Annotated in this window: 51 protein-coding genes and 5 pseudogenes (1 of these 56 running past the window's edge); 29 read left to right on the forward strand and 27 right to left on the reverse strand. The window is 71.4% G+C overall.

Features of this window, described 5'->3' with window-relative positions:
- Positions 1 to 144: 144 nt before the first annotated feature.
- The 3 genes from HTZ77_RS30355 (at position 145) to HTZ77_RS30365 (ending at position 3,394) form a co-directional block, all read left to right on the forward strand.
- The gene (locus HTZ77_RS30355) at positions 145 to 1,458 is read left to right on the forward strand and encodes an ABC transporter substrate-binding protein (protein ID WP_205303928.1); all 1,314 of its coding nucleotides are present in this window, start codon (positions 145 to 147) and stop codon (positions 1,456 to 1,458) included.
- Positions 1,459 to 1,553: 95 nt separating this feature from the next.
- Positions 1,554 to 2,510 carry a carbohydrate ABC transporter permease gene (locus HTZ77_RS30360; RefSeq protein WP_175593138.1) on the forward strand — a complete coding sequence of 319 codons (957 nt, stop codon included), beginning with the start codon at positions 1,554 to 1,556 and terminating at the stop codon, positions 2,508 to 2,510.
- Complete coding sequence (locus HTZ77_RS30365) at positions 2,507 to 3,394, forward strand: carbohydrate ABC transporter permease (RefSeq protein ID WP_175593139.1); 888 nt, start codon at positions 2,507 to 2,509, stop codon at positions 3,392 to 3,394. Before HTZ77_RS30360 ends, HTZ77_RS30365 begins: the two co-directional genes overlap by 4 nt.
- Here HTZ77_RS30365 and HTZ77_RS30370 read toward each other — a convergent pair.
- On the reverse strand, positions 3,387 to 4,427 hold the full coding sequence (locus HTZ77_RS30370) for an enolase C-terminal domain-like protein (RefSeq protein WP_175593140.1): 1,041 nt from the start codon (positions 4,425 to 4,427) through the stop codon (positions 3,387 to 3,389). The two genes, HTZ77_RS30365 and HTZ77_RS30370, sit on opposite strands and share 8 nt — an antisense overlap.
- Before the next feature lie 36 nt (positions 4,428 to 4,463).
- Complete coding sequence (locus HTZ77_RS30375) at positions 4,464 to 5,240, reverse strand: FadR/GntR family transcriptional regulator (protein ID WP_175593141.1); 777 nt, start codon at positions 5,238 to 5,240, stop codon at positions 4,464 to 4,466.
- Between the two features lie 331 nt (positions 5,241 to 5,571).
- On the opposite strand from HTZ77_RS30375, the gene HTZ77_RS30380 reads away from it, so the two are divergent.
- Genes HTZ77_RS30380 through HTZ77_RS30395 form a run of 4 tightly spaced genes read left to right on the forward strand, consistent with a single transcriptional unit; the run spans position 5,572 to position 9,889 of the window.
- Complete coding sequence (locus HTZ77_RS30380) at positions 5,572 to 6,867, forward strand: ABC transporter substrate-binding protein (protein WP_205303930.1); 1,296 nt, start codon at positions 5,572 to 5,574, stop codon at positions 6,865 to 6,867.
- Positions 6,867 to 7,826, forward strand: coding sequence for a carbohydrate ABC transporter permease (locus HTZ77_RS30385; protein WP_175593142.1), 960 nt, complete (start codon positions 6,867 to 6,869; stop codon positions 7,824 to 7,826). The genes HTZ77_RS30380 and HTZ77_RS30385 overlap by 1 nt, the downstream gene beginning before the upstream one ends.
- The gene (locus tag HTZ77_RS30390; protein WP_235995412.1) at positions 7,819 to 8,670 is read left to right on the forward strand and encodes a carbohydrate ABC transporter permease; all 852 of its coding nucleotides are present in this window, start codon (positions 7,819 to 7,821) and stop codon (positions 8,668 to 8,670) included. The genes HTZ77_RS30385 and HTZ77_RS30390 overlap by 8 nt, the downstream gene beginning before the upstream one ends.
- 22 nt (positions 8,671 to 8,692) lie before the next feature.
- Complete coding sequence (locus HTZ77_RS30395; protein ID WP_175593143.1) at positions 8,693 to 9,889, forward strand: Gfo/Idh/MocA family protein; 1,197 nt, start codon at positions 8,693 to 8,695, stop codon at positions 9,887 to 9,889.
- Here HTZ77_RS30395 and HTZ77_RS30400 read toward each other — a convergent pair.
- Positions 9,841 to 10,581, reverse strand: coding sequence for a CBS domain-containing protein (locus tag HTZ77_RS30400; RefSeq protein ID WP_175593144.1), 741 nt, complete (start codon positions 10,579 to 10,581; stop codon positions 9,841 to 9,843). The genes HTZ77_RS30395 and HTZ77_RS30400 overlap by 49 nt on opposite strands.
- Positions 10,582 to 10,812: 231 nt before the next feature.
- On the opposite strand from HTZ77_RS30400, the gene HTZ77_RS30405 reads away from it, so the two are divergent.
- On the forward strand, positions 10,813 to 11,262 hold the full coding sequence (locus tag HTZ77_RS30405) for a hemerythrin domain-containing protein (protein ID WP_175593145.1): 450 nt from the start codon (positions 10,813 to 10,815) through the stop codon (positions 11,260 to 11,262).
- Between the two features lie 56 nt (positions 11,263 to 11,318).
- Here the strand turns inward: HTZ77_RS30405 and HTZ77_RS30410 are convergent, their stop codons facing one another.
- The 12 genes and pseudogenes from HTZ77_RS30410 to HTZ77_RS30465 form a co-directional block, all read right to left on the reverse strand.
- A complete protein-coding gene (locus HTZ77_RS30410; RefSeq protein WP_235995413.1) occupies positions 11,319 to 12,296 on the reverse strand; it encodes an Acg family FMN-binding oxidoreductase in 978 nt (325 codons plus the stop codon).
- On the reverse strand, positions 12,293 to 14,932 hold the full coding sequence (locus tag HTZ77_RS30415) for a multicopper oxidase domain-containing protein (protein ID WP_205303935.1): 2,640 nt from the start codon (positions 14,930 to 14,932) through the stop codon (positions 12,293 to 12,295). Before HTZ77_RS30415 ends, HTZ77_RS30410 begins: the two co-directional genes overlap by 4 nt.
- Before the next feature lie 56 nt (positions 14,933 to 14,988).
- A complete protein-coding gene (locus tag HTZ77_RS30420; protein WP_175593146.1) occupies positions 14,989 to 15,159 on the reverse strand; it encodes a hypothetical protein in 171 nt (56 codons plus the stop codon).
- Between the two features lie 155 nt (positions 15,160 to 15,314).
- Positions 15,315 to 16,364, reverse strand: coding sequence for an Acg family FMN-binding oxidoreductase (locus HTZ77_RS30425; RefSeq protein WP_175593147.1), 1,050 nt, complete (start codon positions 16,362 to 16,364; stop codon positions 15,315 to 15,317).
- Between the two features lie 219 nt (positions 16,365 to 16,583).
- On the reverse strand, positions 16,584 to 17,021 hold the full coding sequence (locus HTZ77_RS30430) for a hypothetical protein (protein ID WP_175593148.1): 438 nt from the start codon (positions 17,019 to 17,021) through the stop codon (positions 16,584 to 16,586).
- Complete coding sequence (locus HTZ77_RS30435) at positions 17,018 to 18,262, reverse strand: MFS transporter (protein WP_175593149.1); 1,245 nt, start codon at positions 18,260 to 18,262, stop codon at positions 17,018 to 17,020. The genes HTZ77_RS30430 and HTZ77_RS30435 overlap by 4 nt, the downstream gene beginning before the upstream one ends.
- Positions 18,263 to 18,543: 281 nt before the next feature.
- Positions 18,544 to 20,850, reverse strand: coding sequence for a phosphoketolase family protein (locus tag HTZ77_RS30440; RefSeq protein WP_175593150.1), 2,307 nt, complete (start codon positions 20,848 to 20,850; stop codon positions 18,544 to 18,546).
- 85 nt (positions 20,851 to 20,935) lie between these two features.
- A complete protein-coding gene (gene narI, locus HTZ77_RS30445) occupies positions 20,936 to 21,649 on the reverse strand; it encodes a respiratory nitrate reductase subunit gamma (protein WP_175593151.1) in 714 nt (237 codons plus the stop codon).
- Complete coding sequence (narJ, locus tag HTZ77_RS30450; protein WP_175593152.1) at positions 21,646 to 22,263, reverse strand: nitrate reductase molybdenum cofactor assembly chaperone; 618 nt, start codon at positions 22,261 to 22,263, stop codon at positions 21,646 to 21,648. Before narJ ends, narI begins: the two co-directional genes overlap by 4 nt.
- Positions 22,260 to 23,018, reverse strand: a pseudogene (gene narY / locus HTZ77_RS30455) (nitrate reductase subunit beta); the annotation flags it as partial. The pseudogene narY and the gene narJ, both read right to left, overlap by 4 nt.
- Positions 22,934 to 23,347 (reverse strand): annotated as a pseudogene (locus HTZ77_RS30460) (nitrate reductase subunit alpha); the annotation flags it as partial. The pseudogenes HTZ77_RS30460 and narY, both read right to left, overlap by 85 nt.
- A gap of 119 nt (positions 23,348 to 23,466) precedes the next feature.
- Positions 23,467 to 23,760 carry a putative quinol monooxygenase gene (locus HTZ77_RS30465; RefSeq protein WP_175593153.1) on the reverse strand — a complete coding sequence of 98 codons (294 nt, stop codon included), beginning with the start codon at positions 23,758 to 23,760 and terminating at the stop codon, positions 23,467 to 23,469.
- 197 nt (positions 23,761 to 23,957) lie between these two features.
- Here HTZ77_RS30465 and HTZ77_RS30470 point away from each other — a divergent pair, with 197 nt between their 5' ends.
- From HTZ77_RS30470 to HTZ77_RS30500, 7 genes are all read left to right on the forward strand, one after another.
- On the forward strand, positions 23,958 to 25,394 hold the full coding sequence (locus HTZ77_RS30470; protein ID WP_175593154.1) for an MFS transporter: 1,437 nt from the start codon (positions 23,958 to 23,960) through the stop codon (positions 25,392 to 25,394).
- 77 nt (positions 25,395 to 25,471) lie between these two features.
- The gene (locus HTZ77_RS30475) at positions 25,472 to 26,983 is read left to right on the forward strand and encodes an FGGY family carbohydrate kinase (protein ID WP_328808852.1); all 1,512 of its coding nucleotides are present in this window, start codon (positions 25,472 to 25,474) and stop codon (positions 26,981 to 26,983) included.
- The gene (locus HTZ77_RS30480) at positions 26,980 to 28,653 is read left to right on the forward strand and encodes a glycerol-3-phosphate dehydrogenase/oxidase (protein WP_175593156.1); all 1,674 of its coding nucleotides are present in this window, start codon (positions 26,980 to 26,982) and stop codon (positions 28,651 to 28,653) included. Before HTZ77_RS30475 ends, HTZ77_RS30480 begins: the two co-directional genes overlap by 4 nt.
- Entirely contained in the window at positions 28,650 to 30,200 is a 1,551-nt protein-coding gene (locus tag HTZ77_RS30485) for an FAD-binding oxidoreductase (protein ID WP_175593157.1), read from the forward strand. The genes HTZ77_RS30480 and HTZ77_RS30485 overlap by 4 nt, the downstream gene beginning before the upstream one ends.
- A 9-nt stretch (positions 30,201 to 30,209) precedes the next feature.
- On the forward strand, positions 30,210 to 30,821 hold the full coding sequence (locus HTZ77_RS30490) for a glycerol-3-phosphate responsive antiterminator (protein WP_205303937.1): 612 nt from the start codon (positions 30,210 to 30,212) through the stop codon (positions 30,819 to 30,821).
- A gap of 84 nt (positions 30,822 to 30,905) precedes the next feature.
- Entirely contained in the window at positions 30,906 to 31,904 is a 999-nt protein-coding gene (locus HTZ77_RS30495; RefSeq protein ID WP_235995415.1) for a DMT family transporter, read from the forward strand.
- Positions 31,904 to 33,046 carry an alcohol dehydrogenase catalytic domain-containing protein gene (locus tag HTZ77_RS30500; RefSeq protein WP_175593158.1) on the forward strand — a complete coding sequence of 381 codons (1,143 nt, stop codon included), beginning with the start codon at positions 31,904 to 31,906 and terminating at the stop codon, positions 33,044 to 33,046. The genes HTZ77_RS30495 and HTZ77_RS30500 overlap by 1 nt, the downstream gene beginning before the upstream one ends.
- Positions 33,047 to 33,174: 128 nt before the next feature.
- Here the strand turns inward: HTZ77_RS30500 and HTZ77_RS30505 are convergent, their stop codons facing one another.
- From HTZ77_RS30505 to HTZ77_RS30510, 3 genes and pseudogenes are all read right to left on the reverse strand, one after another.
- Positions 33,175 to 33,537 (reverse strand): sensor histidine kinase, encoded by a 363-nt coding sequence (locus tag HTZ77_RS30505; protein ID WP_235995417.1) that lies wholly within the window; start codon positions 33,535 to 33,537, stop codon positions 33,175 to 33,177.
- Between the two features lie 42 nt (positions 33,538 to 33,579).
- Positions 33,580 to 33,663, reverse strand: a pseudogene (locus HTZ77_RS48445) (hypothetical protein); the annotation flags it as partial.
- Positions 33,656 to 34,189 (reverse strand): annotated as a pseudogene (locus tag HTZ77_RS30510) (response regulator transcription factor); the annotation flags it as partial. The pseudogenes HTZ77_RS48445 and HTZ77_RS30510, both read right to left, overlap by 8 nt.
- 87 nt (positions 34,190 to 34,276) lie before the next feature.
- On the opposite strand from HTZ77_RS30510, the gene HTZ77_RS30515 reads away from it, so the two are divergent.
- From HTZ77_RS30515 to ligA, 5 genes and pseudogenes are all read left to right on the forward strand, one after another.
- Positions 34,277 to 35,635, forward strand: a complete 1,359-nt coding sequence (locus tag HTZ77_RS30515; protein ID WP_175593159.1) for a S41 family peptidase — start codon at positions 34,277 to 34,279, stop codon at positions 35,633 to 35,635.
- Between the two features lie 65 nt (positions 35,636 to 35,700).
- Positions 35,701 to 36,447 carry an ABC transporter ATP-binding protein gene (locus HTZ77_RS30520; RefSeq protein WP_175593160.1) on the forward strand — a complete coding sequence of 249 codons (747 nt, stop codon included), beginning with the start codon at positions 35,701 to 35,703 and terminating at the stop codon, positions 36,445 to 36,447.
- Positions 36,448 to 36,449: 2 nt separating this feature from the next.
- Positions 36,450 to 37,112 carry a hypothetical protein gene (locus tag HTZ77_RS45480; RefSeq protein ID WP_205303939.1) on the forward strand — a complete coding sequence of 221 codons (663 nt, stop codon included), beginning with the start codon at positions 36,450 to 36,452 and terminating at the stop codon, positions 37,110 to 37,112.
- Between the two features lie 15 nt (positions 37,113 to 37,127).
- A pseudogene (locus HTZ77_RS45485) lies at positions 37,128 to 37,928 on the forward strand (FtsX-like permease family protein); the annotation flags it as partial.
- Between the two features lie 114 nt (positions 37,929 to 38,042).
- Entirely contained in the window at positions 38,043 to 40,130 is a 2,088-nt protein-coding gene (gene ligA / locus HTZ77_RS30530) for an NAD-dependent DNA ligase LigA (RefSeq protein WP_175593161.1), read from the forward strand.
- A gap of 39 nt (positions 40,131 to 40,169) precedes the next feature.
- Here ligA and HTZ77_RS30535 read toward each other — a convergent pair whose 3' ends face one another.
- Positions 40,170 to 41,117: a helix-turn-helix transcriptional regulator gene (locus HTZ77_RS30535; RefSeq protein WP_175593162.1), complete on the reverse strand. Its 948-nt coding sequence runs from the start codon at positions 41,115 to 41,117 to the stop codon at positions 40,170 to 40,172.
- An 81-nt stretch (positions 41,118 to 41,198) separates the two neighbouring features.
- Between HTZ77_RS30535 and HTZ77_RS30540 the strand changes: the two genes are divergently transcribed.
- Positions 41,199 to 41,906, forward strand: coding sequence for an alpha/beta fold hydrolase (locus HTZ77_RS30540; RefSeq protein ID WP_175593163.1), 708 nt, complete (start codon positions 41,199 to 41,201; stop codon positions 41,904 to 41,906).
- 99 nt (positions 41,907 to 42,005) lie between these two features.
- Here HTZ77_RS30540 and HTZ77_RS30545 read toward each other — a convergent pair whose 3' ends face one another.
- Positions 42,006 to 43,142, reverse strand: coding sequence for an FAD-dependent oxidoreductase (locus HTZ77_RS30545; RefSeq protein WP_175593164.1), 1,137 nt, complete (start codon positions 43,140 to 43,142; stop codon positions 42,006 to 42,008).
- Between the two features lie 124 nt (positions 43,143 to 43,266).
- On the opposite strand from HTZ77_RS30545, the gene HTZ77_RS30550 reads away from it, so the two are divergent.
- Positions 43,267 to 43,869, forward strand: a complete 603-nt coding sequence (locus HTZ77_RS30550; protein WP_175593165.1) for a TetR/AcrR family transcriptional regulator — start codon at positions 43,267 to 43,269, stop codon at positions 43,867 to 43,869.
- 187 nt (positions 43,870 to 44,056) lie between these two features.
- Here HTZ77_RS30550 and HTZ77_RS30555 read toward each other — a convergent pair whose 3' ends face one another.
- The gene (locus HTZ77_RS30555) at positions 44,057 to 44,827 is read right to left on the reverse strand and encodes a TIGR03084 family metal-binding protein (protein WP_328808870.1); all 771 of its coding nucleotides are present in this window, start codon (positions 44,825 to 44,827) and stop codon (positions 44,057 to 44,059) included.
- Positions 44,828 to 44,965: 138 nt separating this feature from the next.
- Positions 44,966 to 45,790 (reverse strand): type I methionyl aminopeptidase, encoded by an 825-nt coding sequence (gene map, locus HTZ77_RS30560; RefSeq protein ID WP_175593166.1) that lies wholly within the window; start codon positions 45,788 to 45,790, stop codon positions 44,966 to 44,968.
- Positions 45,791 to 45,878: 88 nt separating this feature from the next.
- On the opposite strand from map, the gene HTZ77_RS30565 reads away from it, so the two are divergent.
- Entirely contained in the window at positions 45,879 to 46,148 is a 270-nt protein-coding gene (locus tag HTZ77_RS30565; protein WP_175593167.1) for a helix-turn-helix domain-containing protein, read from the forward strand.
- Between the two features lie 99 nt (positions 46,149 to 46,247).
- Positions 46,248 to 47,144 (forward strand): LysR family transcriptional regulator, encoded by an 897-nt coding sequence (locus tag HTZ77_RS30570; protein ID WP_175593168.1) that lies wholly within the window; start codon positions 46,248 to 46,250, stop codon positions 47,142 to 47,144.
- On the opposite strand, the gene HTZ77_RS30575 is transcribed toward HTZ77_RS30570, so the two are convergent.
- Together HTZ77_RS30575 and HTZ77_RS30580 are read right to left on the reverse strand one after the other, a co-directional pair.
- Entirely contained in the window at positions 47,116 to 47,304 is a 189-nt protein-coding gene (locus tag HTZ77_RS30575) for a hypothetical protein (RefSeq protein WP_175593169.1), read from the reverse strand. The two genes, HTZ77_RS30570 and HTZ77_RS30575, sit on opposite strands and share 29 nt — an antisense overlap.
- Before the next feature lie 62 nt (positions 47,305 to 47,366).
- Entirely contained in the window at positions 47,367 to 47,852 is a 486-nt protein-coding gene (locus HTZ77_RS30580; protein WP_328808854.1) for a YybH family protein, read from the reverse strand.
- A 219-nt stretch (positions 47,853 to 48,071) separates the two neighbouring features.
- Here HTZ77_RS30580 and HTZ77_RS30585 point away from each other — a divergent pair, with 219 nt between their 5' ends.
- Complete coding sequence (locus tag HTZ77_RS30585; RefSeq protein ID WP_175593170.1) at positions 48,072 to 49,340, forward strand: cytochrome ubiquinol oxidase subunit I; 1,269 nt, start codon at positions 48,072 to 48,074, stop codon at positions 49,338 to 49,340.
- Between the two features lie 13 nt (positions 49,341 to 49,353).
- Entirely contained in the window at positions 49,354 to 50,328 is a 975-nt protein-coding gene (locus HTZ77_RS30590) for a cytochrome d ubiquinol oxidase subunit II (RefSeq protein ID WP_175593171.1), read from the forward strand.
- 64 nt (positions 50,329 to 50,392) lie between these two features.
- On the opposite strand, the gene HTZ77_RS30595 is transcribed toward HTZ77_RS30590, so the two are convergent.
- From HTZ77_RS30595 to HTZ77_RS30605, 3 genes are all read right to left on the reverse strand, one after another.
- Positions 50,393 to 51,262, reverse strand: a complete 870-nt coding sequence (locus HTZ77_RS30595) for a hypothetical protein (protein WP_175593172.1) — start codon at positions 51,260 to 51,262, stop codon at positions 50,393 to 50,395.
- Positions 51,263 to 51,358: 96 nt separating this feature from the next.
- Entirely contained in the window at positions 51,359 to 52,417 is a 1,059-nt protein-coding gene (locus tag HTZ77_RS30600; protein WP_175593173.1) for a CU044_5270 family protein, read from the reverse strand.
- On the reverse strand, positions 52,417 to 53,001 hold the full coding sequence (locus tag HTZ77_RS30605) for an RNA polymerase sigma factor (RefSeq protein WP_175593174.1): 585 nt from the start codon (positions 52,999 to 53,001) through the stop codon (positions 52,417 to 52,419). The genes HTZ77_RS30600 and HTZ77_RS30605 overlap by 1 nt, the downstream gene beginning before the upstream one ends.
- Before the next feature lie 219 nt (positions 53,002 to 53,220).
- Here HTZ77_RS30605 and HTZ77_RS30610 point away from each other — a divergent pair, with 219 nt between their 5' ends.
- The 3 genes from HTZ77_RS30610 to HTZ77_RS30620 form a co-directional block, all read left to right on the forward strand.
- Positions 53,221 to 54,390, forward strand: a complete 1,170-nt coding sequence (locus HTZ77_RS30610) for an MFS transporter (protein WP_205303942.1) — start codon at positions 53,221 to 53,223, stop codon at positions 54,388 to 54,390.
- Positions 54,391 to 54,464: 74 nt separating this feature from the next.
- Positions 54,465 to 55,004: a SigE family RNA polymerase sigma factor gene (locus HTZ77_RS30615; RefSeq protein WP_175593176.1), complete on the forward strand. Its 540-nt coding sequence runs from the start codon at positions 54,465 to 54,467 to the stop codon at positions 55,002 to 55,004.
- A gap of 131 nt (positions 55,005 to 55,135) precedes the next feature.
- Positions 55,136 to 55,837, forward strand: the 5' portion of a protein-coding gene (locus HTZ77_RS30620) for a hypothetical protein (RefSeq protein ID WP_175593177.1). Its footprint extends 327 nt past the window's final position; the window shows 702 of its 1,029 coding nt (coding positions 1-702); its start codon is at positions 55,136 to 55,138; its stop codon lies beyond the right edge, outside the window.

Raw genomic sequence — 55,837 nt, forward strand, 5'->3', positions numbered from 1 at the left:
TAGGGTTGACCCTCTTCGCCGGCCCACCCCACACTGAGCACACCTCGCCGCAGTGCCCCCTTCGTGGGTGGACTTGTCCACGGCAGCGATCCCCCAGGCATGAGTGAGCACCCTGCTCCCCCCACAGAACGCAGGAGGAATGCGATGACCTTACGATGGCCGACCCGGGCCGGCATGACGCTGCTCGCGGTCGCGTCCCTGGCGGCGGCGAGCGCTTGCGGCTCCGGCGCGCCGAGCCCGCGCGCCGACGGCGCCTCGAGCACGGTGAGCCTGGACTTCTGGGGCTGGGCGCCCGGCTACGACCGGTCTGTCGCGCTGTGGAATCGGAGTCACCCCAACATCAAGGTCACTTTCAGCAAGGTGCCGTCGGGTGGCGGAGGCGGCTACGCCAAGATGCAGAACGCCGCGAAGGCAGGCAACGCACCGTGCCTCGCACAGGTGGGGAACGAGTCCTTGCCGACCTTCGTGGTGACGGACGCGCTTACGGACATCTCCCCCTACGCCAACGCCGGCAAGGAGCAGTTCGTCGACTGGGCGTGGAAGCAGGCGGGTTTCGGGAACCGGGTCTTCGGGATCCCCGTCGACACCGGGCCGACGGCCTTGTTCTACCGCAAGGACCTCTTCGCCAAGTACGGGCTGACCGTGCCGAAGACCTGGGACCAGTTCGCGGCCGAGGCGAAGAAGTTCCATGCCGCCGCCCCGGCCAACTTTCTGATCAACGCACCGGTGGACTCCTACGACCTGGCCGGCTACACCTGGCAGGCGGGCGGTCACTGGTACGGCACCGCGAACGACCAGTGGCAGGTCACGATCGACAGCCCGGAGACGCACAAGGTCGCCCAGTACTGGCAGGGTCTGCTGGACGGCAAGCTGGTCAAGGCCGGCGTGACGCCGCTGGACACCGCGTGGTTCAAGGAGGTCAAGGACGGCCACATCGCGTCAGTGATCACCGCGGTGTGGGCGGCGCCGCTCATCGAGACGAACCTGCCGAGCCTGTCCGGGAAGTGGGCGGTCGCGCCGATGCCGCAGTGGACGGCCGGAGAGCAGAGCGCGGGCAACAACGGAGGATCCGTCACGGCCGTGCTCAAGGGGTGTGCGCATCCGAAGGAGGCGGCCGAGTTCGCGACCTGGTTCAGCACGAACGCCGACAGCCTCGACAACCTGATCGAGAACACCGGGATCTACCCCGCCGCCAAGAGCGGGCTGGAGCTGCCGGCGGTCGACCGGCCATCGGCGTACTTCGGCGGCCAGAACATCTACGAGGTGTTCAGGACCGCCGCGCGGAACACGCCCACGAGCTGGACCTGGGGGCCGACGATGACCCAGGTCGAGTCCGACTTCGTCGACGGGATGAAGCGCGCCGCGAACGGTGAGGGCACGATCTCCGACGCGGTCGAGGCCGTCCAGGCCAAGACGCTGGCGGCGCTGAGGAGTCAGGGCCTGGCCGTGGCCGGCTGAGGCCGCATGCAGGACAACGGCGCTGCTCCTCCCGACGCCGTCCCGGCGGGGAGCAGCGCCGGCCGGTGGATTTCGACGCTGACGAAGGATGATTCATGGCGATCACTTATCCCGATCACGACGTGACGAGCGGGGCGGAACGTGCGCCTCGCCTCCCGCGAGGACCCGCCGGGGGGCGGGCGACGCGATCGGCGACGCTGTTCCTGCTGCCGTTCGGGGCGCTGTTCGCCGTGATGGTGCTCGCGCCGATCGGCTACGCCGTCCACGAGAGCCTCTTCGAGGTGCGCCGCAGCGGACTGGGGTTGTCGCCGACGGTCGCCGAGCTCACCGGTGTGTCGAACTACGTGAGGGCGTTGCGCGACAGGGACTTCATGGCCTCGATCCTGCGGGTGCTTCTCCTCGGTGTGGTGCAGGTGCCGGTCATGCTGGGGCTCTCGCTGCTGCTCGCGTTGCTGCTCGACTCCCGATCGGCCCGGTTCAGGCGCACCTTCCGGATGATCTTCTTCCTTCCGTTCGCGATGCCGGGAGCGATCGCGGCGATCATGTGGTCGTTCCTCTACATCCCGAGCGTCAGCCCGTTCACGGCCGCTCTCCGCAGCATCGGTCTCGACGTGGACTTCCTGTCCGGCGGGCTGGCGCCGGTCTCGATCGGCAACATGATGACCTGGGGCTGGACCGGCTACAACATGCTCATCATCCACTCCGCGCTGCAGGCGATCCCGCGCGAGCTGTTCGAGGCGGCGGTCCTGGACGGGTGTTCCGGGTGGCGGCTGGCCCGGCACGTGAAGATCCCGCTCGTGCGGCCGGCGCTGATCCTGACCACGGTCTTCTCGATCATCGGCACCGCGCAGCTCTACACCGAACCGGACATCCTCCGGCGCGTGGCGTCCACCGTCACCGCGACCTACACCCCCATCATGGCGAGCCAGTATTCGGCGAACATCAGCAACTACAACTTCGCGGCGGCCCAGGCCGTGATCCTGGCGGTGCTCACCTTCGTGCTCTCGTTCGGTTTCCTGAAGTTCGTCCAGCGCAAGGGATTCGGCGCATGACCACCACCGCCCCGTACGCCACCGGCGCTCAGCCGGCGGACAGGCCCACGGTGGGGGCGCTGACGAGCCGTGCCGGGGTCCTCCTCGTGCTGACCCTTTTCGCGCTCTACACCCTGGTCCCGCCCTGGTGGCTGCTGGTGACCGCCACCAAGAACAAGGGTTACCTGTTCACCACCCAGGGCCTGTGGTTCTCGCACTTCGACCTCGGGACCAACATCCGCGAGGTCTTCCAGGAGCAGGACGGCGTCTTCCTCCGCTGGATGCTCAACAGCGTCCTGTACAGCGTCGGAGGCGCCGCCGTCGGCACCCTCGTGTCGGCGATGGCCGGCTACGCGCTGGCCAAGTACGCCTTCCGTGGCCGCGATCTCGCCTTCAACATCGTGCTGGGTGCGGTGCTCGTGCCCGCGTCGATGTTCGCGCTGCCGCTCTATCTCATGTTCAGCGCGAGCCATCTCATCAACACCTACTGGTCGGTCTTCCTGCCCAGCATCGTCAGTCCCTTCGGGGTCTACCTGGCCCGCGTCTACGCCGGCGCGGCGGTGCCCGACGAACTTCTCGAAGCCGGACGGATCGACGGCGCAAGGGAAGCCGGCATCTTCTGGCGGATCTCGATGCCGGTCATGTCGCCCGCGCTGGTCACCATCTTCCTGTTCCAGTTCGTCGGCATCTGGAACAACTACCTGCTCCCGGTGCTGATGCTCAGTGACGACCGGCTGCAGCCGATCACCGTCGGGCTGGCGAACTGGCGCGCGGAACTGAACAACGGCGTGCCCTACAGCCTCACGATCACCGGCTCACTCCTGTCGGTGATCCCTCTGCTGATCGCCTTCTTCGTCCTGCAACGGTACTGGCGCTCCGGCCTGACCGCCGGAAGCGTCAAGTGACACTGTCGTATCCGATGCCGGGCGCACTCGGGGCTCGCACCATGCCGTCGGGATCCACCGCCGGCTCGCGGACCACGGGATTGGTGAAGACGAGCGACTCGTAGTAGGAGGTGTTGGGGATGGCCATGCACAGGTGCGCGTTGACGATGCCGGTCCCGTGCACCTCCGCCCGGAGCTGGAAGCTCTCGGCCAGGTGGGCGATGCGCATGGCTCCGGTGATGCCCCCCTTGTACTGGGCGCTGGTGCGTACGCGGCCCGCCGCGCCGGCCTGGATGAAATCCGCGACGTTCATGTGCGCGCCGTCGGAGGTCTCGGCGACCAGGAGGGGGATGGAGACGCGTTCGGCGAGCCGGCGGTAGGCGGTCACGCTGAACTCCCGCATCGGTTCCTCGTACCAGGTGTAGCCGGCCTCCGCCAGAGCCTCCCCGACGTAGACGGCGTCAGCGAGGTCGAAGCCCGCCGAGCCGTCGTACATGAGGGGAACACCGTCGCCCACGTGCGCGCGGAGCTTCTGGCACAGGTCCGCGTCCGCGCGGGCGTCGCCCCAGGCGTGCAGCTTGATCGCGGTGTAGCCGGCCGCGAGGCACTGGTCGGCGACGTCGAGATACTCCTCCACACTGGAGAACGTCACAGTGCTGGCGTAGGCGGGGATGGCGTCGCGGTAGGTGCCGAGCAGCTGGTGCACGGGCAGGTTCGCGGCCTTGCCCGCCAGATCCCACAGCGCGACGTCGACCAGCCCGAGGGCGTAGATCGGAAGCTCTTCGATCCGGTCGAGCTCCCACAGCCGCTCCCACAGCAGTTCACGCCACAGCGGGTCGCGGCCGATCAGGTCCTCGCGGATGCGGCGCCGCACCAGATCGGCCACGATGACTCCGCGCCGCGTGTGCGCCTCTCCGGTCAGGCCGGCGTCGGTGTGGACACGCAGGATGCCGCCGGTCACCGGCCCTTCCGACCCGGGAAGCCCGGCACGCCAGCGGAAGGACGGCTGGGCGGGCAGGTCGACCAGGTCCACGGTCACATCAGTAATGCGCATGTCGTCCTTCGTGCTTCAGGTCGGGGTCGGCGCCGGTCAGGAGGAGGTGCCGTCGGAGGGGAAGAGACGGTGGCGGATCTCCCGCTGGAACTGCTGCATGGTCGTGTCGATGTGCTCGCAGATGCACTCCACGGCTCGCGACTCGTCGCCTGCCGCGATGGCGGCGCTGATCGCCAGGTGCTGTTCCGCGGCCACTCTGAGGGATCCGCCGGCGACTCCGGCCAGCCCGATGACGCTGACCTGCCGTTGGAGCCGCTGCACCGACGCGACGGTCTCGGAGAGGAAGACGTTGCCCGCCGCCACGGCGATCGCCCTGTGGAACGTCTCGTCCGCGTGGGTGAACGCGTCCAGGTCGTCGTTCTCCGCGGCGTCCGCCGACTGCTGTGCGGCGTCGCGCAGAGCCTTCACCTGGGCGGGATTGGCTCGCTGTGCGGCCAGGCGCGTCGTGGCCGTCTCGATGGTGCGGCGGAACTCGAACATCTCGTCGACCTGACGCAGGTCAGCCGGCAGGAACCTCGAGAAGGACTTCTCCCACAGGGCGCCCTCCGGCTCGGAGATGTAGATGCCTCGCCCCTTCTGCACCGAAACGCGCCCGAGCGCCGAAAGGATCTTCACGGCTTCCCTGACGATGGTCCGGCTCATCTGCACGGCTTCGGCCAGGTCCTTCTCCGTCGGCAGGCGATCCCCCGGTTCGAGGCGTTCTCGGACGATGTATTCGAGGATGCGCTCCGCGGCGATCTCGTAACCGGGTCGATACCCCCCCGCGTCCCCCTGCTCTCGTGGGACGCGCGACCCCCGCTCGGGCTGGCTCAAGTCTTCCTCCGGTGTGCTGTGCTGGCCGGCTCATGGTGTCACAGACGATCCTCGGCAGCCACACTCTGGGCCTCTGATACTTCCTATCTATCTATTAAACCCGTGATCCTCAAATCAGATCTAGGGTCTTGACGCGGCAAGCGTTCGCCTTCACACTCGTCACACCCGACATGACCTGCCGGGAGTGTCCATCCTGATCAGTAGAGCGTCTCGTCGAAGCCGGTCCCGGACCCACCCCTCGCCCCCCGATCTCCGCGGATCGAGGGGTGCGTGTCCGCGCCACGCCCCACAGAATCTGATCTATTTCGGAATGTCGAACGGTGGAAGAGGCATGATGTGTTTTAAGTCGGGAACGCCGTCCGGGTGGAGGCGCCGCGGGACCCGTCTGGGGACCTGGGTCGCGCTCTCGGGTCTCCTGCTCGGCGTCGCGGCCTGCGGCACGGACGATCCGAGCGGCGGGAAGATCGAGCTCACCTACCGCATCTGGGACAAGAACCAGCAGCCGGCCATGCAGCAGATCGTCGACCGGTTCCAGGCGGCACACCCGACCATTCACGTCACCATCCAGCTCACCGCGAACCAGGAGTACTGGACGAAGCTCCAAGGTGACGCGACCGGCGGCAGCGCCCCGGACGTCTTCTGGATGAACGGCCCGCACGCCCAGCTCTACGCCTCCAACGGCATGCTGCTGCCGCTGTCGAAGCAGCTCAAGGCCGACGGTGTGGACCTGGGCAACTACCCGTCCGCGCTGACCGCCATCTACAGCTATCAGGGTGAGCAGTACGGCATTCCCAAGGACTTCGACACCGTCGGCCTCTGGTACAACAAGAAGCTGTTCGACGCCGCCAAGCTCAAGTACCCGGACGACACCTGGACCTGGGAGAACGTCGCGGAGGCCGCGCGCAAGCTCACCGACACCTCGAAGGGCGTCTACGGAATCCTGGCTCCGCCCTTCAACCAGGAGAACTTCTACGACACCATCTTCCAGGCGGGCGGGTACGTCATCTCACCCGACGGGAAGTCCTCGGGCTACGACCAGCCGGCCACCATCGCGGGGCTGAAGTTCTGGACCGACCTGATGAAGGCGGGCGTCTCACCGTCGGTGAAGTCGATGACCGACACCTACCCGGCCCAGCTCTTCGAGTCGGGCAAGTTCGGCATGTACTACGCCGGGTCGTGGAACGCGATCGAATTCGCGAAGAACGACGCCATCAAGAACGACGTGGACGTGGCCGTCCTGCCCCAGGGGACCAAGCGGGCCGTGGTCATCCACGGTCTGGCCAACGTGGTGTACGGGAAGACGAAGCACCCCAAGGAGGCGACGCAGTTCGCCGAGTTCCTGGGGTCGAAGGAGGCGGCCGAGATCCAGGCGAAGACCGGCGCCGTGATTCCCGCCTTCAACGGCACCCAGGAGGCCTGGGTCTCCTCGATGCCCCAGTTCCACCTGCGCTCGTTCCTGGACGAACTCCCCTACGCGGTGCCGTTCCCGGCCTCGAAGAACACCGACGCCTGGATGACCAAGGAAGCCACGATCCTGGGGCCCGCGTGGTCGGGTGACAAGGACGTCGCGGCCGCCGCGAAGGAGCTGGCGACGGCGATGAACACGGCGCTGCGCGAGGAACAGTGATGTCGGCGGTGAACAGCCTGGCCAGGCCGCGCCGGGCGGGGCGCTCCGCGAACCGCCGGCCCGGCCGCCGGCCCGAGCGGATGTGGGCGTACCTCATGGTCGCTCCCATGACCATCGGCCTGTCGGTCTTCTACCTGTGGCCCATCGCGCAGACCTTCTTCTACAGCTTCACCAAGTCCGGCCCGTTCGGCGGGCACGCCTGGATCGGCACGGCGAACTACCGCGCCCTGGTGGACGAGCCGTCGGTCCTCCAGTCCGTGGCCAACACCCTGTTCTACGCCGTCGTCCAGCTGGCCGGCATCCCGCTCGCGGTCCTGCTCGCCGCCCTGCTGAACCAGCGAGGGCTGCGGGGGCGGTCGATCTACCGGTTGGTGTACTTCCTCCCGGTCGTGACCATGCCCGTCGCCGTCGCGATGCTGTGGCGGTGGATGTACAACGGGGACTACGGCCTGATCAACCAGTTGCTCTCCATCGTGGGCGTACGAGGGCCCCACTGGGCCTCCGATCCGTCCGTGGCGCTGTACGCGGTCGCGGCGATCGGCATCTGGATGGCCCTCGGCTACAACATGGTGATCTTCCTCGCCGGCCTCCAGGGCATCCCCACCATGTACTACGAGGCCGCCGCGATCGACGGCGCCGGCCCGGCCAAGATGTTCTTCCGCATCACCGTGCCGCTGCTCAGCCCGAGCATCTTCTTCGCGACGGTGCTCACCGTGATCAACTCGCTGCAGATGTTCGACCTCGCCTACATGATGATGAGCACGCCGGGCGCCGCGGCCGGAACCGCGAACCCGGCACTGCCCCAGGTCCGCACGGTCTCCTACCTCTTCTACCAGAAGGCCTTCGTCGAGCATGATCTCGGCTTCGGCGCCGCGGTCGCCTTCGTCCTGCTCGGGTTCATCCTCGCGATGACGCTCATCCAGTTCCGGCTCCAGAGAAGGTGGGTGCACTATGCGTGACGGCGCGATGGCCGGCGGCCGTTCGACGCGCCGCGCGGGGACGGCCGCGACCCACGTCGTGCTCATCGCCGGTGCGGTCGTGATGGTCGGCCCTTTCCTCTGGGAAGTGCTGACGTCGCTGAAGACGTTCAGCGAGACCACGCACCTGCCGCTGACGTTCCTGCCGCACCGATGGCAGTGGTCGAACTACGTCCGCGTGTTCGAGCAGCTGCCCTTCCGGCAGATGTTCCTCAACACGGTCCTCATGGCCGCGGGACGGACCCTCGCTCAGCTCGTGTTCTGTTCCATGGCGGCCTACGCGTTCGCCCGGATGCGGTTCCGCGGCAACAACCTGCTGTTCGGCCTCTTCCTGTCGGTGCTGATGGTCCCGAGCCAGCTCTTCCTCATCCCGCAGTACGTCATCATCCAGGACCTCGGCTGGGTGAACACCCTGCAGGGCCTGATCGTGCCCGGGATGTTCAGCGCGTTCGGCACCTTCCTGCTCCGGCAGTTCTTCCTCGCGCTGCCGCACGACGTCGAGGAGGCGGCCCGCCTCGATGGAGCCAACGCGTTCCAGATCTTCCTGCGTATCGCGCTCCCCCTGGCCAGACCGGGGCTGCTGGCTCTGACGATTCTCACGGTGCTGTGGTCGTGGAACGATCTGATGTATCCCCTCGTCGTCACCACCGACCCGAGCGCGATGCCGCTGTCGGCCGGCCTGGCGACCCTGCAGGGCGAGCATTTCACCGACTACTCGCTGCTGATGGCGGGCTCGATCATGGCGACCGCACCGATGATCGTCGCCTTCGTCGTCCTGCAGCGGCACTTCATCCAAGGCATCGCGTTCACCGGTGCCAAGGGCTAGACGTCGATCGGAAGGACCTGGCATGGATGACCTCAGGCTTGGTGTGATCGGGCTTGGCGTGCGCAGCGGCCTCGCCGAGCTCGCCCACCGGCCCGGGAAGGGATCGCGGCTGGTCGCCTGCTGCGATCGTGATCCCCGGATGCTGTCCGGGGTCCGGGAGCGCTTCGGACCTGACCTGATCACGGTGACCGACCATCGTGAGCTGCTCGACGCCGACCTCGACGGGGTGTTCGTGCTGACGCCCGACCACACCCACGAGCCCATCGGCCTGGACTTCCTCCAGGCGGGGATCCCGGTGTTCCTGGAGAAACCGCTCGCGATCACCACGGAAGGCTGTGACCGTCTCCTGGCGGCGGCGCGGGCGTACTCCACGCCGCTCTACGTCGGGCACAACATGCGGCACATGCCCGTCGTCACGGCCATGCGCGAGCTGATCGACGACGGGGTCATCGGGCAGGTCAAGGCCGTCTGGTGCCGGCACTTCGTCGGGCACGGCGGCGACTTCTACTTCAAGGACTGGCATGCCGACCGGCGCAACACCACCGGCCTGCTGCTGCAGAAGGGGGCGCACGACCTCGACGTCATCCACTGGCTCGGCGGGGGGTACACCAGACGGGTGAACGCCTTGGGGGGCCTGGTCGTCTACGGTGACATCGCCTCACGCCGGGACCGGGCCGGGGAGCGCATGACGGACTGGCTGTCCTCCGAGGACAACTGGCCGCCCCTCAGCCAGCGCGGCCTGAACCCGGTCGTCGACGTCGAGGACCTCAGCATGGTGAACATGCGACTGGACAACGGGGTCTACGCCAGCTACGAGCAGTGCCATTTCACGCCCGACTACTGGCGCAACTACACGGTCATCGGGACCGAGGGGCGGCTGGAGAACTTCGGTGACGCCGAAGGCGCGGTCGTCAAGGTCTGGAACCGCCGCTCGGACTATCGTGCGGACGCTGATCTCACCGTGTCCGTCGAGACGCCGGAAGGCACCCACGGGGGTGCCGACCCCCATCTGGTGGCGGAGTTCGTGCGATTCGTCAGGGAAGGCACGTCCACGGTCACTTCCCCGGTCGCGGCCCGTGAGGCGGTGGCGGCGGGATACGCCGCCACCGCCTCCCTGCGGGAGGACGGCCGGGCGCTCGACGTCCCGCCGACCGATCCCGAGATCGCTGCCTACTTCGCGAACGGCCAACGCGCGACACCTCCGCCGGGCCGCGCCTGACCGCCTCGAAGATCGGTGCCCAGCCGAACGAAGTCCTCGCGGATGCCGACGACTCCGCCGAGCCCCTTGGCCAGGTGCACGGCCGCCGCCGCGTCGGCGCTCGTGGCGGTGTGCCCGGACAGCGTCACGATGCCGTCCTGCACCCGGACGACGATGCCCGTCCGGTCGTTCCACCGGGCCTGCTCGGGGATGGCCTGCTCGACCCAGCGCTTGATCTCGGCGTCGTCGTGCACATACGCCTTGAGCAGATCGCGTCTGCTGACGATGCCGATCAGCCGTCCGTCGTCGTCAACGACGATCAGGCGCTTGATGCCGTGCGCGTCCATGAGCTGCGCGGCGGTCACGGTGGAGGCGAACGGGTCGACCGTCACCGCCGGCGCGGACATCAGCTCGGCCGCCGTGACGCCCACGGCCTTGTGGCGGGTGTCCGCGCCGTGCCCGGTCAGCCTGCGGCGCAGGCGGGTCCGCAGCCGCGGCCGGTAGCCCTCCCCGTAGTACTGCTCCCGGAACTCCTCCTTGCGCAACAGATCCGCCTCGGACACCACGCCGACGACCCTGCCACCGGCGGCCAGGACGGGCACGGCGCTGACCTCGCGCCGCACGAGCAGCTCGGCGACGTCCTTGAACGGCGTGCCCGCCTCGACCGAGGCGACATGCGTGGTCATGACATCCCGCACGTTGATCCGCAACATGGGTCCTCCCTTTCCGCCTGCCATGACACCGCCTCATCCGGCCTGGCCTCCAGGGCCGGAGGTCCTGCCGACCGCGGCTTTGGTCAAGGCACGTCCCCCACAGGGGAGGCGCCTGCGCGGGTGACCGACGGCAGGGGCCGTACGGGACGTTCGGCCCTGATCACCATGTCGTCCCGTCCGGGAGGGTGAGGACGCGAGCGAAGGAGAAGAGAGCCATGCAAGGACATGATCATGTGTGACTACTGTGGCTGCCGGGAGTTCCCGTTGATCGGCCGCCTGTCCCAGGAGCACTGGGACATCAAGGAGTGCGCCGGAGCGTTGCGCCGCGCGATCGGCGAGGGCGGGCACGACGACGCCGCGAGACTCCTCGACGAGCTGCTCACCCGGCTCGTCCCGCACACCGCCACCGAGGAGGGCGGGCTGTTCGCCGAACTGCGCGCCGACGGATCGCTGGCCGAGGAGGTGGAGCGGCTGTGCGCCGAGCACGCCGACATCCACGGCGTGCTCGGGACGGTCGACCGGGCCGCACCGGACTGGCCCGCCGTACTGCGGGCCCTCGACCGGCTGCATCAGCACATCGACCACGAGGAGCACGGCCTGTTCCCCGCTGCCGTGATCATGTTGCCGCTCGCCGCCTGGGACCGCATCACGCCCGGCCAGTCCCCAGCGCCGGCCGGATAGCGCGATTCTTCGCGGCGGTGCCGGCGCGGTCCGTGTCCCCCATGACCGGCGTCCCTTCACGACCGGGTGTTGAAGACTTCGTGCAGGGGACGGCGCGGCACGGCGGGGACCGGCGGGCCGTACCCGAGCCGCAGCAGCATCTGCAGGTACCCGAGCGTCCCGGCGGGCTCGTCACCGTGCCCCTGGTCCGCGAGATCCAAGGGCTGGCTGAGCAGCGACGCCGACACCCCCTGAGCGGTGGCGGTGAGCAGGACCCGCTGCAGCGCCTGGCCGGCGGCCAGCCAATCACGTGGTCCGTCGCCGCGGGTGAACAAGGCGGCGATCTGTGGATCTCCTTCGAACCTGGCCACCTCCCCGCCCTCTCCCAGGCTGAAGTCGCGCAGGGGCAGCTCGGCGCACTCTGGTCGAGGACCGAAGGCGTGGCGGGGGATGCCGTCGGCGCGGGTGCCGTCCCCGGTCCAGCGGGACAGCTCGCGGCGATGGGCGTCATCGCGGGAGAGCGCCCTGTCCGCGGCGGCGACCATGCCGAGGACCTCGCGGGCCACCCGGCTGTCGAGCATGACCAGCGTGGCCCCCTCCCGGCCGGCCGCGTCGACCAGGTCGTCGACGGCCTTGACGGGCAGGGGGCTGCCGTCGAAGGGGAAGCGGTTGGTGCGCCGGCGCGGAATCATGGCGTGCAACTGCCGCTCCTCCTGTGACGGCGCTTCCCCTTGGACGGCCCGGACGACGGCGAGGAGGTCGGGCGCGCCGCGCGGGGCGGGCAACGGCAGGACACGAGCCTGGTGTCCGGTCATCCGGATGGCCAGTCTCATGTTGAACAGGGCGGCCCCGCAGCTGATGCCGAGGCAGCGTCCCCGGGGGTCGGCGACGGGCAACTGCCGGCGAAGGTCGGCGTACACGGTCACACTGTTCTTGAGGTGGTGGAACAGCCACGGCTGGGTGTTGTGCACGGAAGGTGCGGCGATCGCGGCCTCGATGATCCGGCGCACGCCGGAGGCACTGGCGAACGGGCCGGCCATCGTCTCACTTCTCATCGTCCGGCCACCTTGAACAGGCCGTGCGCGCCCGCCTCCGCCTGGCGCATGCTGTGGTCCACCACCGGGTAGGTGCCCGGCTCGGGGAAGACGAGCTCGGCGAAGCCGCCCTGCGCGGGGGCCAGGTCGAGTACCTGCGCCCCGCCCGGGTCGTCGGTCCGCAGCGCGTAGGCGCCCTCCTTGTAGACGGTGTCGAAGGGCGCGCCGACCACGTGCAGCGCCGTGCCCGAGCTCGGACCGGCGGCCACGGCCCAGATGCGGACCCGCTCTCCGGCCTCGGCCCGCAGCGGGGCGTGGTCGTAGCCGGAGGCGGTGCCGTTGAACATCCAGCCGTCCGGTTCGCCCTTCCTGATCCTGGCGACGTGGGCGTCGGTGCCGGGCTCGTCGAGGTACAGCTCTCCCTGGACCAGGAGGTATTCACGATCCACCTTCGGCAGGTCGGGCGGGTCGATGATGACGGCGCCGTACATGCCGTTGGCGATGTGCTGGGTCATCGGCATGGTCGAGCAGTGATACAGCCACGCGCCGGCGAAGTCCGCGCGGAAGCGGTAGGTCAGCCGTTCGCCCGGCTGGATCGTGCGCATCGGCCCGTCCGGCGCGGTCGCCCCGGCGTGGAAGTCGATGCCGTGTCCCATGCTGCCGGCGTTGACGAACGTCACCACGAAGACGTCTCCGACCCTGCCGCGCAGCACGGGCCCGGGCATGGTGCCGTTGAACGTCCACACGCGTTGCCGCACCCCCGGCGCGACCTCCCGCACGCGGGTGTCTTCGGCGCGGATCTCGACGCGGTGCTCCGCGCCGCCGGGCGCGGGAAGCAGCATCGCGTCGTACGGTTTCCAGTCCGGTGACATGGGCGCGGCCAGGTCCAGCCGGGCAGGTCCGGCGGCGGTCGCGGCGTGGTCACCGTGGCCGGTGTGGCCGGTGCTCGGCTGGGGCCGGGACGCCACGGCGCCGGTCGGGACCAGGCGCATGGTCATGCCCGCCGCGCGGTGCCCGGCCACCGTGCACCAGCCGTCCACCGGCTCGCCCAGCGGGGCGAGCTTCAGCGTGGCGCTCCGGCCCGGGGCCAGCAGCGGGGTGCGTTCGCCGGTCGCCAGGCGCAGATCGTGCCGTTGCGCGTCGGCGTTGGTGACGCGCAAGGTCAGTACGGTGCCGACGGGCGCCTGGACGGCGGCGGGGCGGATGCTCATGCCGGACAGGGTCACCTCGACCGTGCGGGAACCGGTCGCTGTCACCGGCGTCGCCGGTCCCGATCCGCCGGACGTGGCGGCGACGACCGCGGCGGCCGTCAGCAGGCAGCCGGCGGCCACCCCGGCGACGGCCGGCAGGGACTTCCGCCACGTCCTGCCGCCCTCCGCGTCCTCGGCGGCCGGCGGCGGAGCGCCGCCCGGCCGGGCTCGGGTCAGCGCGGTCAGTGCCAGGACGACGAAGGCCACGACCGAGCCCAGCACCAGCGCCCAGCCCAGCAGCGTCACCGGCCGCGGCACCGGAAGGACCAGCAGCGGCACCCCGAGATTGAGCGCCGCCAGCCGGGCCGCCCAGCCGCGCTCCAGCAGCGCCGCGTTCGCCTTGAACCGGGCCGGCCCGCCGCCCAGCACCGCGGGCAGCAGGTGCAGCAGCGAGCCCAGCAGCGTCTGGGCGACGAATCCGACGAGCACCAGCGGCAGCAGCGAATCCAGCGCCGCGGCGACTTCGTGTGCCCGGCGGGTGGCCACGACCACCAGATCGGCGGCCAGCGCCACCTCGAACCAGACGATCGCCGCTGCGAGCGTCCACGAGGCCCCGGTGTGCGGCTGCTTGCGCCGGAGGGCTTCCGCCAGCGGCACGAGCGCCGCGAGCCCACCGGCCGCGTAGACGACCAGCCCGGCGAAGGCGACCCACCGCCAGCCCCCCGCCAGCCCGGCGACGGCCACCGCCAGACCCGGCACCGCCAGCCCCAAGCCCACGCGCGACGCCCGCCGGGTCCGCTCCGACATGCGGGTCCGCAGGACCGTCGGCCACAGCGTGAACAGGGTGCCGAGCACGGTGAGACCGACCCAGCCGAACACGTTCACCTCGGCGTGCGCGGCGTGCAGCCGCTCGTGCAACGCGCCGTGCCCGAGGTGGGCGCTCAGCAGCCCGCCCAGGACGCCGCCGGCCGCGAGCGCACCGGCGGCGGCGACGTACCAGCCGATGACGTGGCCGAACCGGCCCGGCAGCGCCCGCCTCACCAGCAGGACGAGGACCGTCCCGTGCCACAGCACCACGCCCACCATCAGGCCCGCGCCACCGGCGGCGACCGGCCACGGTCCCGCCGACACCCCGGCCAGCACCGCCACCGTCGCCGCGTTGAGCGCGGCGAGCCTGGTCAGGCTGCCGCGCCGCGGCGGGGTGCGGACGCGCAGCAGCGCCACGGTGAAGTGCTCGCTCCAGATGAGGATGGCGGTGCCGACCGCGCCCAGCAGGAACACGTGGACGAGCAGCCAGCGGGGCGCCGGCAGCGCGTCGCCCCCGAGCGCCACCGCGACGGTCAGGCCCAGCCAGGCGATGACGATCGCGTTCGCCCGCAGGTGCCACGACGCGCGGGGACGCGGCGGCGGCGCCTCCGGGTCGAGCGGCCTTTCCCTCTCGACACGGATGTCGACCGGCCCCACCATGGGCACCTCCCTATCACGACCGGAGCGCGTCACAGCGATCGCGCATCCGGCGAACATCAGCAGAGCGAGCACCGCCAGCACGCCGCCCGGCGCGCGGGCCGCTTCCGCGGCGGCCAGGTCACCGGGGCGTGCCCGAAGACCATGGACATGACGAACCCGAGGAACAACCCGCGCAGGGAGCGCCGGGCCACGTCGTGGAAGGCCGGCCACCCGGCCGCCGCCAGCATCCCGGTCCCGGCTTCGCGGCCGGATGTGCTGTGCCGCCACGGCCTGTCACGCCGTCCGGCGCACGGCCGGGATCGTCGCGCGGCGCCGGTCACCGGCTGTGCGGCGGCCGGCCTCGACGTCCATCCCGCCCCGACCGGGCGCGGGTCGCAACGGCTCACGCACGGCGTGCCTCGCGTCCGTCGAGGACCTCGCACACCGGACGGCGGGCCACCCGCCGGACCGGCGAGCCGTAGCCGAGCCTGATCAGCATCTGCACGTGCCCGAGCGGACCGACCCGGTCGCCGCGGTGCTGCGGCGGGCGCAGGTCGAGCGGCTGGCTGAACAACGACGCCGCCACGCCGTACGCGGTCGCGGTGAGCAGGACCCGCTGCAGCGCCTGCCCGGCGCGCAGCCAGTCGCGCGGTCCGTCACCGGCCGTGAACAGGGCGGCGAGCTGCGGATCCGGCTCGAAGTCCGTGGGTTGTCCACCCCCGTCGTACGCGCCTCGCGTGCCGCCGAGGCCGAAGTCGCGCATGGGCGGCCCGCCAAGCCCGGGGCGTGGCCCGAAGGCATGGCCGGGCACGCCGTCGGCGCCTGTCTCCGCCCGGGTCCAGTGGGCCAGCTCGGCGCGGTAGGCCGCGTCCGCCGCGAGGGTGGCGTCGGCTGTGGCGACCATGTCCAGGACGCGCCGCGCCGCCCGCCCCGCGACCGGGACCAGCGTCGCGCCCTCGCCATGGGCGGCGGCGACCAGGGCGGCCAGGACGTCCCTGGGCAGCGGGCGGCCGTCGAAGGGGAAACGGTTGGTACGCCGGTGCGGGATCATGTCGTGCAGCAGCCGCTCGTCCGGGCTCGGCGGGCCGCCGGGCGTCGCGTGGACGGTGGCCAGCAGGTCCGGCCGGTCGCCGGGGTCGGGCAGCGGCAGGACGCGGGGATCGTGACCGGTCATCCGGACCGCCAGCCGCAGGTTGAACAGCGCGGCCCCGCAACTGACGCCCAGCCCGCGGCCCAGCGGGTCGGTGACGGCGAGCAGCCGGTCCAGGTCGGCGTACAGGTCCATGGTGGCGTCGTCGACGCGGTGGAAGCGCCACGGCTGGGTGTTGTGCACCGAGGGCGCCGCGACGGCGGCGGCGATCGCCCGGTGGAGGCCGGCCTGCGTGGCGAAGGGGTTCTCCCCCGGCCGGGTGCCGGGGGCACCGGTCTCGGGGATGGTGCCGGGTCCGGTCATCGGGGCGTTCCCGGCGTGGGGGCAGCAGCGGACATGTACTCAAGATCTCGCGTCGCTCCGTGCCGGCGGCAGGGACCAAAGTCCCTTCCAGCAGGTCCGATGGACCGTTCGGGGTCGCTCCGTCGGCCGCCGAGCTCGCCGCGAGAGGGCGTCGAGTTCGTCGGGCTCGTCGGGCTCGTCGGGCTCGTCGGGCAACAGGATGAGATCGCTGTCGGACCTTCAGGTCGCCGGCAGGGCGGTGGCGAGCAGGACGACGCCGAGCGATCCCACCAGGGCGCTCACGGCCATCGTACGAGCGAGCCCGGGCCGGGCCGCGCCGCTGGCCCAGCCGTGCAGGCCGGCGGCGGCCATGACGGCGCAGAACAGCAGCAGCTTGGCGGCCAGGATCCGGCCGTAGCCGGGGTCGGCGAGCGAGGACCAGGTGACGCCCTTGCGCCAGGCCAGAGCCACGCCGGTGCCGAGCTGGACGGGCAGGAAAGCCGCCGCGGTGAGGATCCCGAAACGGCGGCCGACCGCGGTCAGCACCGCGGCCCGCCGCTGCTCGTCCAGGAGCCTGCGGGCCAGGGGCAGCACGACCAGCGACACCGTGAGCTGCCCGCCGACCCACAACGCCGCCGACAGGACGTGCAGGAACCGGACCGCCGACCACCACGTCATCGCGCGCGTGCCTCGGACAGGCCTGGCGCCGCGGCGGTGGGGCGCCGCAGGGCCGTCAGGCGCACCACCGTGACCGTCAGCAGCACGGCCAGCGCCGAGGTCGCGGCCAGCAGCGCCAGGCCGAGCCCGTAGGAGCCGAGCCGGCCGTAGAGGAAGCCCATCAGCAGGGGCGGCACGAACCCGCCGAGCCCTCCCGCGGCGCCGACGAGCCCGGTCACCGAGCCCACCTTGTCGGCCGGGGCGACCTGGGCGACCAGCGCGAAGGTGGCGCCGCTGCCCGCGCCGAGCGCGGCGGCCATGGTCAGGAAGGCGATCGTGCCCACCGGCATCAGGCCGGGGGTGAGGGCCTGGACCGCCGCCATGACGCCGACGACGGCGAACACGCCGGTCAGCACCGGGACCGGGCCGATCCGGTCGGACAGCCACCCGCCGATCGGCCGCATCACGACCGCGAGCACCACGAACCCGGCCATGCGGTCGGCAGCGTCGGCCTGCTCAAGCCCGTAGCCGGTCTGCAGGTAGGCGGGCAGGTAGACGGAGAAGGCGACGTAGCCGCCGAACGCCACGGCGTACAGGACGCACGCCTGCCAGGTGATCGCCAGTCTGGCGGTGGCCGCCAGGCGGGCGAGCAGCGGCTGCGCCGCTACGACGCGGCCTGGCGCGTCGCGCATGACCAGCCAGGCGACGGCGGCGTAGAGCGCCAGCGCGATCGCGGTGATGACGAAGGGGGTGGCCGAGCCGCCGGCCTTGACGAGCTTGACCGTGGTCAGGGCGCTGATCGCGGTGCCGCCCATGCCGGCGCCGAAGACGCCGATGGCCAGGCCACGACGGTGCGGCGGGAACCAGGCGTTGACGAACGGCACACCGACGGCGAACACCGTCCCGGCGATGCCCAGGAAGAAGCCGCCGGCCAGCAGCATCGGCAGCGAGCTCTGCCCGGCCACGCCGATGAAGACGACGGGCACGATGGTGGCGGCCGAGATCAGCGGGAACATCACCCGGCCGCCGAAGCGGTCGGTGAGCGCGCCGACCGGGATGCGGCCCAGCGAGCCGACGATCACCGGGACGGCGACCAGCAGCGCCTGCTGGGCGGGTGACAGGCCGAGCAGGTCCTTGAAGCGCGGCCCGAGCGGGCTCAGCAGCGCCCAGGCCCAGAAGTTCAGCGCGAACCCGAGGGTCGCCAGGCCGAGCATCAGCGCGGGCCTGCCGCCGGCGGCGGCCGGCCGCTTCTCGTCGATCATCGTCTTCTCTCCTCACTCCTGCGGATCTCGCCTGTCACATCCCAGCTCACTGGCCCCGCGCGGGGTACCGACCAAGGTCCTTGTCACCGAGGACTTCGGTCGCCCCGACAGGGCGGCGTGTCCGCGCGAGATGTCGTCCGAGCCCCCGCCGGCCTGCCCGGGGCTCGACGCCGACAGGGCACGCCCCGGCCGGTGGGCACGAGGAAGAAGACGCTCCACAGCGACGCCCCGTCGCGCCGGACCCGGCGCGGCGGCGGCCGAGCACATCTCCGGCCGCCGCATCACGGGGATACCGGCCAGGTCCAGCCGCTGATCTCGGGAGCGTCCTCGCCGTGCTCGCGGGTGTGCGCGCGGGCCCGCAGCCGGGCGTCCGACATGCGCTGGCGCAGGTGCGCGGCGGTGGTGCCGAGACCGGGGACGCGGTCGATGACGTCCATGACGAGGTGGTAGCGGTCGATGTCGTTGAGCATCGCCATGTCGAACGGCGTCGTGGTCGTGCCTTCCTCCTTGTAGCCGCGCACGTGCAGGTTCGCGTGGCCGCGGCGGCGATAGGTGAGGCGGTGGATCAGCCAGGGGTAGCCGTGGAAGTTGAAGATCACCGGTTTGTCGGTGGTGAACAGCGCGTCGAACTCGGCGTCCGGCATGCCGTGCGGGTGCTCCGAGTCCGGCTGCAGCCGCATCAGATCCACCACGTTGACGACCCGCACCCGCAACGACGGCAGGTGCTCGCGCAGGATGGCGGCGGCGGCCAGCGTCTCCAGCGTGGGCACGTCGCCCGCGCAGGCCAGCACCACGTCCGGCGCCGATCCGGCGTCGGTGGAGGCCCAGGGCAGGATCCCGAGGCCACGGGTGCAGTGCGCGATGGCCTCGTCCATGGTGAACAGGTCCAGCACCGGCTGCTTGCCCGCCACGATCACGTTGACGTAGTCACGGGAGCGCAGGCAGTGGTCGCCGACCGAGAGCAGGGTGTTGGCGTCCGGCGGCAGGTAGACCCGGACGACTTCGGCCTTCTTGTTGACCACCACGTCGAGGAAGCCCGGGTCCTGGTGGCTGAAGCCGTTGTGGTCCTGCCGCCACACGTGTGACGACAGCAGGTAGTTGAGTGAGGCCACCGGCCGCCGCCACGGGATCTTCTTCGACGACTCCAGCCACTTGGCGTGCTGGTTGAACATGGCGTCGATGATGTGGATGAACGCCTCGTAGCAGTTGAACAGCCCGTGCCGGCCGGTCAGCAGGTAGCCCTCCAGCCACCCCTGGCACAGATGCTCGCTGAGCACCTCCATCACCCGCCCGCCGGCGGCCAGGTGCTCGTCGGTCGGCTCCAGCCCGGCATGCCAGGCCCGGTCGGTGGTCTCGAAGACGGCCTGCAGCCGGTTGGACGCGGTCTCGTCCGGCCCCATCAGCCGGAAGTCGTGCGGGTTGGCGGCGATCACGTCGCGCAGGTACGCGCCCAGCCTCCGGGTGGGCTCGGTGGACTGCCGCGCAGGCGCCTTGACCTCCACCGCGTAGTCACGGAAGTCCGGCAACGCCAGCGGGCGGAGCAGCTCGCCGCCGTTGGCATGCGGGCTGGCGCTCATCCGCAGCGGGCCCTCGGGCACCGTCCGCAGGAGCGCGGGAACCGGCCGGCCGTTCGCGTCGAACAGCTCCTCGGGCCGGTAGGAGCGCATCCAGGCATCCAGCATCGCCAGATGCTCGGGGTTGTCGCGGACTCCCGACAGCGGCACCTGGTGGGCCCGCCAGGTGCCCTCCACCGGCACCCCGTTGACTTCCCGCGGCCCCGTCCAGCCCTTCGGCGTCCGCAGAATGATCATCGGCAGCCGGTCGGCGCGGCCGTCCTTGTAGGCCGCGATCTGGTCGAACACCACATCCAGCGTCTTGGCCATCTGCTCGTGATCGGGGCCGACGACATGCGGGCGGTAGCCGTACCCCTCCATGAGCTTGACCAGCTCCTCCTCCGGGATGCGAGCCAGCACGGCAGGGTTGGCGATCTTGTAGCCGTTCAGATGCAGGATCGGCAGCACCACCCCGTCGCGGTACGGGTCGAGCAGCTTGTTGGAGTGCCAGCTCGCCGCCAGCGGCCCGGTCTCCGCCTCGCCGTCGCCGACGACGCACGCGACGACCAGGTCCGGGTTGTCGAAGGCCGCGCCGAAGGCATGCGCCAGCGAATAGCCGAGCTCGCCGCCCTCGTGGACGGAGCCGGGCGTCTCGGGGGCGACGTGGCTGGGGATGCCGCCGGGGAAGGAGAACTGGCGGAACAGCCTGCGCATGCCCGCGGCGTCCTGGGAGACCTCCGGGTATCTCTGCGAATAGGAGCCCTCCAGCCAGGCGTGCGCGACCGCCGCCGGGCCGCCGTGTCCGGGGCCGGCGATGTAGATCATGTCCTGGTTTCGTTCGGCGATGACCCGGTTGAGGTGGGCGAAGCAGAAGGTGAGGCCGGGCGTGGTGCCCCAGTGGCCGAGCAGCCGCGGCTTGACGTGCTCGGGCCGCAGCGGTTCGGTCAGCAGGGGGTTGTCGAGCAGGTAGATCTGTCCCACGGACAGGTAGTTCGCGGCACGCCAGTAGGCGTCGATGTGCTGCATCGTCGTCATGGTGCCGATCATGTCTGGATCCGTGTCCGCCCCCTAGGGACCTTGGTCCCCCTCTCCTGGGCCGGTGGACCGCCGCGCCGGGTGATCAGCGTGACGGCTCCCAGCCACGGCGCGCGCGGGGCCGGCCCTCCTCGCGGCTGCGGTAGACGATGTACGGCCGGGTGAGGTAGCCGACCGGCGCGGTGAGCATGTGCACCAGCCGGGTGAACGGCCAGATCGCGAACAGCACCAGCGCGCTGAGCGCATGCAACTGGAACAGCGGCGGCGCGCCGGCCATCAACGCGGGTTCCGGCTGGAAGGTGAAGATCGACCGGAACCACGGCGAGATGGTGGTGCGGTAGTCGTAGCCGCCGCCCACGATGTTGGCCAGGACGGTGGCGGCCAGGCCGAGCAGGATCGTCAGGGTGAGGACCGCGTACATGAGCTTGTCGTTGCGGGTGGTGGCGGTGAACACCGGGCCGACGGTGCGCCGCCGGTAGATCAGGATCGCCAGGCCGCCCAGGGTGGCGATGCCCGCGATCGTGCCCAGCACGACGGCGGACACATGGTAGGCCTCCTCGCTCACCCCCACGGCCTCGGTCCAGCCCTTGGGGATCACCAGGCCGCCGACGTGGCCGAGCGCCACCACGAGGATGCCGAAGTGGAACAGCGGGCTGCCGACGCGCAGCAGACGTGACTCGTACATCTGTGACGACCGGGTGGTCCAGCCGAACTTGTCGTAGCGGTAGCGCCACACATGGCCGAGCACGAACACCGTCAGTGCCACGTACGGCAGGACCACCCACAGCAGGACGCTCATCGGCCCGCCTCCATGATCGCGTACGGTTCCAGTCCGACGGCCTCGGCGGGCGGCCCCTCGGACGCCAGCCGTAGCGCGGCCTCCTGCTCCCGGGCGCCGGCCGGAGGCAGCGTGGCCAGCACGGCGGCGACCACGTCGGTGTACGGCGAGCGTTCCTCCTCCAGCGCCGCGCGCAGCACCTCCATCCCGGCGCGGTGCTCGCTCATCAGCCGCCGGGCCTGGCGGACGGCGCCGCGCGCCGACAGCTCGCACACCACGGCGAGATGGTCGGGCAGCTCGCCGTCGGCCGGCTCGAACCCGGCCTCTCGGTAGGCGTGCTTGAAGCGCAGCAGCGCCATGCCACGCTTGCGGGTGTCGCCGTAGGCGTAGTAGGTGAGGTACGGGCAGCAGCGCCGCTTGAGGTCGAACGTGGCCACGTAGTGGGCGGCCAGCTCCGCCGGGCCGGTGGCGGCCACGTGGCCGAGGAAGGCCGACAGCCGCTCGCGCGCCCGGCCCGCCGGCAGCGCCGACACAGCGGCGGTGAGCACGTCGAGGCCGTCGTAGAGGTGCTGGTCGGGGTAGCCGAGCAGCACGGAGGCCACCATGTGGGTGGTGCGCAGGTCGCCTTCGTTCATCTCTTCCTCCTGCGGGGGAACAGCCCGTCGGGTGTGCCCTTGCCGTCCCAGTTGAGGAGATTGACCCGGCCGCGCAGCTCGTCGGCGTCGTCCAGGTCCTCGCCCGTCTGCCGCTCGCGCAGCGCGTGGAAGTTCTCCACCGCGACCGGGGCCGGCCGGCCGGACGCCTCGCCGAACGGGCCCGCCATGCCGGGGCCGCCCTCGTAGTCGAGGCTGCAGCCGGTGGCCGACTCCTCCAGGTGCGCGCCCTGCTCGGCGTGCGCCTTGGGGATGACGTACCGCTCGTCGTAGGGGGCCAGGGCCAGCAGCCGGTGCATGTCCTCGACCTGCCGGCCGGTCATCCCGACGGCTGTGGCGATGGTCTCGTCGCGGTCCTGGCCGAGGTTGATGCGGCGCATGTACGAACGCATCGCGGCCAGCCGGCGCAGCACCGCCCGCACCGGTTCCGCGTCACCGGCCGTGAACAGCTCGGCCAGGTAGCCGATCGGGATGCGCAGCGCGTCGATGGCGCCGAACAGGTTGCCGGCGTCCTCCCCGTCGTGTCCGGTCCCGGTCAGCACGTCCACGACCGGTGACAGCGGCGGGATGTACCAGACCATCGGCATCGTGCGGTACTCCGGGTGCAGCGGCAGCGCCACACCGAAGTCGAAGATCAACCGGTGGATCGGCGATCGCCGAGGCGCGCCTTGGCCTCGCGGTACATCTCCACCAGCACGCCGCGCGCGTACGGGTAGCGCACCCGCGTCGGCGAATAGGTGTACCAGGAGAACGCGGCGCCCCGCGGGCAGCCCCGCGGCTCGTACTCCGGACGATCTCCGCCGACGCTCGGATAGTCGGTCTGCTGCGCCTCCCAGGTGATGATCCCGTCCTTGACGTACACCTTCCACGAGCACGACCCCGTGCAGTTCACCCCGTGCGTGGAGCGCACCACCTTGTCATGGCTCCACCGGTCCCGGTAGAAGGCGTCGGCCTGACGGCCGCCGATCTGGTGCAACGACCGCAGATCCGCCGAGACCGTCCCCGTCCGCAGATGCCGCCCCAAGCGCAGCAACGCATCGCTGACCAGACCGTCCATGCCCGACATGGCCACTCCCCCTCCCTGCCGTCACAGGGCGGGCGTACCCGGCAGATGACCCTTCATGGCACGGCGTGGCGAAGAGAGGGCGTCTCGTGGTCCTCCGGATCCCTCGGGGTCCCGCCGGGTCAGGGGTCGAGGGGCTCGTAGGCGACCACCTCCCGGGAGGCGAGGCGGGCCAGGCAGTCGCCGACGACGTACTTCTGGAAGTGGGCGGAGGCGCGGTGCGCCTCGAAGGCCGCGGCGTCGACGTACCGCTCGTAGATCATGAACCGACGGGGGTCGTCGACGGAGACGTGGGCCTGGTAGCCGAGGTTGCCCGGTTCCTGGCGCGACAGCGGGGTGATGACCCGGATGATGTCCGCCACGGCGTTCTCCTCGCCGTCGCGGGCGGTCCACACAGCTTGCACGACATAAGCCATGCCCGGTGACTCTAGGGCGACGTTCGCGCCACTCACAAGCGGCCCGCACCACTTGACAAAACGGACAGACCGCAAATAACGTCCCGTCAACCGACAGGCACAGACGAAGACATCCCTGTCAGTGGTCTTCGTCTGTGCTTTTTGTCGTTCTCGGACCGCTGGCAAGGGACATCACCCCCCCTGAAAGGCGGCTGAGCATGAACCACGGCTCCGCGCACACGAGAACAACGGTCATCGGCAACGCGGGCGACGCTGCCCACCTCATCGACACCCTCAAGACCCTGAACGGCCGGGCGAACGGGATCTGGTTCCTCGCCCTCGCCGGACTGTTCCTCGACGCCTACTCCAACGCGGCCCTGGGAGCCGGACTGGTCCCCATGGTGAAGCAGCTGGACCTGTCGCCCACGCAGGTCGGCGTGCTCACCGCGATGGCTCCGGCGATCGCCATCGTCTCCAATCCCTTCGGCGGCTGGCTCGCCGCGCGGATCGGCCGGGTCAGACCGCTGCTGATGACGAAGGTCGTCTTCGCGCTCGGCGCGGTGCTGACGGCGGCCGGCTCGGACTTCCAGACGGTCTTCGCCGGGCGGGGCCTGGTGGGCATCGCCTACGGCATCGACTTCGCGGTGGCGATGGCGCTGCTCGCCGAGTACACCCCCGCCTCTCTCAAGGGCAGGCTCAACTTCTGGCAGGGCGTCTGGTACACGGCGACGACCACGAACCTCCTGCTCACCCTGCTGTTCTACAAGTTCGACGTCGGCGCCGACATCTGGCGCTGGTCCGTCGGCTCGTCGGCCGCCTTCGCGCTCGTCCTCCTCGTCCTGCAGCTGGTCTTCCTGGTCGAGAGCCCCACCTGGCTGGCCGCCAAGGGCAGGCTGCGGGAGTCCGCGGCGAACCTGCGCCGGATGTACGGCTTCGACGTCCAGGAAGGAACGCAGGAGACCGGGCCCGCGCAGGACCCCGCCCGCCAGGTCGGGCTGCGGGACGCGGGCGTCCTGTTCCGCAAGCCGTACCTGCCCAGGACCGTGCTGTCGACCGTCATCTCCCTCACCCAGGCCATGCAGTACTTCGCCGTGGGCTGGTACCTGCCGGTGATCAGCCTCGAACTGTTCGGCAAGGAGTTCGAGAAGGCGACGTTCGGTTCCATGGCCTTCAACGCCGTCGGCATCGTCGGCGGTTGCCTGTCGGCCTACGCGGGCCGCCGGTTCGGCCTGCGGGTCAGTTCGATGGCCGGCTACGCCATGGTGTTCGTCGCCCTGCTGGTCATGGGAGCGACGTTCAAGCAGCTGCCCATCGGGCTGGCCGCGCTGCTGCCGGTGCTGTTCATCTTCTGCCACTCCGCCGGCCCCGGCCCCAACGGCAAGTCGATCGCGGCGCTGTCGTACCGCAGCGACATCCGCACGCTGGGCACCGGCGTGACCGGCATGCTCGGCAGCCTCGGATCGGTCGCGGGTCTGTACCTGTTCCCGCAGCTCCAGGCGGGTATCGGAGTGGGCGGCAGCCTGATGGTCCTGTCAGTGGTGCCGCTGGTGGGCCTGCTCACCTGCGTGGCGATCAAGTGGGACCCGACCCGCGTCGCGGTGAACCTGGAGGAAGAGGCGATCAGCCTCCCGCAGCGCACGACGGTGTCGGCCTGAACGGTGTCCGGCTCGGACACGACGAAAGGACCCCGCGGATGACAAGGGCGCGGATGACAGGGGAACGCCGCCGAGGCGTGCTCAGCATCGATGAGGGCACCACGGGCACCCGGGCCGCCGTGGTCCTCGACGACGGCGGCGCCGCACCACCCGCGTACCTGCCCCTCTCGGTCCGCTCGCCCGACCATCTGCGGGTCGAGCAGGACGCGACGGAGATCTGGGCGAACACCGTCATGGTCTGCCGTGAGGCGCTGGACTGGGCGGCCGCGCACCGGGTGGAGATCACCGGGGTGACGATCTCCACCCAGCGCGCCACGGTGCTGCTGTGGGACACGGTGACCGGCTCCCCGCTGAGCCAGGCCGTGGTGTGGCAGGACCGCCGCTACGCCGCCCGGCTGCGGGAGTGGGAGCCGCAGTGGGACGCCCACCTGGTCGAGCACACCGGCCGTCCGGTCGGATCCAGGGCGCCGCTGCTGTGGGCGGCCGAGCAGGTCGCCGGCAACGCGGCCGTCCGCCGGGCCCACGACGCGGGCAGGCTGGCCTTCGGCTCGGTCGACACCTGGCTGGTCTGGAAGCTCACCGGGGGCGCGCGCCACGTCATGTCGGCCACGAACGCCGTGGCCGCGGGCGCCTACGACCTGCGGACCGGCGACTGGCACGAGCCGTGGGTCGCGTTCCTCGGCTGCCCGCGCGACGTGCTGCCGGAGATCGTCGACGACGACGGCGACTTCGGCGCCACCGACCCGTCCGTGCTCGGCGTGCGGCTGCCCATCCTGTCCGTCATGGGCGACCAGCACGCCGCGATGATCGCGCTCGGGGCCCATCGGCCGGGCCAGGCCACCACCGTCCACGGGACCGGGACGTTCCTCGACGCCGTCGCGGGCGACCGGCCTCCCGTCCACCGCCGCCCGGTGCCGGGGGTGCTCACGCTGGTCGGCTGGCGCTCGCGCGGCACGTCCGTGTTCAGCCTGGAGGGCTACGCCTCGACGACCGGGTCGGCGATGCGGTGGCTGTGCGAGGAGATCGGGCTGTTCGACTCGCCGGCCCGGCTGGCCGAACTCGCCCGCGAGCACACCGGGCCGACCCGGGTGATGTTCCTGCCCGCGCTGGCGGGTGTCCGGACACCGGTCTGGTCGCCGGAGGCCACGGGGATCCTCACCGGGCTCAGCCTGTCCACGACCCGGGCGGAGCTGGCCCGCGGCGTGCTCAACGGCTTCGCGCACTCGGTGTGCGACCTGCTGGAAGGCGTGGAGCAGGTCATGGGCCGGCCGGTCACCGACCTGTTCTGCGGAGGCGGGCTCGCCGGCAGCGACGTGCTGATGTCCGCCCAGGCGGACCTGATCGGCCGCCCGGTACGACGTGCCCGCGACCACGAGACCGCCAGCCTCCGCGGCGTCGCCTACCTCGGCGGCGTGCGGGCCGGACTGTGGCCGAGCGTCTCGGCGGCCGTCGCCGGGCTCCAGGCCGCCCCTGTCTTCGAACCCACCCTTCCCGAGGCCGAGCGCCTGGAGTCCCGCGCCGCATGGCGCGACCTGCTGGCTCGCCACACCGGTCTCGAACCCGACGCACAGGAGGAATCAACCTCGTGATCCGGCTTCCCGAACGCAAGGCGAGGTCAGAGGCGAAGAGCGCCATCCGCCGTACCGCGCTCGCACTCGACCGCCGGGAGCAGATCGAACGGCTCGCCTCCCGGCCCGTGGACGTGCTCGTCGTCGGCGGCGGCGTCACCGGCTGCTACACCGCGCTGGACGCCGTCACCCGCGGCCTGAGCGTGGCGCTCGTGGAACGCGACGACTTCGCGTCGGGCACCTCGTCCAAGTCGTCGAAGATGGTGCACGGCGGTCTGCGCTACATCGAGCAGGGGAACCTGCCGCTGGTGCGGCGTTCGCTGCTGGAGCGGCAGCGATTTCGCCACAACGCGCCGCATCTGGTGCAGCGGCTGCCCTTCGTCTTCCCCGTGCTCGCCCAGGACGGCGTCTTCGACGCCCGCATCGCCAAGGCGTTCGAGGGCCTGCTGTGGACCTACGACCTCGCGGGAGGCTGGCGCATCGGCAGGCTGCACCGGCGGCTCAGCGTGCCCGAGGTCCTCGCCCGCGCCCCGCGGCTGCGCGCCGAACAGCTCAAGGGCGGACTGCTCTACTACGACAGCCGCACCGACGACGCGCGCCTGACCCTGACGATCGCGCGCACGGCGGCGCATTTCGGGGCGACCGTGCTCAACGGCGCCGCCTGCCGCGGCCTCGTCCGCGAGGGCGGCAGGGTACGCGGCGCGACCGTCGAGGTCGACGGCCGGGAGATCGAGGTGCGGGCGAGCGTCGTGATCAACGCCACCGGGGTCTGGTCGGACACGCTGGAGGCCATGTCGGACCCCGGCCACCGGCCCCGGATCCGTCCCGCCAAGGGGGTGCACATCGTGGTGCCCTGGACCCGGCTGCCCATCGACGGCACCGTGACCGTGCCCATCCCCGGCCGGGCCCGCCGCGCGACCTGCACCCGCTGGGGAGACGTGGTCGTGGTCGGGACGACGGACACCGACTACGACGGCTCCCTGGAGCACGTGCTGTGCACCAGGGAGGAGATGCAGTACCTCCTCGACGGGGCCAACACCGCCTTCGACGCCGGCCTCGGCCCCGAGGACGTGGTCGGCTCGATCGCCGGGCTCCGCCCCCTGGTCGGCGGCAAGGAGGGGGCCACGCTCGACATGAGCCGCGACCATCACATCTCGACCGACGCGCAGGGGCTCGTCACCGTCACCGGCGGCAAGCTCACCACCAGCCGGCACATGGGCGAGCTCGTCGTCGACGCGGCCCTGCGGGTGCTCGGGCGCAAGGCCCGCTGCCGTACGGCACACCTGCCGCTGCTGGGCGGCGCCGGCTACGACGCGGAGGCCACCTCGGCGACCGGAGGGCTCGGCGCCCACCTGGGACAGCGGTACGGAACCGAGGCCCGGTTCGTCGGCGACCTGTTCGGCGAGGACCCGTCCCTGGCCGAGCCGATCGTCGAGGGCTCGGCGCACCTGCGGGCCGAGGTGGTCTACGCGGCCAGGTGCGAGCTGGCGCGGACCGTCGACGACGTGCTGTCGCGCCGTACCCGCATGCGGGTGTTCGCCCGCGACCTGTCGGTCAAGGCCGCCCCGGAGGTCGGCCGGCTGCTCCAGAAGGAGCTCGGGCTGTCCGACGCCGAGGTCGCCCGGCAGGTCGACGACTACGTCCGCGGCATCGACCGCGAGAAGACCGTACTGATGGAGGCACTTTCATGATCAGCAGGCAGACCGTCACCCACCCCTTCAACCGGGGCGACTACGTCGTCGGCGCGCCCACCCCGCCGCGCTGGGCCGCCGACTGCCCGCCCGGCACGGGGCAGGCCAGCCTGCAGAGCGCCGCGGTCGAGGTGCCCGGCGCGGTCGTCGACGAGCTGCGGGCGATCGCCGCCGCCGTGCACACCGAACGGGACGAGGTGATCGCGCGGACCCGCGACTGGTGGGCGGGCACGTCCATCGGCGAGACGGACGGCCACCCCGCCACCCCCGACGCCGTGATCGTCGAGGCGGCGGACGAGGAGCAGGTGGCCGCGGTCGTCAGGCTCTGCCACGCGCACGGCATCCCCCTGACGGTCTCGGCCGGCCGCAGCAACGTCCTCGGCGCCGCCCTGCCGGTGTTCGGCGGGGTCGTGCTGGACGTCTGCCGGCTCAACCGGATCATCTCCTTCGACGCCGAGTCGATGATCGTCGAGGTGCAGGCCGGCATGTTCGGCGACCTCTTCGAGAAGGAGCTGCAGGAGACACACGGCGCCACCACCGGGCACTGGCCGTCCGCCTTCGCCATCTCGACGGTCGGCGGCTGGGCGGCCTGCCGGGGGGCCGGCCAGCTGTCCACCAGGTACGGGAAGATCGAGGACATGGTGGTCGGGCTCGACGTCGTGCTGCCCGACGGGAGCACCGCCGGCTACGGCACCTACCCGCGAGCCGCCGTCGGCCCGGACCTGCGCCAGCTGTTCATCGGCTCCGAGGGCACGCTCGGCGTGATCACCCGGCTGCGGCTGCGCACCCACCGGCTGCCCGACTACGCGGTGGGGCTCGCGTACGGCTTCGACACGTTCGCCGCGGGGCTCGACGCCTGCAGGGAGATCCTCCAGCGGGGCGCCACCCCCGCGGCGCTGCGCCTGTACGACGCCCACGAGAGCGGCACCCACTTCGGCGAGCCGGGCACCAACCTGCTGCTCATCGCCGACGAGGGAGACCCCGCACTGGTGGACGCGACCATGGCGGTGGTCGAGGAGGTCTGCGGCGGGCGGGCGGCGGTGACGCTCGACGGCGACGCGGTCCTCGCCCGCTGGCTGGACGAGCGGATGCTCGTCGGCAAGTCCGGCGACGGTTTCGCCAAGGGCCCCGGCTTCGTCGCCGACACCTGCGAGATCGCCGCGCCGTGGTCGTCGCTGCCGGCGATCTACGACGAGGTGGTGGCCGCCATCGAGGCGGTCCCCGGGACGCTGCGCGCCTCCGCGCACCAGTCGCACGCCTACACCGACGGCGCCTGCCTGTACTTCTCGATGCGCGGCGAGGTGGAACGGCCCCGCCGCCGCGAGTGGTACCGGGCCGCCTGGGACGCCGCCAACGACGTGCTCATCCGGCACGGCGCCGCGATCAGCCACCACCACGGCGTCGGGCTGCTGCGCTCGCCGTACGTCGAACGCTCGCTGGGCAGCGGCTTCGGCACCCTGCTGGCGGTCAAGCAGGCCCTCGACCCCACAGGGATCATGAACCCGGGGAAGCTGGGGCTGCCCAGCCGATTCCAGGCCGACGCATAAGGTGGACCGGTGACCCAACGTCCGAAACGTCCCCTGGACCGTCGCCTGCTGGCCTCGCTCGCGGAGCATCCCGTGATGGCGTCGCTGGTCGGTGTGGAGATGGCGGACCGGTTCACCACCACCTCGACTCCACTGGGCATCCTCGCCTCGGTCCCGCTCGGGGAGCTGGAGGCGACCGTCCGGCGGACCCTCGCCGCGGGCAAGATCGTGTTCGTCAACATGGACTCGACGCCCGGCCTGGGCCACGACCCCGGCGCCCTGGCCTACCTCAAGGGCATCGGGGCCATCGGGATCTGCTCCACCCGCGCGGCGATCATCGAACGGGCGGGCAGCCTGGGGCTGCTGACCATGCAGAAGGTGTTCGTCACCGATCGCTCCAACCTGCACCGCAGCCTCCAGGGCGTCGCCCGGTCCCGTCCCGACCTGGTCCAGCTCATGCCCGCGGTCGTGCTGCGCTACGTGGAGCAGCAGGTCAGGGACCTCGGGGTGCCGTACCTCGCCGCCGGGTTCGTCCAGGGCGAGGCGGACGTGGTCGAGGCGCTCCGCCACGGCGCCGCCGGGGTCTGCACCTCGGACCAGGCCCTGTGGGAGCTGCGCCGGTCGGCGCTGCGCGCCTCCTGAGGCCGGGTCCCGCCTTCCCGCTGTCCAGCCATGCCTCAGCCGCCCCGTGTGTTCTCACGGGCGCTCTCACGGAAGGACGACTCGTTGACGCCGGTCACCCCGGACGTTTCCGGACACCCACCCGGTGCGCCGCCCGGACCGCGGAACGGCGGCCGGGCGGACAGCCGGTCCGCCGGTGCGGGAGAGCGGACGGGCGGCGGCCCGCGGCTGACGGCGGTCGCGCCCGCCGTGTTCGTGGTGCTCTGGAGCAGCGCGTTCATCGCCGGCATCCCGGGGGTCGCGGCCGCTCCCCCGCTGCTGCTGATGTTCGCACGCTTCGCCCTGGCCGGGGTGCTGCTCGCCGGCTACGCCCTGATCATCCGCGCGCCCTGGCCGCGCGGGCGGGCCGCGGCGCACATCGCCGTCTCCGGTCTGCTGATCCAGGCCGTGCAGTTCGGCAGCTTCTACACCGCGCTCGGCATGGGCTTTCCCGCCGCGGTCGTCTCCCTCGTCCAGGGGCTCAGCCCCGTCGTCATCGTGCTGGCCACGCGCCTGCTCGGCGAGAGAGTCACCCGGCGGCAGGGGCTCGGCTTCGCCCTCGGCGCGGCCGGTGTCGTCCTCGCGGTGGCCGACCGGGTGAGCCTGTCCGTCTGGGGCGTGCTGCTGTGCCTGCTCGGGTTGCTCGGGCTGAGCGCCGGCACCCTCTACCAGAAGCGGTTCGTCCCCGGCATGGACGTGCGGACCGGGACCGCGGTGCAGCTTCTCGTCAGCGCCCCGGCGGTCGGGCTGGCCTGCGTGGCGGTCGAGACCCCGCGGGTGTCGGACTGGGCGGCCTTCGGCGGGTCCGTGGCCTGGATGGTGGTGGTCAACTCCATCGCGGCGTTCATCCTGCTCAACCGGATGCTGCTCCGCTCGTCCGCCAGCAGGGTGAGCACGGTGTTCTTCCTGACCCCGTCGGTGACGGCGGTGCTGGCCTGGCTGCTGGCCGGCCAGTCGCTGCACCCGCTCGCCGTCGCCGGGCTCGTTCTCGGCGGCGCCGGTGTCCTGCTCGCCAACAACGGCGTGAGACAGCCGTCCCTGGAAGCCTCTGGAGAGGTGAAGTGATGAGAATCCGCGGAGCCGTCCTCGAGGAGATCGGCCGCGCGCGGCCGTACGCCGAGTCCCGTCCGCTGTCGATCTGCGAACTCGACCTGGACTCCCCCGGCCCCGGCGAGCTCCTCATCAGGATCGAGGCGGCCGGGGTGTGCCACTCCGACTTGTCGGTCGTCGACGGGAACCGGGTGCGGCCCGTCCCCATGCTCCTGGGACACGAGGCGGCCGGCGTGGTGGAGCAGGTCGGCGCCGGCGTCGACGACATCCCGGTCGGCCGGCGGGTCGTCATGGCCTTCCTGCCGCGCTGCGGCGCGTGCCAGGGCTGCGCCACCGACGGCGTGACGCCCTGCGTCCGGGGAAGCGCGGCCAACAACGAGGGAACGTTGCTGACCGGTGGCGTGCGCCTGCACCGTGACGGCGCCAGGGTCCTGCACCATCTCGGGGTCTCGGCCTTCGCCACCCACGCGGTCGTGGACCGGCACTCGGTCGTCCCGGTGGACGACGACGTCCCTCCCGAGGTCGCCGCGGTCCTCGGCTGCGCCGTGCTCACCGGCGGCGGCGCGGTCATCAACGCCGGCAGACCCGCCGCCGGCCAGACGGTGATGGTCGTCGGGCTCGGCGGCGTCGGCATGGCCGCGCTGATCACCGCCCTCGCCCTGGACGGCGTCACGGTCGTCGGCGTCGACGGCAATCCGGACAAGCTCGACACCGCGCAGAGGTTGGGCGCCCACGGGACCTACAGCCCCGCCGAGGTCGCCGAGCTCGGGATCAGGGCGTCGGTCGTCATCGAAGCGGCCGGGAACGCGCGTGCTTTCGAGAGCGCGGTGGCCGCGACCGCTCCCGGTGGCCGTACCGTCACCGTCGGGCTGCCGGCGTTGCACGCCCGATCGTCGATCTCGCCGCTCCAGCTCGTGGCGGAGGGACGCACCATCATCGGAAGCTACCTCGGCTCGGCCGTTCCCGCCCGCGACATCCCGGTCTTCGCCCAGATGTGGCGCGAAGGCAGGCTGCCGGTGGACGCGCTGGTGTCGGCGAGAATCGGGCTCTCCGCCGTGAACGAGGCGATGGACCAGCTCGCCGACGGCAAGGCCGTGCGGCAGGTCATCGTCTTCGGCGAGGACCAGGCCCCGGTGAGCGCCGTCGCGTCGCTCTGAGCTTCGCCGCAGGCTGTCCTGGCGCTCACCATGCCCGCCGTCGCCGCCCGGTCCCGCGACGACCTGCGGGAGATCGCCATCCGGGCGACCTGCGAAACCCCGGAGAGCCTGATGGGATCGCGTTCCCCCTATGGTCGAGAAGCGAAATCCACGACGAGCTCCAACCCGCCGCCCGGGTTGGGGTTCGCTCGCACGTCGGCCCCGTGGGCCCTCGCGATCGCCGCGACGATCGACAAGCCGAGCCCGGCGCCCTGTCCGGGGGTGGTGTGGAGCCGCCGGAAGGGCTCGAAGAGGTCGCCGAGACGTTCCCGGGGCACCTGCGGGCCGGTGTTACGGACCGTCAGCGCTCCACGGGAGAGCGTCACCTCAACGGTTCCGCCGGGATGGTTGTGGCGGACCGCGTTGTCGACGAGGTTGGTGACGAGCCGGTTCAGCAGGACAGGGTCCCCGTCGACGAACCCCTCGACGGAGCGTTCGAGCCGGTCGAGCATCGCGTCGAAGGTGTCGGCCAGTTCCTTCAGCTCGTCCTCCGGCCCGGCGAGCGCGATCCGTTCGTGCAGGGTCGACAGGGACAGCCGCTGCGCGGTGGCGGTGATCCGGTGGACGGGCCGCAGGATCCGCCCGGCGTTCGGAGCTCACGACCGCGCCGTCCGCCCTCATCAGCACCTCCAGGACGGCGAACTCCTTGAGTGACAGACGCAGGTGCCGCCCGTCGCGCGCGGCCTGCAGCCGGTGCCTGTCGAGCACGATCCCATGCCGCGTCAGCACCGGCGGCACCCGCGACTGGCTGCGCCGCCCCAGCGCCTGCACCCGTGCGACCAGCTCGGTGTAGTCGAACGGTTTGGGCAGGTAGTCGTCGGCCCCCATCCCGAGACCCGCGACCCGCTCCGGCACCGACGCCGCCGCCGTCATCATCAGGATCCGCGTACGGCTCCCGCGCGCCACCAGCTCGCGGCACACGAGATCGCCGTGGATCTCGGGCAGGTCCCGGTCCAGCACGAGAACGTCGTAGTCGTGCACCGCCAGCCGCTCCACCGCGGCCGCCCCGTCGTGCACCACGTCGACGGCCATGGCGAGGCGGCGCAACCCCACCGCCACGAGACCGGCCAGGTCGCGTTCGTCTCCGGCCACCAGAATCCGCATCCGACGTTCATACTCGAACCGGGGTTTCAACGGCGTTAACGGATCCGTTCACGGCCGCGCAACCCGCTTCAGGCCACGCTGGCGGCCATGAACAGAGCGCTCTGCGCGGCCGTCCTGGTGGCGGCCTGCTCCATGTCCGCACCCGCGCCGGCATCGGCCACGACGTCCCGGCAGGCGTCCTCATCGGCCACTCCGGGCGGGGGCTGCGCCCCCAGCACCGCGCCACCGCAGGAATCGGCGCCGCCGACCTCGGTGAACACGCTCCGGCAGGCGTACTTCTGCGTGCTCGACAACTACTACAGCGGCCCGGTCATGGACGCGAAGGCGCTGCTGAAGAGCGCCTTCGCCGCCTACACCCAGAGCCTGATGCGGCGCGGCGCGGACCGGGCCGACCTCAGGCTGCCCGCCCTGACGGGGAACCGCGACACCGACTGGGCCGCCTTCGCGAACGTCCTCGGCCCCGGCGACCCTGCCGCCCTGCGCGCCGCGATCACCGGCATGGTCGCCGGACTGCACGACAACCACGCCCGCTGGGTCAGGCCGACCCCGTCGCAGGAGGGCGGGCCGACCGGGACGGGCATCGTGGGCGCGTCGGCTCAGCAGGGAGGATCGCAGCTCGACCCCGCGGCCCGGCCGCCGATGTTCATCACCCGTGTCCTGCCCGGCAGCCCCGCCGCCAAGGCCGGCATCAGAGCCGGTGACATCGTCGTCAAGGCCGACGGCGTGCCGCCGTTCATCGGGGACACCGTGAACCAGGGCATCCTCGACGTCTTCGCCTCCGGCACGGTACGGCTCACGCTCAAGCGTCCGACAACGGGACGAACCCGCACCGTCGAGCTCAGAGAGGGCCCCGTCACGCGGCAGCCTCCGGCGGTGACGTCGAAGAAGCTCGCCGACGGCGTCATCCACGTCCGGCTGCCCGGGTTCTACGAAGGCGCCGCCGACCAGGTCATCGCCAGGTTGAAGGGCAGGCCGAAGGCGGTGGTCCTCGATCTGCGCGGCAACGGCGGCGGGTCGCCTCGCGAGGTGACGCGGCTGCTCGGCGCGTTCGCGCACGGCAAGGTCACCAGCTACTTCTGCCCGCTGAAGGGCGACTGCGTGCCGAACCGGACCGACGACAGCGTCCCGCTGCTCGGCTCGCGCCTGGTCGTCCTCACCGACCGCGGGTGCGCCTCGGCCTGCGAGGACTTCAGCGCGGCCGTCAAGGACAACGGCCTGGGCACCCTCGTCGGGACCCGCACCGCCGGGGCCGTCTCCGGCCCCGGCGAGGGATACCTCCTCGACGACGGCAGCCTCCTGCTCCTGCCCAAGGTGCGGCACCTCGGCCCCGCCCGCGAGATCATCGACACGATCGGCGTCCCGGTCGACCACTACGCCCCCATGACCGCCCTCGACCTGGCCACCGGACGTGACCCGGGCGTGGCCAAGGCGCTGGCGCTCCTTTGAACCGGATCTTCTCCGAACCGGATCAGGACCCGTCAGCAGAACCGGACCCGTCGAAGGAGCGGATCGTGAGCGATGCCGCCGGCACGCCCGTGCTGAGCGCCCGCGGGCTGCGGAAGGAACACGGCAAAGGAGAAGGACTGGTGCGCGCCGTCGACGGCGTCGACCTCGACGTCGGCGCGGGAGAGACGGTGGCGATCACGGGGCCGAGCGGCAGCGGGAAGTCGACGCTGCTGCATCTGCTCGGCGGGCTGGACCGGCCCTCGGGCGGCGAGGTGTCGCTGAACGGCCGGCGCATCGACGACATCGGCGAGAAGGCCCTGGCCCGGATGCGGCGGACCGAGGTCAGCTATGTCTTCCAGTCCTTCCCTGATGGAGGAGCTCACCGCCGTGGAGAACGTCGAGCTGGCCGCGCTGCTCGCCGGACGCTCACCGCGGTTCGCGCGGCGACGCGCGCAGGAGCTGCTGGACCGGCTCGGGCTCGCCGGCCGGGCCAGCAGCTCCTGCCCTCCGTGCTCTCCGGCGGCCAGCGGCAGCGGGGCGCGGTCGCCCGGGCGCTGAGCAACGAGCCGCTGGTCGTCCTCGCCGACGAACCGACCGGAAACCTGGACAGCGCCGCCACCTCGGACGTCCTCCGGCTCTTCGAGGACCTGCACGAGTCCGGGCAGACGCTGGTCATCGTCACCCACGACGCGCGGATCGCGGCCACCGCGGACCGGACGTTCTCGATGCGCGACGGCGCGCTCGTGGACGGCACCCGGCTGGCCGTCGGCACCACCGGTCAGCTCGGCGCGCTCGTCGGGCCGGAGGATTGACCGTGATGGGCCGCATCCTGCTCGTGATCCGTCTCGCCCTACGCGATCTCCGGCGTCGCCGCACCGAGACCGCGCCTCTGCTGATCGCCCTCCTGGCCGCCACCACGACGCTGACGCTCGGGCTCGTCCTGCGCGACGCGGCCGGCGACCCGTACCGGAGCACCCGGGCGGCCACGGCGGGACCCGACGTGGTCGCCAACGCCCACCACACCGGCCTCGCGGAGCTCGGGAGGCCGGCCACCGCCTCCGGCGTCACCGCGCACAGCGGACCGTACCCCGTCATCGCGGGAAAGCTCGAGGCGTCCGGCCGGACGTCGGACGTGCAGGTCGAAGGACGCGACACCACCGTCGCGGCGGTCGATCAGCCCCGGGTGACGCGGGGCGGCTGGGTCAGCGCCGGCGGCGTGGTGCTCGAGGCCGCGTTCGCCGGCTCGCTCGATGTGGGTGTCGGCGACCCGGACCATGCCCAGGCATTCGTCGACCGGGCCGGCGGCGATCAGGGCGGCGCCATGCCGATGCGGACCTGGCAGAGCATCCTCGCCGACGCCACCGACCTGGCCCGGGACTCCCAGATCCTGCTGCTCATCGGCGCCTGGCTGCTCGGTCTGCTCGCCGTGGCCAGTCTCTCGGTGCTGGTCGGCGGCCGGATGGCCGACCAGCACTGACGCGTCGGGCTCCTCAAGGCGGTCGGCGGAACCCCGAGCCTGGTCGCCGCCGTGCTGCTCGCGGAGTATCTCCTCGTGGCCGTGGTCGCGTCCGCGGCCGGGCTGGCGATCGGAGCGCTGACCGCTCCCCTGCTCACCGAGTCCGGTGCCGGCCTCGTCGGCAGCGCGGGGACGCCGTCGTTGACCTGGCCCACCATCGGTCTGGTGACCGCCGTGGCGCTCGGCGTCTCGGTGGCGGCGACCGCTGTTCCGGCCGTGCGCGGCGCCCGTACCAGCACCGTCAGCGCGCCGGCCGACGCGGCACGCCCACCTCGCCGTCCCGGGTGGCTGATCGGTCTCTCGGCGCGGCTGCCCGTCCCGCTGCTGCTCGCCTTGCGGGTCGCCGCCCGCCGGCCGCGACGGGCCGTGCTGGGCGTGGTCAGCATCGCGGTCACGGTCAGCGGGATCTACGTCCTCCTGGTGCTCGACGCCTTCCTCGGCGACCAGCCGGGCACCGGCGCGTACACCGAGACCCAGGTGGCGGTGCTGCGGCACGTGCTCCTCGTCTGGACGGTCATCCTGCTCTCGCTGGCCGTCGCCCTGGCGACCGCGCAGGTGCTGCCCGCGTTCCTCGGCGCCGTCCTGGGGGTCTTCCCGGGAGGCTGGGCACTGTTCGCCGCCATCACCACGATCACCGGCGGCGACGGCGACAGGGCCACGCTTCCCGCACCCTGGCAGCTCATCGCCCTCGTGCTGGCAACCGTGCTCGTGGTGGCGGCGCTCACCGCTGTTCCCGCCCACCTCGGCGGCCGCCGTCCCGTGACGGCGATTCTCTGAGACGACGAGTCTCTGAGACGACGAGTCTCTGAGACGACGAGTCTCTGAGACGAATCTCCGAGACGAATCTCTGAGACGAAGGGAAATGTCGGAGCCGACCGGCACTATGAGCGCATGATCGACGCTCCTCCGCACACCGAGCTCTCCGACCAGGCCGCCTACGCGGCGGCCGTGCAGCTCGCGGCCGACGCCGCCGCGGCGTACTACGGCCAGGGCGACTCGCCCTTGGATGACGACGCTTTCGACCGGCTCGTGCGGGGCATCGCCGCGTACGAGCGCGAGCACCCCGAGCAGGTGCTTCCGTCCTCGCCGACCGGGAAGGTGGCCGGCGGCGCGGTGGTCGGCGACGTGCCGCACACCGTGCCGATGCTGAGCCTGGACAACGTCTTCGGCCCCGACGACCTGGCCGACTGGGCCGCCTCGCTGGAGCGCCGGCTCGGCCGGACGGTGACGGCCTGGAGCGTGGAGCCCAAGCTCGACGGCCTGGCCATCTCCGCCCGCTACCGCGGCGGCCGCCTGGTCCAGCTCGTCACCCGAGGCGACGGCACCGCCGGTGAGGACGTGTCCCACGCCATCGGCACCATCGTCGGCCTGCCCGAACGGCTGGCCGACCCCGTCACGGTGGAGCTGCGCGGCGAGGTCATGATGACCGCCGGGCAGTTCGAGCAGGCATGCGCCAAGCGCCAGGCGCACGACGGCAGCACCTTCGCCAACCCGCGCAGCGCCGCCGCCGGCACGCTGCGCGCCCAGGACCGGCCGTATGTGTGCGAGCTGACGTTCTTCGGCTACGGCGCCCTGCCCGGCCCCGGCGACACGTCGGAACTCGCTGTACGGCTGCGGGAGCTCCCGCACAGCGAGATCATGGCCTGGGTCGCCGACCAGGGTGTGCAGACCACGGCCTCCACGCCGGTGGCCGGTGTCGTCACCGCCTCCCTGGAGCAGGTCCAGGAGCGGGTGGAGCAGATCGCCGCCCAGCGGGCCGAGCTGCCGTTCGGCATCGACGGCATCGTGATCAAGTGCGATCTGGCCGCCGACCAGGAGAAGGCGGGATTCAGCTCGCGGGCGCCCCGCTGGGCGATCGCCTACAAACTCCCCGCCGTCGAGAAGATCACCAAGCTGCTGGGCGTGGAGTGGAACACCGGCCGCACCGGCGTCATCGCCCCGCGCGCCGTGCTGGAGCCGGTCACGCTGGACGGCAGCATCGTCACCTACGCCACCCTGCACAACGTGGCCGACATCACCCGGCGCGGGCTCATGCTGGGTGACAGCGTCGTCGTCTACAAGGCCGGCGACGTCATCCCCCGGGTGGAGTCGCCGGTCGTGCACCTGCGCACCGGCGGCGAGCAGCCCATCGTCTTCCCCGAGGTGTGCCCGCACTGCGGTGACGCCATCGACAAGTCCCAGGAGCGGTGGCGGTGCGTGCGCGGCCGCGCCTGCCGGGCGATCGCCTCGATCAGCTACGCCGCCGGACGCGACCAGCTCGACATCGAGGGCCTGGCCGACAACCGCATCCACCAGCTCCTCGACGCGGGGCTGATCGCCGACTTCGCCGACCTGTTCACCGTGACCCGAGAGCAGTTGCTGGGCCTGGAGCGGATGGGCGAGACCAGCACCGACAAGCTCCTGGCCGCCATCGAGCGCGCCAAGAGCCGGCCGCTCAGCAGGGTGTTCTGCGCTCTCGGGGTGCGCGGCACCGGCCGGTCCATGAGCCGCCGCATCGCCCGCCATTTCGGCACCATGCAGGCCATCTGCGCCGCCGACGCGGAAGCGCTCCAGGCGGTCGACGGCATCGGCGCCGAGAAGGCGCCGCTCGTGGTGGCCGAACTCGCGGAGCTCGGCGACCTCATCGGCAAGCTGCTCGCGGCGGGGGTGAACATGACCGAGCCCGGCGTCGTGACGGCGGCACCGGGCGGCGCGCAGCCGGCTTCCGCCGAGCTGCCTGCTTCCGCCGAGCTGCCGCTGGCCGGGATGTCGGTCGTCGTCACCGGCGCGATGAGCGGCAGGCTGGAGGCCCTCTCGCGCAACGAGGTCAACGAGCTGATCGAACGCGCCGGCGGCAAGGCGTCCTCCAGCGTGTCGGCCAAGACCTCACTGCTGGTGGCGGGCGACAAGGCCGGATCGAAGCGGACCAAGGCCGAGGGACTGGGCGTGCGGATCGTCACGCCCGAGGAGTTCGCCGAGACGGTGGAGCGATTCCTGTAGCGGTCGCGGAGCGGCGTGCTGGAGCGGCTCGGGGGGCGTTCATTCCACCGTCTGTTCCAGCAGGCGCTCGGCCAGGCGCCGGACGGCGGCGTGCAGCTCCCGCGGCGACAGGATCGTGAACGGGAAGCCGAGCCCGGCGAGCATGGCGGCCATCCCGTCCAGGGACTCGGCGCGCGTCCGCAGGAGGACTCCGTCCGGTGTCTCGGTGAGGGTGGCCACCGACGGCGGGATGCGGCGGGACGCCTCGGCGAGGGGAACGCGCATGATGACCTCGACGCTGTGCGCGTACGGTACCTGGACCAGTGACGCGGTGACCTGCCGCACCGGGTCGGACTCCTCGGGGATCTCATAGGAAGCCGTTCCCGGGACGACGGAGGAGATCCGGTCGACGCGGAAGGTGCGGATCTCGCCGGACCGGTGGTCGTGGCCGGTCACGTACCAGCGGCCGGAGTGGAAGACCAGGCCGTGGCCGTCCAGTTCGCGTTCGGTCTGGTCGCCTTTCCAGGAGCGGTGGCGCAGGGTGACCCGGCGGCGGTCGCGGATCGCGGCGGCCAGGGTCAGCACGGCCCGGCTCGCGGGCGTCGGCGCCGCGCGTTCGGCGAGAGTGAAGTCCAAGGTCTCCTCCAGCGCGCCGACCTGCTCGCGCAGCGTGGCCGGCAGCACCCGGCGGATCTTGGCCAGGGCGGCTTCGGTGGCCTCGGCGGCGAGGCCCAGGCGGCGTCCGGCGAGCAGGCCGAGAACCACGGCGGTGGCCTCGTCGTCGGTGAGCATCAGCGGCGGCAGCTTGTAGCCGGGCATCAACTGGTAGCCGCCGTAGCGGCCGCGCTCGGCGGCGACCGGGATGCCCAGCTCGGCGAGCCGGGCGGCGTAACGCCGGACGGTCCGCTCGTCCACACCGAGCCGCTGCGCCAGGTCGCGACCACCCAGCCCGTGGTGCGCCTGGAGCAGTTCGAGCATCGCCAGCATCCGGGTCGCCGGATATGACACAGGTCACCCCCATAATCCGGGCGGATTCTGTCCGATATTGGCTATAGCGTAGCGACATCGGATCACTGGAAGGACGATGAGATGACGAACTACGTGCTGGTTCCCGGCTTCTGGCTCGGCGCCTGGGCTTGGGATCAGGTGGCGCAGGAGCTGCGCGCCGCCGGCCATCAGGTGCGGGCGGTCACCCTGACGGGGCTGGCGGAGAGGGCCGGGGAGCTGTCGCCGGAGGTCGGCGTGGAGACCCATGTCGCCGACATCCTCGCGGCGATGGACGGATGGCAGGAGGTCGTCCTGGTCGGGCACAGCGGGGCGAGCGTCCCGGTGACCGCGGTCGCCGACCGGCATCCCGAGCGGCTCAGCCGGGTCGTCTACGTCGACACCGCGCCGCTGCCGTCCGGGGTGGCGGTGATCGACTTCAACGACGAGGACACGCAGAAGGTCTGGCACGCCCAGGTCGTGGACGGTCACGCGCTCGACGCGCCCTCCTTCGAGCCGGGACAGGCGAACTTCGCGGGACTGACCGAGGAGCAGTGGGCGCGGATCCACGCGAAGGCGACGCCGCAGCCGTGGGGCACGGTCACTCAGTCGGTTCGGCGGCCTGAGCAGATCCCGGCGACGCCGAAGACCATGATCGCCTCGACGATGCCGGTGGCGCTGATCCGCGAGCTGATCGCTTCGGGGAACCCGGCGTTCGCTCCGCTCGGCACGCCCGAATGGACCTTCGTCGAGCTGCCGACCGGCCACTGGCCGATGTTCTCGCGACCGGCGGACCTCGCCGCGCTGCTCTGACGACCTCCGCATTCGGCCCCAGGTGCCGCTCTTCCTCTTTCTTCCGTCGCAGGCCGGCCGCGACCGTCTTGTTCCTCGGCGCGGGCGGCCGGGTCCTCCTCAGTGGTCGTCGTCACCGAAGTCGTGGACCTCAGGGGACAGCAACTGCTCGGCACCGCCCTCCAGCAGCTTGGCGGTCCCGGTCGAGCGGGGCAGCATGGTCGCCTCGTAGGCGCGGACGGCCTCGTCGAGGGTGGCGGAGCCGGCCAGCGCGAGAGCGAGTTCGCTCGCGTCGAGCAGGGCAAGGTTGACGCCGACGCCGAGCGGGGGCATGAGGTGGGCGGCGTCACCGAGCAGGGTGACGGTGGGGTTGTGCTCCCAGGTGTGCGGGACCGGGAGGGCGAGGATGGGGCGGTCGACGTAGGGGCCGTCGTTGTCGCTGATCAGCCGGCGCAGGCGGGGAGACCAGCCGGCGTATTCCTTCAACAGCTCGGCGCGGATGCCTTCGGTGTCGTCGATGGTCAGGCCGCTGCGGCTGATCCAGTCGATCGGGACGCGCCGGATGATGTAGACGCGGATGTGGTCGCCGCCGTTGCGCTGGGCGAACAGACCGCGGTCGCCGTCGCCCGCGGCCGCGCCGCCCTGGCCGACCAGGTCGGCGATCTCGGGATGGCGGGCGTCCACGTCGTCGAACCACGCCTCCAGGAAGCTGACTCCCGTGTACGCGGGGACGGCGGGCGAGACGGCCGGGCGGACTCGGGAGAAGGCGCCGTCGGCGCCGATGACCAGGTCGGTCTCGACGGTCGTGCCGTCGGTGAAGTGCAGCAGCCGCGGCCCGCCGGCGGGCCCGCCGACCCGGTCGAGAGCGCGGCCCCATCGCACGGTGCCCGGCTCCAGCGAGTCCAGCAGCAGATCGCGGAGGCGGCCGCGGTCGATCTCCGGTTTGAAGCGCTCTCCCTCCTCGGGCACGTGGTGCAGCACCATCTCGCCGGCGGGGGTCAGCTGCCGCATCTCCTGCCCCTCCGGACGCGCCAGCGCGAAGAACCCCTCCAGCAGACCGGCCTCGCGCAGCGCGAGCTGGCCGTCGTCGGCGTGCAGGTCCAGCGTGCCGCCCTGGTCACGGGCGTTCCGGTCCGCGTCACGGTCGTAGACGGTCACCGCCAGGCCGTGTCTCTGCAGGATGCGGGCACAGGCCAGGCCACCGGGGCCGGCGCCGATGACACTGATGCGGGCCTTCATGGGTGCGGGAGAGGTCATCGCCGGAATTCCTTTCGAAGCACGGGACACGGGCTCCCGGAAGACTAGGCACGAAAGTGAACCGGGTCAACTAATGAACCGAGGCCACAAGTTGTCTGAGGTCGCGATCGTGTAGGGTTGCCTCATGACCGCGTCCCCTGCCGGCCGCCGCGAACGCAAGAAGGCCGCCACCCGGCAAGCGATCGCCGACGCCGCTCTGGAGCTCTTCCTGGAGCGCGGCTACGACCAGGTGAGCATCAGCGACATCGCCGACGCCGCCGACGTGTCGAAGACCACGGTGTTCAAGCACTTCACCGGCAAAGAGGCGCTCGTCTTCGACCGGGACCCGGACCAGGAAACCGAACTGATCGCCGCGGTACGGCGACGCCCCGCGGGTCAGAGCGTCGTGGACGCCCTCCGCGAGCACGTCCTCGACACCCTGCCGCCGATCGAGACCCATCCGCAGCGGGCCGCGTTCGTGCGCCTCGTGGACTCCACCCCGGAACTGCGGTCCTACTCCGAACGCATGTGGACCCGGCACACCGGCTCCCTCGCCGCGGCCATCGCCGACGAGTTCGGCGTCGACCACGACGACCTCGCCTGCGCCACCCTCGCCCGCTACGTCCTGGACATCCCCGCCCTCGTCCGCGGACGACGCGACCTCCCGGCCGCCATCCGGACCTGCTTCGACGTCCTCACCCGCGGCTGGCGACCGCCGAGCACCCCCACCACCGCGACCGCCGTCTGACCCTCTCCCGGCGACCGCGCAGGGACCTCTTCCGGCGGCCGCACATGACCCTCTCCCGGCGACCGCACAGGATTACCCCCGGCGGCCGCGCCCGACTCTCCCCCGGCGGCCACGCAAGGGACCTGTCACTGCGGGAGGCCGCGCCGCGGGCCAGGGGCAGCTCTCCCGCCTTCGTCCGCTCGCCTCCTCAGAGGAAGACGCGAGCGATGTCCAGCCACTTCTGCGCGTCGTCACCGATCGCCGTGAGGTCGGTCCGGGCTCGGGATCTGCGGTGCGTGACGCGCAGGCAGAAGTCGAGGGCACTGCCCCGAACCCGCTGCGCGGCGTCCTCCGGGCCCCAGCCCCAGGTCTGGCCGTCGGGGCCGGTCAGCTCGACACGGAACGGCTCCGCCGGAACAGGCAACTGGGCGACATGGAACGACAGCTCTCGCCCCACCACTCCCAGCGCGGCCACGTGCCGGAGCCGATCCGTCGGACGGCGCGCGACACCCAGCGTGTCGAACACGTCCTGCCCATGAGCCCACGTTTCCATCAGGCGGAGCGGCACCATGAGCGCCGCGGTCAGCTGCGAGCCGTACCACGGAAACCCGTGGTCCCGCGGAAGGTCACGGAGCGCCGCCGCCACCTCGGCTCGACCGGCGCGCCAGCGTTCCAGCAGCACCGATCGCGGTTCGGCCGCTCCCGCGGCGGCGTCGAGATCGGCGTACTGGCTGCCTGCGGCTTCCGCCTGCTTCAGGACCGCGTCGAACGCCTCCGGGGTCCGCACCGCGATGAGAACGTTCGCATCAGCCGCGGCGAGGTGCGCGATCTGGTGGGCGATCGTCCACCCCACCGCCGGAGTGGGCTTCGACCAGTCGGCCTCCGCCGACACCAGGGCGTCGAGCTCATCCCCTTCGGCCACCAGGTCGGGCAGAGCAAGGTCGAGCTCTATACCGGACAGGTCAAGGCCGTAGTTCACCAACGGGGTCACCTCCACACATCGAGCAAAGTTGATCAGATGTGGTCAGGCTAGCCGAAGTCGATCTCGGCCTCGGTCGGACTGCCGGCCGAACCGTCCGTAGAACCGTCGGCCGCCCCGTCCGCCGGACGGGGCGGCTCAGGCGTCCTTGACGGACAGCCGGCCGGCGGAGTCGGCCCGCGACACGGGGCCTTCCGACTCACGCCGGGTGAGCACCAGGGGGGCGTCCTCGGTGACGGCGATCGTGTGCTCGGAGTGGGCCGTGCGCGAGCCGTCGGCCGACCGGATGGTCCAGCCGTCGGCGTCGTAGACGATGCGACCGGTCGTCCGCGCGAACCAGGGTTCGAGCGCGAGGGTCAGCCCCGGCCGGAGCTTCAGGCCGCGGCCCGCCCGGCCCAGGTTGGGGACGTGGAGCTCCTCGTGCATGGTGCGGCCGATGCCGTGGCCCCCGAACTCGGTGTTGACCGGATAGCCGTAGTCGGCGGCCACCGCCCCGATGGCCGCCGAGATGTCACCCAGGCGGTTGCCCGGACGCGCCATCTCGATCGCCGCCTCCAACGCTTCCTCGGTGGCGCGGATGAGCCGCAGATCCTCCTCGGCGGCGGTGCCGACGACGACCGTGCGCGCCGAGTCGGCCACCCAGCCGTCGATGCTGACCGCGAGGTCCGCGCTGAGCACGTCCCCGTCGCGCAGCATGTAGTCGTGCGGCAGGCCGTGCAGGACGGCGTCGTTGACGGACAGGCAGATGACGTTGCGGAACGGGCCACGCCCGAAGGACGGCGCGTAGTCCCAGTAGCACGACTCCGCCCCACGCCGCTTGATCATGCCGCGTACGTGGTGCTCCAGGTCCAGCAGGTTGACGCCCACGTCAGCGAGCCGGCCGACCTCCGAGAGCACCTCGGCGACGAAACGCCCGGTCACGTGCATGCGCTGGATCTCCGCAGGCGTCTTCAGCTCGATCACGAATACCTCGCGTCACAGGTGGTTGGTATATTTATACCGGGACCCTAGCACTTGCCGGGATAGTAATACCACCCCTATCCTTGGGGCCATGGTTCGCCAGCCGCTCACCCTTGAGCAGATCGAAGCCGGCAGGCGTCTCGGCGCCCTGCTGCGCCGCGCGCGAGCGGGACGCGACCTGACGGAGGTCGCGCAGGCCGCCGGCATCTCCCCGGAAACCCTGCGCAAGATCGAGACCGGACGGCTGCCGTCCCCCGGATTCGGCACGATCGTCTGCCTCGGCGAGGCGCTCGACGTGCCGCTTCAGGACCTGGCGGCCTGCTGGCGCGGCACCGGCCTACCACTGGAAGCCGTCTCCTAGCCACACGGATCCACTGGCCCCGCAGATCCAGACGCCATGGCTCACGGGTTATCTCGCCTGAGATTAATATCGCCGTAGCGCTATGCGTCTGGAGGCGTGATGGAGTTGAACTCGCTCAGGCAGTTCCTGGTGGTGGCGCGGCTGGAGCACCTCAGCGGCGCGGCCGAGGAGCTTCGCGTCGCCCAGCCGTCGCTGAGCCGTACCATCGCCCGGCTGGAGAGCGAGCTGGGCACACCGCTGTTCGACCGGAGCGGCCGGCTGCGGCTGAACGACGCCGGCAAGCTCTTCCGCGACTACGTCGAGCGCTCCCTGGGTGAGCTGGACGCGGGGCGGCGAGCCCTCGCCGAGGCCGTCAGCGAGGGGGTGGGCACCGTACGGCTCGCGTCGGAGACCTTCCTCACGCTCACCGGGCCGCTGGCGGCCTTCAAACGAGCCCACCCGACCATCGAGGTCGAGCTCCGCTGGATGGCCGCCGAGGACATGGGCCGCCACCTGCGGGCCCAGGACGTCGACCTGTGCGTCGCCTCCCAGCCGATCTCCGCCGAGGGCCTGGAGGCGGTCCAACTGCTCGACGAGCCGGTCGGCGTGGGCACGCCGCTCGACCATCCGCTGTCGAGCCGCACGTCGGTGAGCATCGACGAGCTCACCGACCAGCCCTTCGTCAGCGCCCGCAGAGGGCACTGGCAACGCCGGCTCCTGGACCGGCTCTTCGCCGCACGCGACCGTGTCCCGAAGATCGTCTGCGAGGTCGACGAGCCCAGCGCCATCGCGGCCCTGATCAGCGCGGGGCTCGGCATCGGCCTCGTCCCCGCCTTCGCCCGGACCAGCTCCACGCGGGTCCCCGCCGCCTGGGTCCCCGTCGACAGCCCCGACTGCCGACGCTCGGTCACCCTGTACTGGGGCGCCGGCAGCCACCTGTCCACCGCCGTCCGCCTGATGCGCACCACGATCGCCAACTGGGACTGGATCATCGGCGAACCGCAGGAGAAGCGCTGAGGGCGCGCTCCATGACCGTCACCTTGCTCGGCGCGCTCGGCGGCAGGTGCGGCGAAGGCGTGTCGGGGTCGGCGAGTCGCCGCGGGGCGGGGTGCCCGGTGGCGATGAGGGTGCGCAGGTCTTCGGCGGCGTCCCGGTGGTCGACGGTCAGGGCGGCCACGGGGATGCCTTGGCCGAGCCAGAGCCGGGGCGACGCGGCGGGGGCGGGAGCAGGGGGCGGGATCAGGGTTCGAGGTCGACGACTCCCTTGCCGCCGGCGACGTCGAGCGGCACCGAGACCTGGTCGTGCACGATCAGCCACGTGCCGTCGATCTTCTGCAGGCAGTACGTGACCCTGACCCACATCCCGCCGATCGCCGTCCCGTTCTTCAGCGTCCCGCCGAGACGAGCGAACGCGTGCCCGAACGCCACGTCTTCGCGCACGGTGAGCGTCAGGTCGCGGACCTCGTAGGTCACGTCCTCGAAGGACGTGAACACGGGCGCCCAGTTCCTGAGCTTCGCCTCGATCCCCACATGCTGGAGCGGCGGCTCGATGTCGAAGGACACGATGTCCGTCGCGTACAGACGCTTCAGACCGTCGAGATCCTTGCCCTGGAGCCCTTCGACGATCTTGCCGATCAGCTCGCGGATGCTGGCTTCGTCAACCTCGCGCTGCGTGGTCATCACTACCCCGCCCTTTCCCTTCGCGGCGAGAACTTGGCTTCTCACACCCTCAACCCTATGGCCAGAGAGTTATCTCGTCCAAGATGAGTATTGCCATGGTGTTATGACCGCGGAGGCATGAACGCGAGCGGCGCGGCCGTCGGCGAGGGGTTATGCCGTCCGGGTTATCCGTCCATGGCAAAACCGGTCTTTGGCGGCATAAGCGCCTGTCCCCTACGGTCGCCATGGGCCCACCCCACACCACCGCACCAGGAAGGCCGCACCATGAGCGCTGCGGATCTGGCCCGACTCCAGTTCGCGGCCACCACCGGCATCCACTGGCTGTTCGTGATCCTCACGATGGGCCTCGTCCCCCTCGTGGCGATCATGCACACCAGGGCCGCGTTCACCCGAGATCCCGACAAAGCAGCAGTACGGGAGCGCATGACCCGCTTCTGGGGCCAGCTCTACCTCATCAACTACGCCGTCGGCATCGCCACCGGCATCGTGATGGAGTTCCAGTTCGGGCTGAGCTGGAGCGGGCTGAGCGCGTTCGCCGGCAACGTGTTCGGCGCCCCGCTGGCCCTGGAGACCCTCATCGCCTTCTTCGCCGAATCCACCTTCCTCGGCATGTGGATCTTCGGGTGGGGGCGGCTGCACCGCGGCCTGCACGTCACGCTGATCTGGCTGGTGGCCCTGACCGCCTACGCCTCCGGCTACTGGATCCTCGTCGCCAACGGCTTCATGCAACACCCCGTCGGCCACCAGGTACGCGACGGGGTCGCCTACCTCACCGACTTCGCCGCGCTGCTGACCAACCCCAGCGCGCTGATCGCGCTGGCCCACGTCACCCTGGCCGCGCTCACGACCGGCGGGGTGTTCGTCGCCGGCGTCAGCGCCTACCACTTCGCCCGAGGCACCAAGGACACCGACCTGTTCCGCGGCTCGCTCCGCCTGGGGGTCTGGGTGGCCACACTGGCCTCCTTCTTCGTCATCATCGTCGGCGACCTGCAGTTCCCCCTGCTGCGCCGTACCCAGCCGATGAAGATCGCCGCCATGGACGACAGCGGCGTCGCCCAGGTGCAGGCCCAGCTCGTCCAGCAGTACGGGCCGGGCGACTACACGCTGCCGGGCGCATGGCTCCGGATCTCGATGGACGCCATGACGATCATCGGCAACACCGTCTCCACCGTCACCCTGATCGCCCTCGTCCTGCTGTGGAAGGACTGGCTGGTGCGCCGGCGCCCCCTGGCCTGGCTGATGACCGCGATGATCCCCTTCCCGTTCGTCGCCTCGGTGGGCGGCTGGGTCTTCCGCGAGGTGGGCCGCCAGCCGTGGCTGGTCTACGGCGAGCTGAAGGTCGCCGACGCCCTCTCCCCCGTCAGTACGGCCGCGCTGGCCGTCTCGTGCGCGACCTTCATCGCCCTCTTCGTGGCGCTGGCGGTGACGAACTGGACGCTCATCATCCGCCTGGCCAGACGCGGCCCGGACGCCACCCAGCTCGGCGCGCCGCAGCCGCTGCCCGAGGACAAGCCGGCAGTTCCGGCCTTCTGAGAGCGAGACGACCATGCAGACGTTCTGGCTGGCCCTGCTCGGGCTGCTGTTGTCCGGCTCCTTCGTGCTGGGCGGCTACGACCTCGGCGTGCAGATGCTGCACCCGTTCATGAGGGACCGCGACGCGGCTTTGGGCGCGATGGCGCCGTTCTTCCTGGGCAACGAGGTGTGGCTGGTGGCCTTCACCGGCGTGCTGTTCGGCGCGTTCCCGCACCTGGAGGGCAGCCTGCTGCCCGGGCTGTACCCGCTGGTGGTGGCGATCCTGGCCGGGCTGGTGGCCGGCAACGCCGCGGTCCAGCTACGCCGCCGTACCCGCCGCGGCCGCCGGTGGTGGCAGGCGCTCATCGTGGCGGGCGGCGCGTTGCCGGCGGTGTGCTGGGGGCTGGTGGTGGGGCTGTTGCTGCACGGGGTGCCGCGCCTGGCCGACGGCGGCTTCCACATCGGGGCCGGCGAGGTGCTGACGCCGTTCGTGCTGGCCTGCGGGGTGTGCGTCGCGCTGCTGTTCGCTGCCCACGGGGCGGCCTTCCTGGCGCTGCGCTCGGCCCCTGACCTGGCCGCCAGGGCCCGCCGGGCGGGCACCACGCTGGCGGGCGCGGCAGGGGCCGCCGCCGTCGTGGCGCTGGCGCTGACGCTGCTGGGCGTGGGTGCGTCGATGACCAACCCGCTCATCTCGGCGCTCCTGGCCGGGCTGCTGGTGACGGCGCTGGTCGCCGCCCGGTGGTCGCTGTCGCGCGGGCACCGCGTCCGCGCCTTCGCCGCCACCTGCTGCGCGACGGTCGCGCCGGTGCTGCTGGTGGGGGCGGGGCAGTACCCGTACGTGCTGGCCACCGAGGCCGGCGCGGGCCTGAGCGTCGCCGAGGCCGCGGCCGACGGCGCCACGCTGCAGATCCTCACGGCGTTCGGCGTGGTGCTGATCCCGGTGATCCTCGCCTACCAGGCGTGGAGCTGGTGGGTCTTCCGAGCCCGCACCGCCGGCGGCTACTTCTGAGCGGACGGCGGCGAGGGGGCGGGTGCCGCTCGCGCACCGCGAGCGGCACCCCGGGAACGTCAGGTCAGACGAGCTTGCGGTAGATCCGGGACGAGATCGCCTGGGCCGCGCCCTCCCGGCCGAACTCCTCGTAGACCCGCGACGTGATCTCCATGGCCTTCGGGGAGTAGGCGGGGTAGAAGTCCTCGCCGCACTTGAGGTCCTTCAGCGCCACCTCGATCTCCTTGTCCAGGTACGGCTTGGCCTCCGCGGGCTTCAGGTTCGGCCGGAAGACGACGGTCTTGCCCTTGGGCAGCTCGCCCTTCCACGCCTTCCTGGCGACGTCCGACGCCTGCCGCACGATCTTCGTGTGACTCAGCCCGTCCAGCGCGGTCGGCTCGGCCGTGCTGACGCCCAGGCACGAGGCGAACTGCTTGCCCAGCCCGACGAGCTGCTTGTCCTGGTCGAGAACGCTCAACGACTTGCGCACCGCCGCGTCGAGCTGGTCGTGGTAGTCCTCCTGGGAGGTGACGGTCTTGCCCAGCACCTCCTTGACCGCCTGGGAGAAGCAGGACTCGTCGGCGGCGCGCCACTTCTTCAGCTCGCCGGCCGACAGCGACATCAGCATCTTGTTGTTCGGGTTCTCGCGCTGGACGGGGTTGACGGCCTCGTCCTTGGGATAGACGTTCGGGGACCAGACGCCGAAGCCGTACTTGGCCCGGAACGCCCGCAGCGCCTCCACGTCGCCCGCGAGCCGCTTCTGCTCCCCGGGCTGCCACGTGTGCCGAGGCTCCGGGGAGGCCACGTAGTCCAGGCCCCGCTCCGTCATGCAGGCGACGCGCTCGGCCTCCAGCTGCGTCTGCTTCTCGTACGCGGCGTCCCCCGACGGCGGCGAGGTGAGGCCGCCGAACGAGCCGGCGAGCAGGGTGGCCGCGACCGCCTTGGCGATGAACATGCAGGTTCTCCTTCTTCCTTGAGGGCATGCCGGATCGATCTGCGGGCATGCCGAACAGAACTCACGGCCGGAACGGCCGGATCAGGGGGAAAAGTCTCAGCAGGGGATCTTCATGCGGGACGCCTCCGGCGAGACCTCGGGCAAGCCGGGGGCGAGCTCGACCGCGAGCACGGCGGTGCCGGTCACCGCGTCCTTCTTCTCGGTGTACTCGCCGCCGGAGGGCAGCTTCACCTTCCGGTCCCTGAGGTTCACCGTGCGCTGACCCAGGTAGCGGTAGGTCTTCCGATCGAAGATCAGCTCGGACCGGGTGCCGTCGCCCTCGTCCATGGCGACGGCCAGGCCGGGGCGGCCGGCGGCGTCCACGGCGTCGCCGACGAGCACGATGCCGTCCAGTCCGGCGGCGACCTGGTACAGCGCGGCGCCCAGACTGGGCCGTACCACGGACTCGCGGACCAGGCTCTGGAGGGAGCCCCAGATGCGCAGCGGCTCCTCGCCCGTCTCGGCCACGATCTTCGCGCGCACCTCGGCGGGGTCCGTCGGCCAGGCGCCCAGCCGCGCGTAGGCCGGCTGGCCGGGACAGTCCCCCGGCTCGTACACGATGTCCTCGACGCCGCGGTCCCAGTACCGGCGGGGGGCCGGCCCCGTGGCCGACAGGTTCTGGCTGCGGCTCAGCCAGGGCTTGCCCACGTCGGCGGCCTCCCAGCGCTCCTGGCTGACCAGGACCTTGGTGGAGAGGGTGCCGCCCGACTTGTCCTTGGTGTGGAGGCTGTGCTGGGCCAGCGTCCTGGTGTGGACGTACTCGCCGCGCGCCGGCACAGTGTCGGACCGGTCGGCGGCGGCCCGCGCGGCCAGGGTGAGCAGCGCCTTGGCGTCGGCCGGAGGGGCGGCGATCAGGTACCCGGGGGTGTGCGGGTCGGAGCCGCCCAGGCTCACCTGGGTGACGATGATGCCAGCGGAGAGCGTCACCGCCAGCGCGCCGACCAGGGCGACGCGCCGGATCGGCAGCGCGGCGGGCCACCTGCGGCGCGGACGGTCCAGCCGCGCCGCCTGGGCCTCGCCGGCCAGGCGGAGGAGGCGGTCACGCCCCTTCGCCGCCGCCTCCGGCGTGGGCTCGGGCTCCGCGAACACGGCCTCGATCAGCTTCAGCTCGTCCATCACCACTCCCCGATCGGGTTGACGTCGCCCAGGGCCTTGCGCAGCTTCCGGCGCGCCCTGTTGATACGGGACCCGACGGTCCCCGCCGGTATGTCCAGGGCCGTGGCGATCTCCCCGTAGCCCAGCCCGCCGAACACGAGCAGGAACACCACGTCGCGATCGCCCTTCGCCAGGCCCTTCAGCCCCCGTACGAGCTCCGGCCGGGTGGCCTGCGCCGCGAGCTGCAAGGTCAGCCGGTCCTCGTGCCCGTCGGCGGTGTCCTCGGCCGCCACCTTGCTGAGCGCGTTCAGGCGGCGGCCCTCCCTGCGGCGGTGCCGGGCCACGACGTTCGTGGCGATGCCGAACAACCACGAGCGCACAGTGCCCCGCTGCGGGTCGAAGCCGTGCCTGCCGTTGAACGCGAGCAGGAAGGAGTCCGCGACCAGGTCCTCGGCATGCTCGCTGCCGAGCCGGGCGGTCAGGTAGCGGTAGACCTCCTTGAAGTACCGGTCGTACAGGAGGGCGAACAGCTCGGGATCGTCCAGCGACCGCTCGACCACGGTGACGTCTTCCAGCACATCGTTGGCGTCAGGTGGTGCAGTCATGGCGTCCTTCCGAAGGCAACTGTCGCCCAGTGTTCGCCGCTCGGCGGGTTTTCTTCACACCGATTTCCGGTTTCCGGCGCGGCCGTCGCAGCGCACGCCTGGCGCGCGGCCGCGAAAAACGCGTTGCCGTGGAGTGGTCGCGAAACATATGGTTTTGCGCTCGTGATCGCAGTGGTGGAGCGAGTCCTGCCTGCCCGGCTGGGGACAGGATTCCGATGGTTGCTGGCATCGAGCTGGCTGACGAATTTCGGTGACGGGATCGCGGCCGCGGCGGGCCCGCTGCTGATCGCGACGTTGACGCGCGACCCGCTGATGATCTCGCTGTCGGCCCTGGTGGGCTGGGCGCCTCCGCTGCTGTTCAGCCTGTACGCGGGCGTGCTGTCGGATCGCTACGACCGGCGCAGGATCGTGCTCCTCGCGAACGCGGCCCGGGCCGTGGTGCTGGCGGCGCTCGTCGCGCTCATGGTGACCGGCACCCTGACCGTGACGACGGCGCTGCTGGCGCTCACGCTCCGGTCCGTCGCCGAGGTCTTCGCCGACAACGCGACGGCCACGCTGACTCCCATGATGGTCGGCAAGGAGGATCTGGCCGTCGCCAACGCCCGCCTGGGCACGGGGTTCATCACGCTCAACCAGCTCGCCGGGCCGCCGATCGGCGCGGCGCTGTTCGGCCTGGGCCTGACCTGGCCGTTCGCGAGCCAGCTGCTCCTGGTGGTGGCGGGGATCGTCCTGGTCTCCCGGATCACCCTGCCGCCGCACGGCCGGCAGGCGGGCGATGTCGCGCCCAACACCGTACGAGAACTCATCGCCGGGTTCAGCTGGACCATCCGGCACGCGGCCGTCCGCACGCTGGCGCTCACCATCCTGATCTTCAACTTCACGTTCGGCGCGGCCTGGTCGGTTCTCGTCCTCTACACCCAGGAGCAGCTCGGGCTCGGCTCGCTGGGCTTCGGCCTGATGACCACCATCGGCGGGATCGGCGGCCTGATCGGCACCGGCCTGTACGGCGCCATCACCCGCAGGGTGAGCCTCGGCGCCCTGATGCGGATCGGGCTCATCATCGAGACGTTCACCCATCTCGGCCTGGCCCTGACCCATTCGCCGTGGGTCGCCGGGGGCATCTTCCTGGCCTTCGGCGCGCACGCCTTCATCTGGGGCACGACCTCGGTCACGGTCCGCCAGCGCGCGGTCCCGCGCGAACTGCAGGGCCGGGTGGGCAGCGTCAACACCGTCTGCGTCTTCGGCGGTCTGGTGGTCGGCTCGTTGATCGGCGGTGTCCTGGCCACCCGCCTCGGTGTCGCGGCGCCCTTCTGGTTCGCCTTCGCCGGTTCGGCGGTGTTCGTCGTCCTGCTGTGGCGGCAGCTCATGCACATCGCCCACGACGAGTAGCGCCGGCTCAGGCGGGCGGAGAAGAAGGCCGTGGCGGGAGGCAACCTTCGCGGGGGCTCATGCATGTAGAGGGCATGAAATCCGAGATCATCCATGCTCCACCCGGTTCCCCGGGCGACGAGGTGTCGGCCGACACGGCCGTGACCGGGTTGTTCGTCGTCCACCGGCTCGCCCTCGTGCGGTTGGCGTTCCTGCTGCTGGGTGACCAGGGAACCGCCGAGGACGTGGTCCAGGACGCGTTCGCCGCGGTGTATCGCAGGTGGAGCACGATGGCCGACCGCGGGCAGGTGCTGCCGTACCTGCGCACGGCAGTGGTCAACGGGTGCCGCATGGTCCTGCGGCGCAGGGCGATCATCGGGCGCTTCCGCGGCCGGCCCGAGGTCCCCTTCTGGTCGGCGGAGGCGGCGGCGCTGCTCGGGGAGACCCGGCGGCAGGTGTTCCTGGCCGTCCGGGCTCTGCCGCGACGCCAGCGCGAGGTGCTGGTGCTGCGCTTCTACCTCGACCTGTCGGAGGCGGAGATCGCCCAGGTGATGGGGGTCAGCCGCGGAACGGTGAAATCGACGGCATCCCGGGCGCTGAAGGTGCTCGCCGGGAAACTGCAGGAGGAGCGATGACCCGAAGCGTTGAGGACCGGCTCCGTGACGCCTTCTCCGCCGGCGGGGAACTGGTGTCCCCGGGAAGCCTGGGACCTGTCGCGGATCCCGGTGTGGTCCGTCCGCGCCGGGGACATCGGGGGTTGCCAATCGTGACGGCCGCGGCGGTCGTCGTCATCCTCGCCGTGGTCGCGCTGGTCTCGAAGGTGATCGCCGTGCCCGCCCCCGTGTCTCCCCCCGTGCTCGTGACCTCTGACGGGAACCAGGCGCTGCGCCGGCTGGCCGCCCAGATCGCGCGGTTGCCGGACGACCGGGGCGCGTACTGGCGCAGGTCGCTGGTGAACGACTTCGTGATCCGGGTGCGGGCCGGGGGGCGCGCCTTCAACGCGGTGGCCTCGGCGAGGACGGAGCTCTGGCTGCCGCGCGATCCCCAGGACCCTGTGCAGACACAGAGGGAGGAACCGCTCCTGCGCCCGGCGACTCCGGCCGACGAACGGACCTGGCGGGCCGCGGGATCGCCCGCCAAGGTGCAAAAAGTGTGCACCCCCGGCACCAAAGCGGCCGCCTGTGTGAAGTTGTCCATGCGTACGCAGGACAGGGACTGCCAGTACACCTACGGGGCCGCGCCGGACCACGGGGCCGCGCCGGACCACGGGCCCGCCGCCAGCCCGCTCGGTGCGTACACGCCGGCCGAGATCTCGGCGCTGCCCGCCGATGACAAAGGGCTGCGCGCGTGGCTGCGCGCCCGCTGGGAGTCCGACCGGACCAGGACAGGATCGGCGCGGCCGCTGGAGGAGTCCCTCGCCACCGATGCCACCTTCCTGCTGATCACGCCACTCGCCCCGGCGGCCCGG

It is taken from the genome of Nonomuraea montanisoli, from assembly GCF_013363975.1.
Classification (GTDB): Bacteria; Actinomycetota; Actinomycetes; order Streptosporangiales; family Streptosporangiaceae; genus Nonomuraea; species Nonomuraea montanisoli.

Excerpts from the sequence above, each read along its gene's own strand:
- ligA (WP_175593161.1), top strand. The coding sequence starts at position 38,043 with ATGATCGACGCTCCTCCGCACACCGAGCTCTCCGACCAGGCCGCCTAC.
- HTZ77_RS30395 (WP_175593143.1), top strand. The coding sequence starts at position 8,693 with ATGGATGACCTCAGGCTTGGTGTGATCGGGCTTGGCGTGCGCAGCGGC.
- HTZ77_RS30590 (WP_175593171.1), top strand. The coding sequence starts at position 49,354 with ATGCAGACGTTCTGGCTGGCCCTGCTCGGGCTGCTGTTGTCCGGCTCC.
- HTZ77_RS30605 (WP_175593174.1), bottom strand. The coding sequence starts at position 53,001 with ATGACTGCACCACCTGACGCCAACGATGTGCTGGAAGACGTCACCGTG.
- HTZ77_RS30570 (WP_175593168.1), top strand. The coding sequence starts at position 46,248 with ATGGAGTTGAACTCGCTCAGGCAGTTCCTGGTGGTGGCGCGGCTGGAG.
- HTZ77_RS30400 (WP_175593144.1), bottom strand. The coding sequence starts at position 10,581 with ATGTTGCGGATCAACGTGCGGGATGTCATGACCACGCATGTCGCCTCG.
- HTZ77_RS30440 (WP_175593150.1), bottom strand. The coding sequence starts at position 20,850 with ATGACGACGATGCAGCACATCGACGCCTACTGGCGTGCCGCGAACTAC.
- HTZ77_RS30585 (WP_175593170.1), top strand. The coding sequence starts at position 48,072 with ATGAGCGCTGCGGATCTGGCCCGACTCCAGTTCGCGGCCACCACCGGC.
- HTZ77_RS30515 (WP_175593159.1), top strand. The coding sequence starts at position 34,277 with ATGAACAGAGCGCTCTGCGCGGCCGTCCTGGTGGCGGCCTGCTCCATG.
- HTZ77_RS30550 (WP_175593165.1), top strand. The coding sequence starts at position 43,267 with ATGACCGCGTCCCCTGCCGGCCGCCGCGAACGCAAGAAGGCCGCCACC.
- HTZ77_RS30410 (WP_235995413.1), bottom strand. The coding sequence starts at position 12,296 with ATGAGAAGTGAGACGATGGCCGGCCCGTTCGCCAGTGCCTCCGGCGTG.
- narI (WP_175593151.1), bottom strand. The coding sequence starts at position 21,649 with ATGAGCGTCCTGCTGTGGGTGGTCCTGCCGTACGTGGCACTGACGGTG.
- HTZ77_RS30505 (WP_235995417.1), bottom strand. The coding sequence starts at position 33,537 with ATGCTCGACCGGCTCGAACGCTCCGTCGAGGGGTTCGTCGACGGGGAC.
- HTZ77_RS30360 (WP_175593138.1), top strand. The coding sequence starts at position 1,554 with ATGGCGATCACTTATCCCGATCACGACGTGACGAGCGGGGCGGAACGT.
- HTZ77_RS30430 (WP_175593148.1), bottom strand. The coding sequence starts at position 17,021 with ATGACGTGGTGGTCGGCGGTCCGGTTCCTGCACGTCCTGTCGGCGGCG.
- HTZ77_RS30380 (WP_205303930.1), top strand. The coding sequence starts at position 5,572 with ATGATGTGTTTTAAGTCGGGAACGCCGTCCGGGTGGAGGCGCCGCGGG.
- HTZ77_RS30435 (WP_175593149.1), bottom strand. The coding sequence starts at position 18,262 with ATGATCGACGAGAAGCGGCCGGCCGCCGCCGGCGGCAGGCCCGCGCTG.
- HTZ77_RS30370 (WP_175593140.1), bottom strand. The coding sequence starts at position 4,427 with ATGCGCATTACTGATGTGACCGTGGACCTGGTCGACCTGCCCGCCCAG.
- HTZ77_RS30545 (WP_175593164.1), bottom strand. The coding sequence starts at position 43,142 with ATGACCTCTCCCGCACCCATGAAGGCCCGCATCAGTGTCATCGGCGCC.
- HTZ77_RS30365 (WP_175593139.1), top strand. The coding sequence starts at position 2,507 with ATGACCACCACCGCCCCGTACGCCACCGGCGCTCAGCCGGCGGACAGG.
- HTZ77_RS30390 (WP_235995412.1), top strand. The coding sequence starts at position 7,819 with ATGCGTGACGGCGCGATGGCCGGCGGCCGTTCGACGCGCCGCGCGGGG.
- HTZ77_RS30415 (WP_205303935.1), bottom strand. The coding sequence starts at position 14,932 with ATGGTGGGGCCGGTCGACATCCGTGTCGAGAGGGAAAGGCCGCTCGAC.
- HTZ77_RS30540 (WP_175593163.1), top strand. The coding sequence starts at position 41,199 with ATGACGAACTACGTGCTGGTTCCCGGCTTCTGGCTCGGCGCCTGGGCT.
- narJ (WP_175593152.1), bottom strand. The coding sequence starts at position 22,263 with ATGAACGAAGGCGACCTGCGCACCACCCACATGGTGGCCTCCGTGCTG.
- HTZ77_RS30355 (WP_205303928.1), top strand. The coding sequence starts at position 145 with ATGACCTTACGATGGCCGACCCGGGCCGGCATGACGCTGCTCGCGGTC.
- HTZ77_RS30465 (WP_175593153.1), bottom strand. The coding sequence starts at position 23,760 with ATGGCTTATGTCGTGCAAGCTGTGTGGACCGCCCGCGACGGCGAGGAG.
- HTZ77_RS30600 (WP_175593173.1), bottom strand. The coding sequence starts at position 52,417 with ATGGACGAGCTGAAGCTGATCGAGGCCGTGTTCGCGGAGCCCGAGCCC.
- HTZ77_RS30595 (WP_175593172.1), bottom strand. The coding sequence starts at position 51,262 with ATGTTCATCGCCAAGGCGGTCGCGGCCACCCTGCTCGCCGGCTCGTTC.
- HTZ77_RS30385 (WP_175593142.1), top strand. The coding sequence starts at position 6,867 with ATGTCGGCGGTGAACAGCCTGGCCAGGCCGCGCCGGGCGGGGCGCTCC.
- HTZ77_RS30500 (WP_175593158.1), top strand. The coding sequence starts at position 31,904 with ATGAGAATCCGCGGAGCCGTCCTCGAGGAGATCGGCCGCGCGCGGCCG.
- HTZ77_RS30485 (WP_175593157.1), top strand. The coding sequence starts at position 28,650 with ATGATCAGCAGGCAGACCGTCACCCACCCCTTCAACCGGGGCGACTAC.
- HTZ77_RS30405 (WP_175593145.1), top strand. The coding sequence starts at position 10,813 with ATGTGTGACTACTGTGGCTGCCGGGAGTTCCCGTTGATCGGCCGCCTG.
- HTZ77_RS30470 (WP_175593154.1), top strand. The coding sequence starts at position 23,958 with ATGAACCACGGCTCCGCGCACACGAGAACAACGGTCATCGGCAACGCG.
- HTZ77_RS30420 (WP_175593146.1), bottom strand. The coding sequence starts at position 15,159 with ATGCTGGCGGCGGCCGGGTGGCCGGCCTTCCACGACGTGGCCCGGCGC.
- HTZ77_RS30425 (WP_175593147.1), bottom strand. The coding sequence starts at position 16,364 with ATGACCGGACCCGGCACCATCCCCGAGACCGGTGCCCCCGGCACCCGG.
- HTZ77_RS30615 (WP_175593176.1), top strand. The coding sequence starts at position 54,465 with ATGAAATCCGAGATCATCCATGCTCCACCCGGTTCCCCGGGCGACGAG.
- HTZ77_RS30565 (WP_175593167.1), top strand. The coding sequence starts at position 45,879 with ATGGTTCGCCAGCCGCTCACCCTTGAGCAGATCGAAGCCGGCAGGCGT.